Genomic DNA, 57,671 nt, shown 5'->3' with positions numbered 1-57,671 from the left:
CCGGCTGGTCTGCGACGGTGGCGGCCTGGCCCCCGCGCCGCGCAGGGCGATCGACGGCATCGAGCTGGTGGCGCGGGCGCTGGTCACGTTCGCCGGACGCATGCCGGAGTCGCCGCGCGTGGTAATCGCGGAGGTCAACGGCGGACCCGGCGCGGTCATCTACTCCGCCGAGACCCCGGTGGCGGTCATCGTGCTGCACCTGGTGGACGGGCGCGCCCGGGAGATCCACCTGGTCAGCAACCCGGAGAAGCTCACCGCCGTCGGCGGGATGTGACGCGGGTCACGCCACCTCACGCGCCGGCGCCCGGCCTCGTCCGTGGGGCATGACGAACACACGGCAGACGCGAATCGTGGTTATCGGCGCCGGATACACCGGCATGCTGGCGGCGCTCGGCGTGGCCCGCCGGGCCCGGGGTCGGGTGACGGTGACCCTGGTCAACCCGTGGGAGCGGTTCACCGAACGGCTGCGGATGCACCAGCTCGCGACCGGGCAGGCGCTCGCGCGGCACCGCATCCCGGAGCTGGTGGCCGGCACCGGGATCACCTTCGTCCAGGGCTGGGCGACCGGCATCGACACCGCCGCGCGCACGGTCCGGGTGTCCGGCTCGGACGGTGAGGTCGCGCTGGACTACGACACCCTCGTCTACGCGATCGGCAGTGCCACCGACACCGCCCGCGTTCCGGGCGCCGAGCACGCCTTCACCCTGAACGGCCCGGCGGAGGCGCGGCGGATGGCCGCGCACCTCGCGGCCGCGGGCCGGAGCACCTTCCTGGTGTGCGGGGGTGGGCTGTCCGGAATCGAGGCGGCGGCCGAGATCGCCGAGTCCTACCCGGACGTCACGGTGACGCTGCTGACCCGGGGCGAGCCGGGCGCGATGATGGGCGACCGGGCCCGCGGCTATCTGCGGGCGTCGCTCGACCGGTTGGGCGTGATCGTCCGCGCCGGTGTCGAGATCGCCAGAGTGCTGCCGGAGGGCGTGGAACTGGCCGGGGGCGAGGTCGTGCCGGCCGACGGCACGCTGTGGACGACCGGGGTGCGGGTGGCGCCGCTGGCCACGAAGGCCGGGATCGCCACCGACGACACCGGCCGGGTCGTCACCGACGCCACCCTGCGCTCCGTGTCGCACCCGGAGATCTACGCCGTCGGCGATGCCGCCGCGGTCCGGCAGGCGTACGGCGTCCTCCACGGCACCTGCCAGAGCGGCCTGCCGACCGCCGCCCACGTCGCCGGGAACATCGCCCGCCAGGTGCGCGGCAAGGCGCTCCGGCCGTTCCGGTTCGGCTACCTGCACCAGCCGGTCAGCCTCGGGCGTCGGGACGCGGTGATCCAGTTCACCCACCCCGACGACACGCCGCGGCGGTGGCTGCTCACCGGTCGGGCGGCCGTGCTCTACAAGGAGACCGTCAGCAGCAGCCCGATCACGACGTACGGGCTGGCGAAACGGATCGGCATCCCGGCCCGGATGCTGAGCACCAGCGGCGGCCGGCGCAACCGACCGGTGACGGCCCGGGTCCGGTGACAGACGCCGGACGGAATGCGTCCGGCGGCGCCTTCGACGGAGGGTGGCGTCACTCGGCTCCGGCGCTGGGGCGTGGCGGGGGTGGGACGACCACCGCGTTGATCGTCAATCGTCGCGAGGGCGACCGGGATCACGCGGTGTCGCAGCTGGGCGTGAACGGGTGGCGGGGCACCCTGGGCGAGCCAGTGGCGTGTGTCGCTGCCGGAAACCCTTCGACCGGGGACGACGATCATGAAAGAGTCGCTCTCTCGCAAAAGGACAGAGGAGAGATCATGCGAACTCGCGCACGGGTGGGCATCGTCGCGGCGCTGGCCACCGCGCTGGTCGGAGGGACGTCCACCGCCGCCTACGCCGACTACCACACCTACGGTTGCCGGGCCGGGTACAACGACGCCGGCGGCCGGGACTGCTGGACCATGTTCTGGGACGAGGGTGTCGTTCTGGGTGAAGGCACCTTCTACGCCTACGGCGAAAGGCTGACCGCGTACGACACGACGGCGGACGGCCGGGGCATCTACGTGGGGGCCACCTGGTGGGAGGGCAGCACCCGGCACGAGAACGGCTTCAAGTTGACCACCGGCGCGGGCACCAACCGCAGTCTGGACCTGGGAAACATCCCCGAGGGAACGAGCGTGACCGTCACGGCGTGCCAGACCGACAACGGAAACCTGTACACCTGCCGCACCCAGACGGCAATCGCCTAGTCCCCCGACGGGCACTCGGTTCGGAGTCGGGCGTGGGCGCTCCGCGTACCCCCGCCCCGCCCGACGCCGAAGCCAGGTGACGCAGGAGCATCAGTCGCATCACGATCGCACGGCGGCCCTGCCGAGCCCTACAGCCACTGCTCGTCCTCACGCTCCAGGTCGGGGGTCGGCCCGCGGAGCGTCCACCCCGGCTCCAGAGCCCGGGTGCTCCGAAACCCGCGCTCCGCTGCGAACGCCTCCAGTCCGTGCCGGGGGCGTGGAGGATCGTGTAGCGCGGCGGGTCGAACCGTCGGTCGTCGAAGCCGCTGCCGAAATGTGCCTTCGGCGACAGGAAGACGGCGACCCCGCAGGCCAGGAAGAGCGTCACCACGACGATCAGCCACCGAGGGTCGGACGCGGCACGATGAAGGCCCCTGACCGGTTTCCCTGGTCAGAGGCCTTTTCGTGCTGATTGTCAAGGGTGCCCCCGGCAGGATTCGAACCTGCGCCCCCGCCTCCGGAGGGCGGTGCTCTATCCCCTGAGCTACGGGGGCTCAGCGACTGGAGAAGACTAGCAAACCTCCTCCGCGAACGGCGAATCGGTATCCGGGCCGCGCGTCGCGCCGGTCCGGACGGGGTCTCCAGCGGGCTCGCATTCGGTGCGGGTGCCCGCAGCCACGGGGGGAAACGCGTCCCCGTGGCGTCGGCCGCCCGACCAGCCCGGAGCACCCGACGTCGGCGAGATCGCGCCCGACCGTGACCGGCGGGCCGCGGACGCTCCCGTCCGCCTCGGCGGGAGGTGGACGGGAGCGTCCGCGGCGGTCAGGCGGCGACGGCGCGACCGCAGCTCGGCAGGGGGTGCAGCACGATCCGGCGCGGCAGCCGGCGGGGCCACTCGTTGCGGGGCCACGAGCCGTCCACGATGAGATGCACCGTCCGCTGCTCCTCGCCGCTGAGCCGGAGCACGAACTCGCGGGGCAGTGGCGGGTCGACCGACGGTGTCGTGATCATGAAGCGCACCCGGCCGCGGGACGAGACCGCGGAGATCACGTCGGCCGCCGGCATGGTGCCGCGCAGCCGGACCCGGCCGATCCAGTAGACCTCGGCGAGGTGCTCCTGGGCCGCCCGGGTGATCGCCGGGTACTCGCTGCGTACCCACCGCTCGACCGCGCCCACGCAGAGCCCGCAGGCCCGCTCCCGGGGCTCCCGCGGACCCAACCCCCAGGCCCGCAGGTACGCCCCGACCGCGCCGGCGTCCAGCGACAGGTCGAACCGGCGCTGGATGAGCGTCTGGAGGCTCTGCCGCGTCCACAGCTCCTCGTCCAGGCCGAACTCGTCGGGGTGGACGCCCCGCAGCAGGTCGATCAGTTCGAGTTCCTGTTCGCGGCTGAGCGTTCCCGGCTCGCCCGGCCGCTGTCCGCGACGGGCGGCTGCCACCGCCCCGTCACCGCCGATGGTGTGGCGCCGGCACCAGCTGGTGACCGACCGCCGCGCGTCTCTGAGTGCAACCCCCACGTCCTGCGCAACGAGCCCGAATCGCAACTGGTCACGATATGTGTGGAGAAAACTCCCTTAGCCACGCAATCGCCCACACGCCCTAAACAGGGGCTAAACGCCCATATCTACCCTGACCTGCCCAGTCGAAGAACGAGCAAGAGGTTCGCGTCGGCCGGCGGGCCGGTGACGACGCGAACCTCTTGCTCGGCAGGCAGGGCGGGGGTGGTCAGCCGTTGAGGCGTTTGAGGGCGTTCTGCAGGTTGGTGAGGTCGGTCTGCTGGGTGTTCTTCATGGTCTGGGCGGTGCGGACCACGTCCGGCTCGTCGGTGGTGTCCAGCACGGCGTCGATCATGTGGATGCCGCCCAGGTGATGCTTGATCATCATGTTCAGGAAGCGGACGTCCAGGTCACGCCCCTGGGCCGCGCGCAGCGCCGCCATCTCCTCCGGCGTCGCCATCCCCGGCATCAGCCCGTTCTTCACGGTCATCGCGCCGTCGGGCATCCACGACATCGGCGGCCGCGAGCCGGTCGGGTCGAGCCCCCAGGACCGCAGCCAGGACTGCATCGCGCCCATCTCGCCCTGCTGGCCGAGGGCGATGTCGCCGCCGATGCTGCGGACCTCCGGGTCGGTGGCCCGCTGGAAGGCGATCAGGCCCATCTCCACCGCCTGGGCGTGGTGGGTGGTCATGTCCCGGGCGAAGCCGGCCTCCACCGACGCGTCACCGGGGCGGGTCAGCCGGGGGGTCAGCAGGCCCCCGGCGTAACCGAGGAGCAGCCCGACCACGACGGCGAGAGCCAGCGCGGCCACGCCCCACCGGCGTCCGGTGTCCGGACGCTCCGGCGGGGTCGGGTCGCCGAGGCTCGCGGTCTCGGTCGTGGTCGGTGCGCTCATCGTCCCCTCAGCCCTGCGGCGTCGTCGCGCCGTCGCGCGGCGTGGTGCCGGTCGCGGTGATGCCCTGGTTGCACAGCGCCGTCGGCCCCTCGATCGAGGCGTTCACCCGCAGCGTCTTGATGAACTCGTCGATCCGGCCGTCGTCGGCGTTGTCGACCTTGAGTTGGTAGCCCCAGGCCTGCAGCGAGATCGGCTTGTCCAGGCCCTCGTACGGGCTGAGCATGGTCTTCTCCACGCCCTCGACCTTGCTGCGCAGCTTGGCCACCTGGTCGGCGGGCAGGTCCGGCCGGTAGGTGATCCACACAGTGCCGTGCTCAAGGCTGTGCACCGCGTGCTCGTTGGCGATCGGGGCGTCGTAGACGTCGCCCATGCAGTTCTGCCAGGAGGCGTTGTGCGGGCCGGCGACCGGCGGGCTGATCTCGTACTTGATCGGGCCGGCCTGGTGGTTGCTGCCCTTGACCAGTTCCTTGTCCAGTTCGCGGTAGTTCACGATGCCGGAGATGTCGGCCGCCCGGTCCTCCCACGGCTTCGAGCCCTGGAACGCCGCCCAGGCGCCGTAGCCGATGATCGACGCGGCGAGCACGCCCACGGCGACGAAGAGCGCGATCGGGCCCCAGGACCGACCCTGGCTGACCTTGACCGGGGTGACCGGCTTGCGGCCCTTGCCACCGGCGCCCGGACGGGGACCGGTCGACTTGCCGGACCCGGCCTTGCCGCCGGCCGGCTTGCCGGCAGCGGCCGGCCGGGCCGCCGGCTTCTTGCCGGTGCTGACCACGGTCGGACGGCGCTGCTCGCCGCCCGGGGTGCTGATGCTCATCGTGCCTCGTCAGGTCGGTCGGTCAGGGGAGCCGGCGGTGGAAGTTCACATGCTGGGTCGCCGCCGCGGGGACCGAGTCTACCCCCGATAACATGGTTCGGTGACTCCCGCAGAACTCGCCGAGGTCGTCCTCTCCGCAGCCCACGCCGTCTTCACCGAGCGGGGCCTGGATCGCTCCGCCCTGCCGGAGCGGACGGCGGTGGAGCGACCCCGCAACCCCGAGCACGGCGACTACGCCTCGACGCTGGCGTTGCAGCTCAGCAAGAAGGTGGGCGTCCCGCCGCGGGAGCTCGCCGCCGCCCTCGCCGAGCAGCTCGGCCGGGCCGCCGGGGTCAAGTCGGTGGAGATCGCCGGCCCGGGCTTCCTCAACATCCGGCTCGACGCCGCCGCCGCCGGCCAGCTCGCCCGCTCGATCGTCGAGGCCGGCCCGGAGTACGGCCGCAGCGACCGGCTCGCCGGGCAGAGCATCAACCTCGAGTTCGTCTCGGCCAACCCGACCGGCCCGGTGCACATCGGCGGGGTCCGCTGGGCCGCCGTGGGCGACGCGCTGGGTCGGCTGCTGCGCGCCACCGGCGCCCGGGTCGGCACCGAGTACTACTTCAACGACGCCGGCTCCCAGATCGACCGGTTCGCCCGTTCGCTGCTCGCCGCCGCCCGGGGCGAGCCGACCCCGGAGGACGGCTACGCCGGGGCGTACCTCGGGGAGATCGTCGCGGCCGTCCAGGCCCGCCGGCCGGACGTGCTCACGCTGGACGACGCGGCCGCCCAGGAAGTCTTCCGGGTCGAGGGCGTGGCGCTGATGTTCGACGAGATCCGCTCGTCGCTGCGCGACTTCGGGGTCGAGTTCGACACCTACTTCAACGAGAAGGACCTGCACGACCGGGGTGAACTCGACCTGGCGCTGAGCCGGCTGCGGGAGCAGGGGCACGTCTTCGAGACCGAGGGCGCCACCTGGCTGCGCACCACCGAGTTCGGCGACGACAAGGACCGGGTGCTGCGCAAGTCCAACGGCGAGTGGACCTACTTCGCCGCCGACTGCGCCTACTACCTGGACAAGCGCGAGCGCGGCTTCGACCGGGTGGTCATCATGCTCGGCGCCGACCACCACGGCTACATCGGCCGGATGAAGGCGATGGCCGCCTGCTTCGGCGACGACCCGGAGCGCAACCTGGAGATCCTCATCGGCCAGCTGGTCAACCTGGTCCGCGACGGCGCCCCGATGCGGATGAGCAAGCGGGCCGGCACGGTGGTCACCCTGGAGGACCTGGTCGACGCGATCGGGGTGGACGCCGCCCGCTACGCGCTGGCCCGCTACTCCAGCGACTCGCCGATCGACATCGACGTGGAGCTGTGGACCCGGGCCACCCGCGACAACCCGGTCTACTACGTGCAGTACGTGGCCGCCCGGACGGCCAGCGTCGGGCGCAACGCCGCCGAGGTCGGGCTCACCCGGGGTGACGCGGCCGCGTTCCGCCCGGAGCTGCTCGACCACGAGAAGGAGAACGAGCTGCTCAAGGCGCTCGCCGAGTTCCCCGCCGTGGTGTCGACGGCGGCCGAGCTGCGCGAGCCGCACCGGGTGGCCCGCTACCTGGAGGACCTCGCCGGGGCCTACCACCGGTTCTACGACAACTGCCGGATCCTGCCGCGCGGCGACGAGGAGGTCACCGACCTGCACCGGGCCCGGCTCTGGCTCAACGACGCGACCCGCACGGTGATCGCCAACGGGCTCTACCTGCTCGGCGTCTCCGCGCCCGAGAGGATGTGACATGCGAGCGCGAGGAGTGAGCTTGCGAGCCCGGCAGTCGCGAAGCGGAGACGAGTGATGCGGGCCCACGAGGCCGGTGCGCTGCACGGCGACATCGGCAACCGCGGTCCGGCCTGGCTGCGTACGCCGGCCGACGTCAACGACCTGGTGCCGCAGCTGTGGCCGCGCAACGTGGCGCGCGGCGCGGACGGCACGCTCGCCGTGGCGGGCCTGGACGTGCGCGCCCTGGCCGCCGAGTTCGGCACCCCGGTCTACGTGCTGGACGAGGACGACCTACGCTCGCGCTGCCGCGACTTCCGGGCCGCCTTCCCGGACGTCGACGTCTACTACGCCGGCAAGGCGTTCCTCTGCCGCGCGGTGGTGCGGATGATCGACGAGGAGGGCCTGCACCTCGACGTGTGCAGCGGCGGCGAGCTGGCCACCGCGCTGGCCGCCGGGATGCCGGCGGAGCGGATCGGCTTCCACGGCAACAACAAGTCGGTCGCCGAGCTGACCCGGGCGCTCGACGCCGGGGTGGGGCGGATCATCGTCGACTCGTTCACCGAGATCGACCGGCTCAGCGCGTTGGCCCGCGAGCGGGGCGTCCGGCCGAAGGTGCTGATCCGGGTCACCGTCGGCGTGGAGGCGCACACCCACGAGTTCATCGCCACCGCGCACGAGGACCAGAAGTTCGGGTTCTCGCTGGCCGGCGGGGCCGCCGCGGCGGCCGCCTTCAAGATCCTCGACGAGGACGTGCTGGAGCTGCGCGGCCTGCACTCGCACATCGGGTCGCAGATCTTCGACGCCAGCGGCTTCGAGGTCTCCGCCCGCCGGGTGCTCGCCCTGCAGGCCCAGATCCGTGACGCGCGCGGGGTGGAACTGCCCGAGCTCGACCTCGGTGGCGGCTTCGGCATCGCGTACACCACCCAGGACGACCCGGCCGCGCCGCACGACCTGGCCAAGCGGCTGCGCAAGATCGTCGACGGGGAGTGCGCGGCCGAGCGGCTGGCCGTGCCCCGGCTCTCCATCGAGCCGGGCCGGGCCATCGTCGGGCCGGCCGTGTTCACCCTCTACGAGGTCGGCACGGTCAAGGACGTGGACGGCATCCGGACGTACGTCAGCGTCGACGGCGGGATGAGCGACAACATCCGCACCGCGCTCTACGACGCGTCCTACTCGGCCACCCTGGCGTCCCGGGCGTCGGCCGCCGAGCCGATGCTCGCCCGCGTGGTGGGAAAGCATTGTGAGTCCGGGGACATTGTGGTGAAGGATGAATTCCTGCCCGCCGACGTGCAGCCCGGAGATCTTGTCGCGGTGCCCGGCACCGGTGCCTACTGCCGGAGCATGGCCAGCAACTACAACCACGTGCCCCGCCCCCCGGTGGTCGCGGTGCGCGGTGGCCAGGCGCGTGTGATCGTCCGGCGGGAGACCGAAGAGGACCTGCTCGCATTGGATGTTGGATGACGTCACCTGTGCGCTTGGCGCTGCTCGGCTGCGGCACGGTCGGTGGTGAGGTGGTCCGGCTGCTGCACGAGCAGTCGGCCGACCTCGCCGCCCGGATCGGCGCCCCGATCGAGATCGCCGGCATCGCCGTCCGTCGGCCCGGCCGCGACCGCGGCGACCTGCCGGTCGATCCGGCGCTGTTCACCACCGACGCGCTCGGCCTGGTCAAGCGCGACGACGTCGACGTGGTGGTCGAGGTGGTCGGCGGCATCGAGCCGGCCCGCGGCTGGCTGGTGGAGGCGCTGCGCGCCGGCAAGAGCGTGGTGACCGCGAACAAGGCGCTGCTCGCCGAGGACGGCGCGGCACTGCACGACGCGGCGGCCGAGGGCGGCGGCGATCTCTACTACGAGGCGTCCGTGGCCGGCGCCATCCCGCTGCTGCGCCCGCTGCGCGAGTCGCTGCACGGCGACCGGATCACCCGGGTCACCGGCATCGTCAACGGCACCACCAACTTCATCCTCTCGGCCATGGACGCCACCGGCGCCGGCTTCGCCGAGGCGCTGGAGGAGGCGACCGAGCTGGGGTACGCCGAGGCCGACCCGACCGCCGACGTGGAGGGCTTCGACGCCGCGGCCAAGGCGGCCATCCTGGCCTCGCTGGCCTTCCACACCCGGGTCGGCGCTGCCGACGTGCACCGGGAGGGCATCACCGAGGTGACCGCCGCCGACGTGGCCAGCGCGAAGGCGATGGGCTGCACGATCAAGCTGCTCTGCATCGCGGCCCGGGGCGCGGACGCCGCCGGCCGGGAGACGGTCAGCGTGCGGGTGCACCCGGCGATGATCCCGCGGACCCACCCGCTGGCCGGCGTCGGCGACGCGTTCAACGCGGTCTTCGTCGAGGCGGAGGCGGCCGGCCAGCTGATGTTCTACGGTCGGGGGGCCGGCGGCGCGCCGACCGCCAGCGCGGTGCTCGGCGACGTGGTGGCGGTCGCCCGCAACCGGCTCGCCGGGGTCCGCGCGGCCAGCGAGAGCGCGTACGCCGACCTGTCGGTGCGGCCGATGGGGGAGGCGCTGACCCGGTACCACATCAGCCTCGACGTGACCGACCGTCCCGGCGTGCTGGCCGCGGTGGCCGGGGTGTTCGCCCGGCACGACGTCTCGATCGCGACCGTCCGGCAGGGCTCGGCGGCGGCCGGCACCTCCGGCGCGGGCCGGGGCGACGACGCGGAGCTGGTCATCGTGACCCACGTGGCGCCGGACGCCGCGCTCGCCGCGACCGTGAGCGAGCTGCGCGGGCTGGACATCGTCCGCTCGGTGACCAGCGTGCTGCGGGTCGAGGGCGGGCTCTGACCGGTGCGGCCGGCGTGTGGGCTGGCGCTCCCGTCTCGCCAGGTGGTTAATGGCGGGTGTGCCGCGGCCGACCCGGCGAGGCTGGTCCAGGCTGGAGGCGCCCCCGGTTGGGCGGGGCGGTAGAGGCGAGGAGAGCGACAATGTGGCGGGGCCTGATCGACGCCTTCCGGGACCGGCTGCCGGTCACCGACGCCACTCCGGTCGTCACCCTGCACGAGGGGAACACCCCGCTGCTGCCCGCACCGGTGCTCTCCGCCCGGCTCGGCTGCGACGTCCACCTGAAGGTGGAGGGGGCCAACCCGACCGGCTCGTTCAAGGACCGGGGCATGACGCTCGCCGTCTCCAAGGCGGTCGAGGCCGGCAACAAGGCGATCATCTGCGCCTCCACCGGCAACACCAGCGCCTCGGCCGCGGCGTACGCGGCCCGGGCCGGGCTGACCTGCGCGGTGCTGGTGCCGCAGGGCAAGATCGCGCTGGGCAAGCTGGCCCAGGCGCTGGTGCACGGCGCGAAGCTGCTCCAGGTCAACGGCAACTTCGACGACTGCCTGTCGCTGGCCGCGAAGCTCGCCCAGGACTACCCGGTCGCCCTGGTCAACTCGGTCAACATCGACCGGCTGCACGGCCAGAAGACCGCGGCGTTCGAGATCGTCGAGGCGCTCGGCGACGCGCCGGACATCCACTGCCTGCCGGTCGGCAACGCCGGCAACATCTCGGCCTACTGGATGGGCTACGAGGAGGACCTGCGGGACGGCAACGCCACCCGGGCCCCGAAGATGTACGGCTTCCAGGCCGCCGGCGCGGCGCCGATCGTGACCGGTGAGGTGGTGCGGGAGCCGTCCACCATCGCCACCGCCATCCGGATCGGCAACCCGGCGAGCTGGACCAAGGCCCTGGACGCCCGGGACGCCTCCGGCGGCCTCATCGAGGCGGTCACCGACCGGGACATCCTGGCCGCGTACCGGCTGCTGGCCCGGGAGGTCGGCGTCTTCGTGGAACTCGGCAGCGCGGCGAGCGTGGCCGGCCTGCTCCAGCAGGCGGCGGCCGGTCGGGTGCCGGCCGGCTCCACGGTGGTCTGCACGGTCACCGGGCACGGCCTGAAGGACCCGGAGTGGGCGATCTCCACCGCCCCGGCCCCGGTCACCATCGCCAACGACCCGCTCGCCGCCGCCCGCTCCCTCGACCTCGCCTGACCCCCCGCGCCGCCCTGCGGGCGTCGCGCCGGACGGAGCGTGATCCACACGAGTTCTCCGAAATGGGGCCATCCGTCCGCGACCGACACACCCGTGTCCGGGACATGGGGTGGCTCACCGAGGCGGGGAACGGCGGCCTGAGCAGGGCGTTGGTGGGAGCGGTCCCGTGAGTGGGACGGTGGCGGGGGCGCGCGGGGCGGGAAAGATCGGGTCCGGCACACTCTCCGTATCCACTGACCCTCTTCCAGGAGCCGAGCCGATGTCGCTGCTCGCCAGATTCAGCCTCGCCAACCGAGGGCTGGTCGCCCTCATCGCGGTGGTGGCCACGGCGTTCGGAGCGTTCGCCGTACCGTCGCTCAAGCAGCAGCTGCTGCCGTCGCTGGAGTTCCCGGCGGCGTTCGTGGTGGCCGCCTACCCCGGCGCCGGCCCGGAGATCGTCGAGAACCAGGTCACCGAGCCCATCGAGAACAGCCTCCAGGGCATCCCGGGGCTGGAGGAGGTCACCTCGACCTCCCGCGAGGGCTTCGCGACCGTCCAGGTGCTCTACGAGTTCGGCACCGACCTGGACGACGTGGTCAACAAGATGCAGACCGCGCTGACCCGGATCGACACGCAGTTGCCGGAGAACGTCGACCCGCAGGTCATCGCGGGCAGCACGGACGACCTGCCGGCCGTGGTGCTGGCCGCGTCGGGCGGCGACGACCAGCGCGTGCTCGCCGAGCGGCTGCGCGGCACGGTGGTGTCGGAGCTGGAGGCGATCGACGGGGTCCGGTCGGTCGACGTCACCGGCACCCAGGACCAGGTCGTGGTGATCACCCCGAACCCGGCGAAGCTGGCGGCGGCGAAGCTCCAGCCCACCGCGATCGGCACGGCGCTGAAGACCAACGGCGTGACGATCCCGGTCGGCACGGTCACCGACGGCACCGAGGCGCTGCCGGTGCAGGTCGGCACCCCGCTTGGCACGCTGGACGACCTGCGCGGCATCGTGGTCGCCCCGGCGGCGGGCAAGGCCGCCCCGGTGCTGCTGGGTGACGTGGCCACCGTCACCGAGCAGACCGCTGCGGCCACCGCGATCACCCGGACCAACGGCAAGGACAGCCTGGGCATCGCGATCACCGCGAGCCCGGACGGCAACGCGGTGGAGATCTCCCACGAGATCCGGGACCGGCTCGCCGAGCTGCGCGAGGCCTCCGGCGCCGAGCTGACCATCGTCTTCGACCAGGCGCCGTTCGTCGAGAAGTCCATCGAGAGCCTGACCACCGAGGGCCTGCTCGGCCTGGTGATGGCGGTCGTGGTGATCCTGGTCTTCCTGCTGTCGGTACGGTCCACCCTGGTGACCGCGGTCTCCATCCCGCTGTCGGTGGTGGTCGCGCTGATCGCGCTCTGGATCGGCGACTACTCGCTCAACCTGCTCACCCTGGGCGCGCTGACCATCGCCGTCGGCCGGGTGGTGGACGACTCGATCGTGGTGCTGGAGAACATCAAACGGCACCTGGAGTACGGCGAGGAGAAGATCCACGCGATCCGGGCTGCGGTGCGCGAGGTGGCCGGCGCGGTGACCGCGTCCACCCTGACCACGGTCGCCGTCTTCGCCCCCATCGCCCTGGTCGGCGGGTTCGTCGGGCAGCTCTTCGCGCCGTTCGCGATCACCGTCACGGTGGCCCTGCTCGCCTCGCTGCTGGTCTCGCTGACCGTCATCCCGGTGCTCGCCTACTGGTTCCTGAAGCCCAAGGGCGGCACCCCGGACGACGAGGCGGTCCGCCGGGCGGCGGAGGAGAAGGAGCTGCGCAGCCCGTTGCAGCGGGCGTACCTGCCGGTGATCGGGTTCGCCACCCGCAAGCGGGCCACCCGCTGGATCACCCTGGGGCTCGGTGTGCTGGTGCTGTTCGGCACCTTCGGCCTGTCCCGGCAGCTGGAGACCAACTTCCTGGACGACTCCGGTCAGGACACCCTGAGCATCCGCCAGGAGCTGCCGGTCGGCACCGGACTGGCCGCCACCGACGCGGCGGCCCGCCAGGTGGAGGCGGTGCTGGAGCGGACCGAGGGCGTCGAGACGTACCAGCTGACCGCCGGCGCCGGCGACACCCCGTGGGCGGGCGGCGGCGGCAACAACGTCGCCACCTGGTCCCTCTCGCTCGGCGACGACACCGACGCCAAGGAGATGCGGGACGTCCTGCGCAAGGAGTTCGACGCCCTCGGCGCCGGGGCGGGCGAGTTCAGCTTCGGCGGCGGGCAGGGCGCGGCCGCCAACCAGGTCGAGGTGGTCGTCCAGGCCAGCGACCCGGCGACGCTGGACCGGGCCGCCAAGGAGGCCGAGGCGGCGCTGGCCGGGATCGTCGGCGTGGAGGACGTCGCCAGCAGCCTGGCCGCCGAGGTGGAGCGGGTGGAGGTGACTGTCGACCGGGCCGCCGCCGGCCGGTTCGGCCTCACCGAGGCGGCCGTCGGCCAACTGGTGTCGCAGGCCTTCCGCGGCGCGCCGCTGGGCCAGGTGACGCTCGACGGCGGGCAGCGGGACGTGGTGCTGCGGCTGTCGGACGTGCCGCCGACCACCGTGGAGCAGTTGCGCGCGCTGCCGGTCGGCCCGGTGAAGCTGGACGACATCGCCGACATCCAGACCACCGCGGGCCCGCAGCAGGTGACCCGGATCGACGGCGCGCGCAGCGTCTCGGTGACCGGCACCGCCACCGGCTCCAACCTGGGCGCGACCAGCCAGGAGTTGCAGCGCAAGCTCGACGGCATCGACGTGCCGGGCGCGACGTTCCGCATCGGCGGTGTCAGCGCCGACCAGGAGGAGGCCTTCGCCGACCTCGGGCTGGCGGTGCTGGCGGCGATCGCGATCGTCTTCCTGATCATGGTGGCGACGTTCCGGAGCATCACCCAGGCGCTGATCCTGCTGATCTCCATCCCGTTCGCCGCCACCGGGGCGATCGCGCTGCTGCTGGGCACCGGCACCCCGCTCGGCGTGCCGGCGCTGATCGGCGTGCTCATGCTGGTCGGCATCGTGGTGACCAACGCGATCGTGCTGCTGGACCTGGTCAACCAGTACCGGGCCCAGGGCCTCGGGGTGGCCGAGGCGGTGGTCGAGGGCGGCCGGCGGCGGCTGCGGCCGATCCTGATGACCGCGGTGGCCACCATCTTCGCGCTGCTGCCGATGGCGTTCGGGCTCACCGGGGAGGGCGGCTTCATCTCCAAGCCGCTGGCCATCGTGGTGATCGGCGGTCTGCTCAGCTCCACGCTGCTGACCCTGATCCTGGTGCCGACGCTCTACGCCATGGTGGAGCACACCAAGGAGTCGATCCGGCAGCGGCGCCGGCGCCGCCGCGGCGGGTCCGCCCCGGCCGCCCCGGCCGAGTCGACCGAGCCGGGCGACGGCGGGCAGCCCGCGGTGGAGCGGGAGCCGGCCCCGGTACCGGCCGGCCGGGCCGCTGACCGGGAGCGCGCCGAGCCGGCGCCCCGCCCGGCGCCGTCGGCCGCACTGGTGGACGGCACCGACCAGTTCGAGGTGCTGCGGCTGCCGAAGAGCCGTACCTCGCCGCTGCCGCCGACCGAGTGAGCCGGTAGCACCACGGACGCCCTCGACGGGTCACCTGTCGGGGGCGTCCGCTGTCCGCGCTCCGACGGTTCGGCGGTGGCCCGGCGGGTAGGGTCCGGTCCGTGGCGTCCACCCTCTCGGTCCTCACCGGCAACCGGAACTTCCGCAACCTCTTCCTGGCCGAGCTGGTGGTCTTCGGCGCCGACTGGTTCGTCATGGTGCCGCTGCTGGTGCTCCTGCCGACGTTGACCGGCAGCGGGGTGTGGGGCGCGCTGGTGCTCGCGGTGGACACCGGGATCGTGGCGCTGCTGCTGCCGTACACCGGCACCGTGGCCGACCGGTTCGACCGGCGGAAGATCATGATCGCGTCGAACGTCGCGGCGCTGCTCGGCGTGCTGCTGCTGCTCGGCGTCCGCAGCGCCGGCACCGCCTGGCTGGCCATGCTGGGCATCGGCGTGGTGGCGGTGGCGAAGGCGTTCTACTCCCCGGCGGCCCAGGCCGCCCTGCCCAACGTCCTCGAACCGGAGGAGCTGGCCGCCGGCAATGCCGTGGCCGGGTCGGCCTGGGGCACCATGACCGTCGTCGGCGCCTCGCTCGGCGGCGTGCTCAGCGGGGAGGTCGGCCCGTACGCCTGCTTCTGGGTGGCAGCGGTCGGCCTGGTGCTCGCGGCCGGCCTGGCCGGGTTCATCCGCCGGCCGTTGCAGGCGCCGCGGGAGAGCGGTCGGCCGACGCCGCAGACCTGGGCCGCGGTCGGCGAGGCGCTGCACTACATCGGGCACCGGCCGCGGGTGCTGGCCCTGGTGACCGTGAAGTCGGCGGTGGGTCTCGGCAACGGCGTGCTGACCGTCTTCCCGCTGCTGGCCGGGCTGTACGGGGCCGGACCGGCGGGGACCGGCCTGCTCTTCGCGGTCCGCGGGGCCGGCGCGCTGGTCGGGCCGATCCTGATGCGCCGGGTGCTGACCAACCGGTCCTGGCTGCTGCCGGGCCTGGCCCTGTCGATGTCGCTGTACGGGCTGTCCTACCTCGGCATCTCGCTGGTCGACTGGTTCCCGCTGGTGCTGGTCCTGGTCTTCGTCGCCCACTTCGCGGGCGGCAGCAACTGGGTGATGTCGAACTTCGCCCTGCAGGGCGAGGTGCCGGACCGGTTGCGGGGACGGGTCTTCGCCACCGACATGATGCTGGCGACGCTGGCCATCTCGGTCAGCCAACTGGTGGTGGCCGCCGTGGTCGACACGGTGGACGAGCGGGTGGTGCTGGCCGGCTGCGGCCTGGTCACGCTGGTGTACGCGGTGGGCTGGCGGATCGCCACCCGGCGGCTCTCGCTCTCCGACCCGGTCGCCGAGCCGGACCCGACCGCCGTCCGGTGACCGCCGGACTCAGGCGCGCGCGGCGGGGCCGGGCCCGTCCGGTCGGGAGTGCCCGCCCCACTGCGCCGGCTCCCGCCGCCCGCCGGTGCCGCCGTCCCCGTCGGCCACCCCCGGCGCCTCGGGCGCCTCGGGCGCGGGCGGGTCGCCAGCCGGCGGCCAGCCGTGCCACGGCCCGGCCGGCGCCCCCTCGGTCGCCCGCCGCCCGGCGAGCGCCGCGGCCACCAGCAGGGCCAGCCCGATCGGGTACGCCAACGCCTGGAGCAGGCCGGACGCCATGGTCATCAGTTGGACCTGGGAGAAGTCCCGGCTCCCGTCGATCACGCGCGGCAACAGCATCGCCCAGGTGAGGCCGAGCAGTGCGACCCCCAGCAGTACGCCGAGCCCGGAGAGGAGCAGCAGCCGGGCCGGCCGGGGCAGCCGGCGCCGGGCGTTCCCGGCCAGGACCAGCCCGACCAGCAGCACGAGCAGCGCGGGCACGTCGTTCACGGCTGCCGCCACCAGGTAGCTGAGATCCCGCATGCCGCCTCCCGCCGCCGTAGGTCGGGTCAGGCTAGCGGACCCGGTACGACCGCGGGCGCCCGTCGGTCCCAGGGTGCGGACGACGATCCGTCCTGTCGGTACCGGGCCATAGCATGAGCCCGTGCCGACGACATTCGCCCCCGGGCCGGTCCGGGTCCGGGTTCCCGCCACCAGCGCCAACCTCGGGCCGGGCTTCGACGCGCTCGGGCTGGCCCTGACGCTCTACGACGACGTGGCGGCCGAAGTCACCTCGGGCGGCGTGGCGGTGACCGTGACCGGGCAGGGCGCCGGCGAGTTGCCGGCCGACGACCGGCACCTGGTGGTGCGGGCCATGCGGGTCGCCTTCGACGCGCTCGGCGCGCAGCCGCCCGGCCTGGCGGTCGAGTGCGTCAACCGCATCCCGCAGGCCCGCGGGCTCGGCTCCTCCTCGGCGGCGATCGTGGCCGGGGTGCTGCTGGCCCGGGCGCTGGTGGTCGACGGCGAGCGGCGGCTCGACGACGCCGGCGCGCTGCGGCTGGCCGCCGAGATCGAGGGCCACCCCGACAACGTGGCCCCCTGCCTGCTCGGCGGGTTCACCCTGGCCTGGACGGAGCCGTCCGGCGCCCGGGCGGTCGCGCTGCCGGTCGCCGAGGGCGTCCGCCCCACCGCCTTCATACCCGGGGAGCGGGGCCTGACCGCCACCGCGCGGGCGGCGCTGCCGGCGACCGTGCCGCACGGCGACGCGGCGTTCAACGCCGGCCGGGCGGCCCTGCTGGTGCACGCGCTGACCACGGATCCCGCGCTGCTGCTGCCGGCCACCGCCGACCGGCTGCACCAGGAATACCGCGCGCCCGGCATGCCCGGCACCGCCACCCTGGTCGATGCGCTGCGTGCGGCCGGTGTGGCGGCTGTGGTCAGTGGGGCGGGGCCGACGGTGCTGGCGCTGACCGAGCCGCCGGAGAGCTTCCGGGCGGGAACAGGTTGGCAGGTTCTGCGGTTGCAGTCAGACGTGGGCGGCGCACAGGTCGCTCGGGGTAGACTTGGACACGCGGAGCGGGACCCTGTTGCCGCAGGTCGGAAGAGTTGATTACGCTCTAGACCTAGCACAGCCGCGAAGCATGCGATCTCCTGCGGGTCGGCGCACCCCCGAAGCTCTCGGCGGTAAGCCCGTCACCCCTGCCTAGGCCCACGCCGCACCGCAGTTTCCACAGGTCGCCGCAGACGGCGAGACCTGCTCACCGACGCTGGTGAGTCGGGAGACCGACCGGCTGCTGTGTCACAGACTCCCGCGACGCGTCCATGCGAGGCGGGTGCACCGAGGCCGCCCGGCCACCTGCTGTTCGACTCCGGGCAGTCCCGGCCTATCGAGGGAAGGAATCCATTGAGCGACACCACCGACGTGACGTCGGATGTTTCCAACGTCGCTGGCGATGCCACCACCGCCGCTCCCGCCCGTCGTCGGCGCAGCGGCACCGGTCTGTCGGCGATGCTGCTGCCGGAGCTGCAGAGCCTGGCCGCGTCGCTCGGCATCTCCGGTACGGCTCGCATGCGCAAGGGCGAGCTGATCAGCGCGATCTCCGAGCGGCAGGGCGGCGCCGCCGCCGGGACCCCTCGACCGCGGGCCGAGGTCGCGGCCGCGGCCGCTCCCGCCCGTGACGAGGTCCACGCCGAGGTACGGGAGACCGGCGAGCGGCCGGAGGCCGAGCGGCGCACCGCGGAGACCCCCGCGGCGCCGGCGGCCGCCGAGTCCGAGGGTCGGAGCCGGTCCCGGCGCAGCCGGGCCGCCGCCGAGACGCGGGCCGAGACGCGGGCCGAGGAGGCCCCCGCCGAGACCGGTGAGCGGGCCGAGCGCGGCGAGGTCCGCGGCGGTCGCGACCGGGCCGAGCGCGGCGAGCGGACCGCCGACCGTGCCGAGCGCGGCGAGCGGACCGCCGACCGTGCCGAGCGCGGTGAGCGGGCCGAGCGTGGCGAGCGGGCCGAGCGCAACGACCGGGGCGAGCGGGCCGAGCGGGGCGAGCGGGCCGAGCGCGGCGACCGCAACGAGCGCGGTGAGCGCGGCGAGCGGGGCGACCGCAACGAGCGGGGCGAGCGCGCCGACCGGGGCGAGCGCAACGACCGGGGCGACCGTGGCCAGCGTGCCGAGCGTGCCGAGCGGGACAACGACTCCGACGACGAGGGCGAGGGCGGCGGCCGGCGTGGCCGGCGCAGCCGGTTCCGCGACCGTCGGCGGGGCCGTGGCGAGCGGGCCGAGGGCGGCGAGGGCGGGCGCGAGCCGCAGGTCAGCGAGGACGACGTGCTCGTCCCGGTGGCCGGCATCATCGACGTGCTCGACAACTACGCCTTCGTGCGGACCACCGGCTACCTGGCCGGCCCGAACGACGTCTACGTCTCGATGTCCCAGATCAAGAAGTACGGCCTGCGGCGCGGTGACGCGATCACCGGTGCGGTTCGCGCGGCCCGGGACGGCGAGCAGCGGCGGGACAAGTACAACCCGCTGGTCCGGCTGGACACCATCAACGGGATGGAGCCCGAGGAGGCCAAGCGCCGGCCAGAGTTCTACAAGCTGACCCCGCTGTACCCGCAGGAGCGGCTGCGGCTGGAGACCGAGCCGCACATCCTCACCACCCGGGTGATCGACCTGGTCATGCCGATCGGCAAGGGCCAGCGGGCGCTCATCGTCTCGCCGCCGAAGGCGGGTAAGACGATGGTGCTGCAGGCGATCGCGAACGCGATCACCCACAACAACCCGGAGTGCCACCTGATGGTGGTGCTGGTCGACGAGCGGCCCGAAGAGGTCACCGACATGCAGCGGTCGGTGAAGGGTGAGGTCATCGCGGCGACGTTCGACCGTCCGCCGCAGGACCACACCACGGTGGCGGAGCTGGCGATCGAGCGGGCGAAGCGCCTGGTCGAGCTGGGCCACGACGTGGTCGTGCTGCTCGACTCGGTGACCCGGCTCGGTCGGTCGTACAACCTGGCGGCGCCGGCCAGCGGCCGGATCATGTCGGGTGGTATCGACTCCACCGCGCTCTACCCGCCGAAGCGCTTCCTCGGCGCGGCCCGCAACATCGAGAACGGCGGCTCGCTGACCATCCTCGCCACCGCGCTGGTGGAGACCGGGTCCATGGCTGACACGGTCATCTTCGAGGAGTTCAAGGGCACCGGTAACGCGGAGCTGAAGCTGGACCGGAAGATCGCCGACAAGCGGACCTTCCCGGCCATCGACATCCACCCGTCCGGCACCCGCAAGGAGGAGATCCTCCTCGCGCCGGAGGAACTGGCCATCGTCCACAAGCTCCGCAAGGTGCTGCACTCGCTGGACTCGCAGGCGGCCCTGGACCTGCTGCTCGACAAGCTCAAGCAGACCCGGACCAACATCGAGTTCCTGATGCAGATCGCCAAGTCGACGCCGGGGGAGTGACCCTCCCCGGGTGACTGACGACAAGGGGCACGGCCACCGGGCCGTGCCCCTTCGTCGTACGGTCGCCGAGACACGAAGTTTTCCTTCGCTTCAAGCGGTAGGTATTGAAACTTCTATTCACTGTCCGGTTGACTGTCGTCCATGCGTACCCGCAGACGATCCGCCCGGCTCGCCGGCGTCCTGCTGCTGACGCCGTTGCTCACCATGGCCGGCCCGGTGCCGGCGACCGCCGGGACACCGGCCCCGGCTCCCGACCGCTTCGCCACCGCCGCCGAGGACGCGCCGCGCGCCTCCTCCCATCCCGCGGACTCCGTGACGCTGGCCGGCGACCCGGCCGCGAGCACGGCGACCGCCGGGGCGCCGACCGGTGTGGAGCCGGCCGGCGGCCTGGAGACCACGAAGACCACCCGCCCGGTCGCCCCCGGGCTGGAGCTCACCTCGTTCGACCGGTACGACGCGGACGGCTGGCTGCGCGCCGACGCGCTCACCGCCGACCTGACCGGCGGCGTCACCGTCGACTACGTCAACTCCGGCGTGGTCAGCCGCGCCGAGCCGCTGCGCGGGGCGGTGGACGCGTCCCGCGCCGTCGCCGCGGTCAACGGCGACTTCTTCGACATCAACAACTCCGGCGCCGCCCAGGGCGTCGGCATCCAGAGCGGCAAGCTGGTGCAGTCCGCGGTCAGCGGGCACCGCAACGCCGTCGGGATCACCACCGAGGGGCTCGGCCGGGTGATCGAGGTGAACTTCGACGGCACCGCCACGCTGCCCACCGGGCCGGTGCCGCTGACCCAGTTCAACAACATGGTCCAGGCCAACGGCATCGGCGTGTTCACCGCGCTCTGGGGTTCGTACACCCGGGAGCGGACGGTCGCCGGGGCGGCCCGGGTCACCGAGGTCGTCGTGGTGGACGGCCGGGTGGCGAGCGTCGGCACGACGGCCGGCAGCGGGTCGATCCCGGCCGGCACCACCATCCTGCTCGGCCGGGAGGCCGGCGCCGACGCGCTCGCCGGGCTGCGCCCCGGTGACCCGGTGGACGTCGCCTACCGGCCCAAGCCGGCCGACGGCAGCACCCTGCACGCGGCCGTCGGCGGCGGCAACGTGCTGGTCCGCGACGGCGTGGTGCAGAGCATCGCCGACGCGTCGCTGGCGCCGCGGACCGCTGTCGGGTTCTCCGCCGACGGCCGCCGCATGATCATGCTCACCGTGGACGGCCGGCAGGTCGACAGCCGCGGCGTCACGCAGACCGAGATGGGCCGGATGATGGCCGAACTCGGCGCGCACCACGCGCTGAACCTCGACGGCGGCGGCTCCTCCACGCTGCTCGCCCGGGAACCCGGCGCGGCCGCCGTGCAGGTCGAGAACAGTCCGTCGGACGGCACCGAACGGGCCGTGCCCAACGGCCTCGCGCTCTACGCGCCGCGGGGCAGCGGCCGGCTCACCGGCTACTGGCTGGAGACCGCCAGCGACCCGACCACCGCGCCGGGCGTCTCGCCGGTGCGCGGCGGCCGGCCCGACCGGGTCTTCCCGGGCCTCACCCGGCGGCTCACCGCCGCCGGCCACGACGAGACGTACGGCCCGGCGGCCGGCACGCCGCGGTGGCGGGCCAACCCGGCGGTGCACGGCGTGGTCGACGGCGAGGGCCGCTTCCGGGCCGGGCTGCCCGGCCGTACCACCGTCACCGCCTGGCGCGGCGCGGCCAGCGGCACCCTCGACCTGACAGTGCTCGGGCCGCTGGCCCGGATCGACTCCACGGTGGACCGGGTCGGGCTGACCGCCGCCGGCGGCACCGCGCTGTTCGGCGTGGTCGGCTACGACGCCGAGGGCAACACCGCCCCGATCGAGCCCGCCGACCTGCGGCTGGACTACGACCGGGAGCTGCTGACCATCACCCCGACCGGGGACGGCAACCTCTCCGTGACCGCCCGGCGGGACACCGGCTCCGGCCTGGTAACCGTCCACGTCGGCCGGAGCAGCACCGTCGTGCCGGTCACCGTCGGGCTCACCGACGTGCCGGTGGCCCCCTTCGACGACGCGGCGTCCTGGCGGTTCAGCCAGGCCCGGGCCAGCGGCGCGGTCGCCCCGGCGCCCGGCCACACCGGCACCGGCCTGCGGATGACGTACGACTTCAGCCAGTCCACCGGCACCCGGGCCGCGTACGCGGACCCGCCGGCCTGGATCCCGGTGGCCGGCCAGCCGCAGGCGTTCGGCATGTGGATCCACGGCAACGGCACCGGCGAGTGGCCCAGCCTGCACCTGCACGACGCGCAGGACACCCAGCACGTGCTGCGCGGCCCCTACATCACCTGGACCGGCTGGCGCTACGTCGAGTTCACCGTCCCGGCCGGGGTGCAGTACCCGGTGCGGATCCGCCGCTTCTACGTCGCGGAGACCAACGCCGCCGCGCAGTACAGGAGCGAGGTCATCATCGACGACCTGGTGGCCCGGGTGCCCCCGACGGTCGACGTGCCGGCCGAGGCGCCGCGCACCGACCGGGTGGTGCTGCGCGACGGCGGCGTCGACGGCGCGCCGTGGCGGTTCGCGGTGCTGTCCGACGCGCAGTTCGTCGCGGCGAACCCGGACAGCGACCTGGTCGCCCAGGCCCGCCGTACGCTGCGCGAGGTCAAGGCGGCCCGGCCGGACTTCCTGGTGATCAACGGTGACTTCGTGGACACCGCGTACCCGGCGGACTTCGCGCTGGCCAAGCGGGTGCTGGACGAGGAACTCGGCGGGGAGCTGCCGTACTACTACGTGCCGGGCAACCACGAGATCATGGGCGCCCCGATCAGCAACTTCCGGGCCGTCTTCGGCGACACCGAGCGGGTCTTCGACCACAAGGGCACCCGGTTCGTCACGCTGAACTCGTCCACCGGCTCGCTGCGGGGCGGCGGCTTCGACCAGGTCCGGATGCTGCGCGAGGCGCTGGACTCGGCGGCCGGCGACCCGGCCGTCGGCTCGGTGGTGGTGCTGCACCACCACCCGCCGCGCGACCCGAGCCCGGCCAAGGCGAGCCAGCTCGGCGACCGGAAGGAGGCGGCGCTGCTGGAGCAGTGGCTGGCCGACTTCCAGCACCGCACCGGCAAGGGGGCGCTCTTCGTCGGCGGGCACGTCGGCACCTTCCACGCCGACCGGGTCGACGGCGTGCCGTACGTGATCAACGGCAACTCGGGCAAGAACCCGTCCACCCCGGCCGACCAGGGCGGCTTCACCGGCTGGACGGAGTTCGGGGTGGACCCGGTGAGCCCGGCCGAGGCCGACCGGGCCCGCCGCGACCCGCTGGCCGAGGGGCCGCGCTGGGTGAGTGCCGAGACGCACGCGCACGTCGACCAGCTCGCGCTGGCGGCGCCGGCGACCGTCGCGGTCGGCGCACCGGCGACCGTCACCGCCACGGTGACCCAGCCCGGTGGGCGTACGGTGCCGGTGGCCGCGCCGGTGAGCGCGGACTGGTCCGCCTCGCCGAACCTGCACATCGGCCCGGTCACCGGGCTGCGGCCGTGGCACGTGGCCCGCTTCGACCCGGCCACCGGGCGGCTCACCGCGCTGCGCCCGGGCGCCCAGATCACCCTCGCCGTCGAGGTCAACGGCGAACGGGCCCAGGCGAGCATCGTCCTGACCGCGGCGACGGCGGCGGAGGCGCCCGCCGCCTGACCGCCCGCCGGTGGGCTCCCCGCGGACCGTGGGGAGCCCACCGGGGTCAGAAGTCGCCCTCGGCCACCTGGAAGACGGTCAGGCCGAGCTCGCGCCACATCCGCACCACCTGCTGGCGGTCGTCGAAGACGCCCACCACCCGGTACCGGTCCCGGATCTCGCGCTCGTAGATCTCCCGCTTGACGATCGAGTCCTTCCGCGAGTCGCCGATCGCTCGCAGGTGCAGGGCCAGGTACGGCACCCGCACGTGCCGGGCCAGCCACGCCTCGGTGTCGGCCCGGGCGGAGGCGTCCCGGCCGGAACAGAAGACCACCCCGTGGCCGGCGGCGTGCATCGCCCGCACCGCCGCGATCACCGCCGGGTTCGGCGCGTCCTCGCCCACCCGGGTCATGTCGTACGGGCTGCGCGAGACGTTCAGCGCCACGGTGCCGTCGATGTCGACCAGCACGATCTCGGGCGGCTCGGCGGACGGCGGGTGCACCCGGGCGGGGCGGCCGGTGCGGGCCTGCGGCACCGGCAGCGGCAGGGTGCGCCCCTCCAGGTAGCGCTCGTGCAGCCGGCGGATCGCCGCCTCGCCGACCCGGTCGGCCTCCGGCCGCTCGGCGTCGCGGCGCAGGCACTCGGCCAGCGGCACGTCGGTGAAGTCGTGCACCTCGAACCCGGCGCCGTACCGGGCGGCCAGGTCGGCCCAGTCCCGCAGGGTCCGGGAGCGCAGGTTGGTGTCGTCCACGCAGACGTCCGCCCCGGCCCGCAGCAGCGTCTCCACCTGGGCCCGCTGCACCAGCGTCACCTGCCACTCCGCCCGCTGGGTGAAGAGCCGCTCACCGTGCAGCATCCGGCGCAGGTCGTCCCGGTTGACCCGGACCACCCCGGGCTGCAGGGTGCGGGCGAAGGTGGTCTTGCCCGAGGCGGGCAGTCCCCGGGTCGCGATCAGGCGAGCCATCACTCACTCCGTTCGCTCGGACGGGCGGGCCGCAAGCGCCGGTCGGCGGGGTGCCCGGCCGGTGGGCCGCGCGCCGGTCGTACCCCGTTCGGGGCACGGCCGCGCCGCGCGGTCTTCAGGGTGAATGCCCCGCCAGGCGGCGGGAATGCGACGGGGCGGGCCGGTGTTGTCGATGCCGGACCCACTGTGCGGCCCGGTTTCCGGGCCGGCGTACGCCCATGGCACACTGGTCAATCGGCCACCGGTTCCGGTTCACGCCCGAGTCCGTCGCGCGTAGCGGCGGGTGGCGACGGCGACCCGGCGACCACCGACGAGAGGACCGAGGCGACATGAAGCCCAACATCCACCCGGAGTACGTGACCACCGAGGTCACCTGCTCCTGCGGCAACACCTTCACGACCCGCAGCACCGCCAAGGGCGGCTCGATCCACGTCGAGACCTGCAGCGCCTGCCACCCGTTCTACACCGGCAAGCAGCGCGTGCTCGACACCGCCGGTCGGGTCGCGAAGTTCCAGCAGAAGTACGCCAAGGTTCAGGCCAAGAAGGGCAAGTAACTTCTCGTTCGGCGCCCGCGTCCGGTTTCGTGCCGGACGCGGGCGCCGTCCGTATGTCCCCGGTCCGTCGCGTCGAAGGAGCAACCGCAGCATGAGCAGTGAGCGCCTGGCCGCCCTCCTCGACGAGTACGCCGAGCTGGAGAAGCGGCTGGCCGACCCGGCCATCCACGCCGACCAGGGCACCGCCCGGCGGGTCGGCCGGCGCTACGCCGAGCTGGTGCCGCTGCACAAGGCCGCCGGCGAACTGGAGCAGGCCCGGGCCGACCTGGCCGCCGCCCGCGAACTGGCCGCCGAGGACCCCGCCTTCGCGGCCGAGGCCGAGGCCATCGCGGCGTCCCTGCCGGCGCTCGAGGAGCGCCTGGCCGAGCTGCTGATCCCGCGCGACCCGCACGACGCCAAGGACGTGATCGTCGAGATCAAGGCCGGCGAGGGTGGCGAGGAGTCCGCGCTCTTCGCCGCCGACCTGCTGCGGATGTACACCCGCTACGCCGAGCGGCGCGGCTGGCTGACCGAGGTGATCGACGCCCAGGACTCCGACCTGGGCGGGGTGAAGGACGTCTCGCTGGCGATCAAGACCAAGGGCGTGCCCGAGGGGGGCAACGGCGTCTGGTCGCGGCTGAAGTGGGAGGGCGGCGTGCACCGGGTGCAGCGCGTCCCGGTCACCGAGTCGCAGGGCCGGATCCACACCAGCGCGGCCGGCGTGCTGGTGCTGCCGGAGGCCGAGGACGTCGACGTCACCATCGACCCGAACGAGCTGCGGATCGACGTGTTCCGCTCGTCCGGCCCCGGCGGGCAGTCGGTGAACACCACCGACTCGGCGGTGCGGATCACCCACCTGCCGACCGGCATCGTGGTCTCCTGCCAGAACGAGAAGTCCCAGTTGCAGAACCGCGAGCAGGCCCTGCGGATCCTGCGCGCCCGGCTGCTGGCGGCGGCCCAGGAGCAGGCCGACGCGGCCGCCTCGGACGCCCGCAAGGCGCAGGTGCGCACGGTGGACCGCTCGGAGCGGATCCGCACCTACAACTTCCCGCAGAACCGGATCACCGACCACCGGATCGGCTACACCGCGTACAACCTGGACCTGGCTCTCGCCGGTGACCTGGACGGCGTGCTGGACGCCCTGACCGAGGCCGACCGGGCCGCCCGGCTGGCCGGCGACACCGAACTCGCCCGCCGCTGACCCCGGGGGGCAACCGCCTCAGGAGGCGCGGGGACGGGCCTTGGCGCGCAGCATCTCCCGGTCGGCGATCTCGAAGGCGGTGCCCAGCGCGTCGCGCAGGCCGGCGCCCGAGCCGGAGACCTCGGCGAACCCGATGCTGACCCCGACCGGGGTGCCCGGCACCAGCGACTCCCAGTCCTCGGTGCGCACGGCGGCCTCGATCCGGCGGGCCACCTCGGCGGCCTCGGCCATCCCCGCGCCGGGCAGCACCACCACGAACTCGTCGCCGCCGTAGCGGGCCACGAAGTCGCCCCGGCGCATCACCCGGTTGATCACCCCGGCCACCCGTTGCAGCACCAGGTCGCCGGAGTGGTGCCCGTGCCGGGTGTTGACCGCCTTGAAGCCGTCCAGGTCGCAGACGCCGATCACCACCTGTTCGCCGCGGGCGACCACGGCGGCGATGTAGCGCTCCAGGCGGCGGCGGTTGGGCAGCCCGGTCAGCGGGTCGGTCAGCGCCTCGCCCTCGTAGCGGGCCGCCTCGCGGCGCATCTCCTCGTGGTCGATGCGGGCGGCGATGCCGTCGATGTAGACGTCCCGCAGCCGGTCGTTGCGCTGGGCGGCGAGCCGGAACGCCAGCCGGTCGGCCCGGTGCGCCGCCGCGTGGTCGCCGGCCCGGGCCAGGGCGATGCTGCGCAGCCGGGCCGGTTCGGCGGCGCCGAGCGTCTCGCTGGAGACCCGGACCGACTCCAGCCGGGTGACCGCCTCGATCGGCCGCCCCTCCGCGATGGCCAGGCAGACCTGGCCGAGCTCGCGCATGTCCCGGGCGCGGGCGCTGTCCCCGCCGTGGCCGAGCAGCCGGGCCGGGGCGGCGTCGGTGCCCACCTCCAGCCGGTCGCCCAGCGACGCCTGCCGGGCGGCGGCGTAACCGTACGCGGCCAGGCTGCTCGGGCGCAGCCGCCCGGCCCGCCCGCCCCGGATGAACCGGCCGAGGTCGGCGGCGACGTCGCGGAGCACCCGCAGGCACCCGTCGCTGTCCCCGTTGTGGTCCAGCGCCACCGCGTTGCGCAGCCGGATGCCCGGCGCGGCGAACGTCTCCTCGGGGATCCCGGCCACCTGCCCGAGCTGGCGGGCCCGCTCGATGGCCCCGAGGGCGTAGCCGTGGAAGCTGAGGTAGGAGTAGGCCATCGCCAGGTCGTGCCAGCCCCAGGCGGTGTCCCGGTCGGGGTCGTCGACCGCGCTGAGCGCCCGGGCGGACTTGACCAGGTGGGTGACGCAGCGGTCCAGCGCGCCCTGGTGGTGCGCGGCGAGCGCGGCCAGCGCGTTCAGGTGCCCGTGCAGGTAGGGCTCGGCGAGGTCGCGGACCGCGCCGGAGGCCTCCTCGATGGCCCGGGTGAACTCCGCGGTACGACCGAGATTGATCAGTGCGGAGAGCCGCTGCACCAGCGCGTCGGCGCGGGCGTACGGGTCGCTGGTGCTCCGGATCACCCGGTCCACCACGGCGTACGCCTCGGCCGACCGGCTCGCCTCCTGCAGCGCCCGGGACTGCCTCAGGGCGTCAACCTGGTCGGTGACCCGGTCGAGCCAGCCCACTGGCGACCTCCTGTCGGTGTGCGTCCGCACGCACCCGCTCGTAATGTGAACCGCGACGCTTCATGATTATGTCGTGACCATCGTGCCGCAACACCCGTCCGAAGAGACGAACCGGGAGCGTCCGTCCGTGGCGGTGGTCCGGGCGGCCCGCGTGCTGGCCGAGGCCGGGGTCGAGGCGGCGCGGGCGGAGGCCGAGCTGCTGGCCGCGTACGTGCTGGACGTGCCGCGCGGCCGGCTGGCCCTGGCCGACGGGTTCACCTCGGCGCAGCGCGAGCGGTACGCGGCGCTGGTCGCCCGCCGGGCGGACCGGGAGCCGTTGCAGCACCTCACCGGCCGGGCCGCCTTCCGGCACCTGGAGCTGGCCGTCGGCCCCGGGGTGTTCGTGCCCCGCCCGGAGACCGAGCTGCTCGCCGGCTGGGGCGTCGAGCAGGCCGGCACGGTGGCCGACCCGCTGGTGGTGGACCTGTGCAGCGGCTCCGGCGCGATCGCCCTCGCGGTCGCCCAGGAGCTGCCCTCGGCCCGGGTGGTGGCGGTGGAGGGCTCGCCGGCGGCGCTGCCCTGGCTGCGCCGCAACGCGGCCGAGCGGGCCGCGGCGGGGGACCGGCCGATCGAGGTGGTCGCGGCCGACGTCACCGCGCCGGACCTGCTGGCCGGGCTGGCCGGGCGGGTGGACGTGCTGCTCTGCAACCCGCCGTACGTGCCGGCCGAGGTGGCCGTGCCGCCCGAGGTGGCCCGGCACGACCCGGCGGAGGCGGTCTTCGGCGGGCCGGACGGGCTGGCGGTGATCCGCCCGGTGGTGGCGCGGGCGGCGGCGCTGCTGCGGCCGGGCGGGGCGCTCGGCGTCGAGCACGACGACACCCACGGCCGGACGGTGCCGGAGCTGCTCGCCGCCGACGGCCGGTACACCGCCGTCACCGACCACCCGGACCTCACCGGCCGGCCCCGGTTCGCCACCGCGTCCCGCCGGGCGGACGGTCGGCACCGGTTCACCGGCGCGACGTGGCAGACTGGCTCCTCGTGATGCTCTACGACTGCCGGTCGCCCGCCGACCGGGACCGCGGCATCGCTGCGGCCATCGAGGCGGTCAAGAACGGCGAACTGGTCGTCCTGCCGACGGACACGGTCTACGGAATCGGCGCGGACGCGTTCACCCCGTACGCGGTCAAGGCGCTGCTCGACGCCAAGGGGCGGGGCCGGCAGATGCCGCCACCGGTGCTGATCGGCTCCCGGCACACCCTCGACGGGCTGGTCTTCTCGCTGCCCCAGGCGGCCCGGGACCTGGTCGAGGCGTTCTGGCCGGGTGCGCTGACCATCGTGGTCGAGCACTCGCCGAGCCTGCAGTGGGACCTCGGGGACAAGACCGGCACGGTGGCGGTGCGGATGCCGCTGCACCCGGTGGCCCTGGAGGTGCTGCGCGAGACCGGCCCGATGGCCGTCTCGTCGGCGAACAAGACCGGCCAGCCGGCCGCGGTCACCGCCGAGGAGGCGCGCGACCAGCTCGGCTACTCGGTGCGCGCGTACCTGGAGGCCGGGCCCTGCCCGGACCCGGTGCCGAGCACGATCGTGGACCTCACCGGCGAGGTGCCGCAGCTGCTCCGGCTGGGCGCCATCCCGCTGGAGAAGCTGCGCGACGTGGTGCCGGACATCGTCGAGAGCCAGGTGGCCTGAGTGCCCCCGTTCACCGTGCTGCACGTCTGCATGGGCAACATCTGCCGGTCGCCGATGGCCGAGCGGCTGCTCGCCCTCGCCGTCGCGCAACGGCTGTCCCGGCGCGGGGTCGACCCGGCCCGCGCGGACGAACTGCTGCACAGCCACAGCGCCGGCACCGGCGGCTGGCACGCCGGCGAGGAGATGAACCCGCCGGCGGCCCGCCAGGTCACCACCCGCGGTGGCAGCACCGAGGGGTTCGCCGCCCGCAAGCTGCGCTCGGATCTCATCGACGCGGCCGACCTGGTCCTCACCGCCACCGCCGACCAGCAGGAGTACGTGGTGGCGCTGCGCCCGGACGCCGCCGCGCGCACCTTCGTGCTCGGTGAGTTCGGCCGGCTGCTGGCCGCGGTGGACACCGCCGCGCTGCCCCCGGCCGAGGCCACCGGCGAGGCGGTGTACGCCCGCGGGGTGGCGCTGGTCGAGGCCGCCCACGCCGCCCGGCAGGGCGCCAGCCCGCTGCCCACCGACGATCTCGACGACCCGTGGGGCCGGGGCGACCAGTGCTTCAGCCGGGTCGCCGACGAGATCGAGGAAACCGTCCACCCCCTGGCCACCGCCCTACTGCCCTAACCTCCTGCCGGGTCGCCCACCCGTCGATCATGAAGTTGTTGACCCGACACGCCGATGCGCGGGTCGACGACTTCATGATCAACCATCTCGGTGGTGTGTCCGGCCGTGGGAGCGGTGTCCGCCTCGCGAATTTCCTGCGGGTTTGCCGAAACGCGGGGGCGGAAGGGGCGTTTCGGGTCATTCTGAACGGGTCCTAGCGCGATCCGGCTCCTGCGGGGAGAGCTGATGACCCGGGCCCATCTGCACCGAGTGCTGACCATCCTGATCGCCGGCGTACTGGCCGGCCTGGCGCTGGCGGCGGCGGCCCTGCCGGCCGCGCTGGTGTTCGGGATCGGCTTCTCGGCGCTCGCCGCGCCGTACGCGGAGCTGCCGAACACCCTGCGCACCCCGCCCACCGCCCAGCGGTCCAACCTGTACGCCAGCGACGGCACCACCCTGATCACCTCCTTCTACCAGGAGGACCGGGTGGACGTACCGCTGGCCGAGGTGGCCCCGGTGATGCGCCAGGCCATCGTCGCCGCCGAGGACGCCCGGTTCCACCAGCACAGCGGGGTGGACCTGCGGGGCGTGGCCCGGGCCTTCACCGTCAACCAGGGATCCGGCGAGACCCGCCAGGGCGCCTCCACGCTGACCATGCAGTACGTCCGCAACGTGCTGAGCAGCGACCCCCGGCTCAGCGAGGCGCAGCGCGCCGCGGCCACCGAGATCACCACCGCCCGCAAGGTCCAGGAGATGCGGTACGCGCTGGCGCTGGAGCGGGAGTTGAGCAAGGACCAGATCCTCGCCCGCTACCTGAACATCGCGTACTTCGGCGCCGGGGCGTACGGGGTGGCGGCCGCCAGCAAGCGGTACTTCTCCAAGGCGCCGGCCGACCTCACCCTCGGCGAGGCGGCGCTGCTGGCCGGCCTGGTCCGCTCCCCGCACACCGACGACCCGATCAACGGGGACGCGGACAGCGCCCTGCGCCGCCGGGCGTACGTGCTGGACCGGCTGGTGGCGGCGGGGCAGGTGCCGGCCGAGGAGGCCGCCCGGGCCGGGGCCGAGCCGCTGAAGCTGCGCCCCAGCGAGACGCCGAACGACTGCACGGCGGTGCCCGAGGGGCACAACGACTGGGGCTACTTCTGCGACTGGTTCACCCGCTGGTGGAACGCCCAGCCGGCGTTCGGCGCCAGCGTCGACGAGCGGCAGCGCACGCTGCGCCGGGGCGGCTTCTCCATCGTCTCCTCGCTCGACCTCGCGGTGCAGCGCGCCGCCGTCGAGCAGGTGCACCGGATCTACCGGGCGAGCGACCGCCGGGCGATGCCGACGGCGGTGGTGCAGCCCGGCACCGGCCGGGTGCTCGCGATGGCGGTGAACCGGAACTACCGGGTGGACGCCAACCCGCCCGGGCAGAAGAACCACCCGAACACCGTCAACCAGCTCGTCGCCGGCGGCGGGGCGATCTCGGGCTACCAGGCCGGGTCGACGTTCAAGCTCTTCGCGGTGCTGGCCGCCCTGGAGTCCGGGCTGCCGCTGCGGACCGAGTTCGACTCGCCGGACCGCTTCGTCACCCGGTACCCGGCCTCCGGCGAGGCGAGCTGCGACGGCTACTGGTGCCCGCGGAACGCCAGCCCGTCGATGGAGGGCTGGCACGACATGTGGACCGCCTTCGGCGAGTCGGTGAACACGTACTTCGCCTGGCTGACCGAGCGGGTCGGCGCGGACCGGGTGGTGGAGATGGCCGAGCGGCTCGGCATCGTGCTGCGCGCCCCGGACGACGCCCGGCTGGCCCGCCACGGCGCCCGGACCTGGGGCCCGTTCGTGCTCGGCGTGGCCACCACCACGCCGCTCGACCTGGCCGGCGCGTACGCCACGCTGGCGGCCGAGGGGACGTGGTGCGCGCCGCTGCCGGTCACCTCGATCACCGACGCGGCCGGTCGCCCGGTCGACGCGGCCAAGCCGGACTGCCGCCAGGTGCTCGACACCGAGGTGGCCCGCGCGGCGGCGGACGTGGCCCGCTGCCCGGTCGGCGACCAGTCCATGTACAACCGCTGCGACGGAGCCACCGCGAGCCGGCTCCGGGACCGGCTGGGCCGGCCGGTGGCCGGCAAGACGGGCAGCTCGGAGCGGTACGCCACGGAGACCGTGGTGGCGTTCACCCCGCAGCTGGCGGTCGCCGCCATCGCCGCCAACCCGGACGACCCGCGGGACGCGGTGGGTCAGGCGGTGCAGAGCCGGATGGTGGACGCGGTGGCCCAGTTGATGTCGTTCGCCCTGCGCGACCAGCCGATCCGCGACTTCGTGCCACCGAGCGAGGCGACCGCCTTCGAGGTCAGCGGGGCGCGGACCGGGAACTGACCGGCCCGGCCAGCTGCTCCGCGCCGCGGGCGATGTTGCGGGCCATCCCGCCGAAGACCACCGCGTGGAACGGCGCCACCGACCCCCAGTACGCGTGCCCGGACAGGCCGCGCGGGAGGAAGACCGCCCGCTGGTGGTAGCGGCTGTGCCCGTCGGAGCCGGGCAGCACCCGCATCTCCAACCAGGCGCGGCCGGGCAGCCGCATCTCGGCGCGCAGCCGCAGCAGCTCACCCGGGACGATCTCCTCCACCCGCCAGAAGTCCAGCGCCTCGCCGACCTGGAGCCGGTGCGGGTCGCGCCGCCCCCGGCGCAGCCCCACCCCGCCGACCAGCCGGTCCAGCCAGCCGCGCACCGACCAGGCGAGCGGGAAGGAGTACCAGCCGTGCTCCCCGCCGACCCCCTCGATCACCCGCCAGAGCACGTCCGGCGGGGCGGCCACCGCCCGTTCCCGCTCGTCGGTGTAGGTGGTGCCGCCGGACCACTTCGGGTCGCTGGGCAGCGGTTCGGCCGGCGCGTCCGGGCCGCTCGCGTTCGACCACCGGGTCTCCACCGCGGCGTCGCGGACCTTGGCCAGCGCCAGCTCCACCGCCTGGTCGAAGCCGGTGAGCCCGGCCGGCGGGTCGGGCACGTACCGGGCGATGTCGTGCTCGCGGGCGACCGCCTCGTGCACCAGGCTCTCCACCAGCGGCCGGGCGATCGCGTTCGGCACCGGGGTGATCAGCCCGACCCAGAGCGAGGAGAGCGCCGGGGTCAGCGGCCGCACCGGCACGATGAACCGCCGGGGCAGCCCGGCGACCCGGGCGTAGCGCTGCATCATCTCCTGGAAGGTGAGCACGTCCGGCCCGCCGATGTCGAAGCCCCGGTCGACCTCCGGCGGCAGGTGCGCGCATGCGACCAGGTAGTGGAGCACGTCGCGGACCGCGATCGGCTGGATCCGGTTGCGCACCCAGCGCGGGGTGACCATCACCGGCAGCCGCTCGGTGAGGTGGCGCAGCATCTCGAACGACGCCGAGCCGGACCCGATGATCACCGCGGCCCGCAGCACTGCGGTCGGCACCCCGCTGTCCAGCAGGATCCGCCCCACCTCGGCGCGGGACCGCAGGTGCGCCGACCCGGCCGACCGGCCGGCCGCCGGCTCCGGCCCGCCCAGGTAGACGATCCGGCGTACGCCGGCGGCGCGGGCGGCCGCCGCGAAGTTCTCCGCCGCCTCCCGGTCGGCCGCCTCGAAACCGGCCTGGCCGAGCGAGTGCACCAGGTAGTACGCGACGTCCACGCCGGCGAACGCGGCCGGCAGCGTCTCCGGCCGGCGCAGGTCGCCCTCGGCGATCTCGACCCGGCTCGCCCACGGCACGTCCCGCAGCCGGCCGGCCTTGCGGGCCAGGCAGCGTACGGTGTGTCCGGCGGCCAGCAGCCGGGGCGCGAGCCGCCCGCCGATGTACCCCGTGGCTCCGGTGACCAGGCATCTCACGATCCCCAGTCTGCGGCCCAATAGACTCTGGCGCTGTGGACACCGCGCAAAGCACCTTCTGGGGGCCGGACTTCGACCAGCTCCGGGCCACCGACCCGGAGATCGCCGGGGTGGTGCTCGGCGAGCTGGACCGGCTGCGCGGCGGCCTCCAGCTGATCGCCAGCGAGAACCTCACCTCGCCGGCCGTGCTCGCCGCGCTCGGCTCGACGCTGACCAACAAGTACGCCGAGGGCTACCCGGGCCGGCGCTACTACGGCGGCTGCGCCGAGGTGGACCGGGCCGAGGAGATCGGCATCGCCCGGGCGAAGGAGCTCTTCGGGGCCGAGCACGCCAACCTCCAGCCGCACTCCGGGGCGAGTGCCAACCTGGCCGCGTACGCGGCGCTGGTGCAGCCGGGCGACACGGTGCTCGCCATGGACCTGCCGCACGGCGGGCACCTGACCCACGGCAGCCGGGTGAACTTCTCCGGCAAGTGGTTCCACACCGTCGGCTACACGGTGCGCCGGGACACTGAGCTGATCGACTACGACGAGGTGCGCGACCTGGCCCTGGCGCACCGGCCCAAGATGATCATCTGTGGCGCGACCGCGTACCCGCGGCTGATCGACTTCGCCCGGTTCCGGGAGATCGCCGACGAGGTCGACGCGTACCTCATGGTGGACGCCGCGCACTTCATCGGGCTGGTCGCCGGCAAGGCCATCCCCTCCCCGGTCCCGCACGCCGACGTCGTCTGCGCCACCACGCACAAGGTGCTGCGCGGGCCGCGTGGCGGGATGATCCTGTGCCGGGAGTCGCTGGCCCAGCGGATCGACAAGGCGGTCTTCCCGTTCACCCAGGGCGGCCCGCTGATGCACGCCGTCGCGGCCAAGGCCGTCGCGCTGCGCGAGGCCGCGCAGACCGAGTTCCAGGCGTACGCGACCCAGGTGGTGCGCAACGCGCAGGCGCTCGCCGCCGGGCTGGCCGCCGAGGGCATGCGCCCGGTCTCCGGCGGCACCGACACCCACCTCGCCCTGATCGACCTGCGCGAGGTGGGGGTGACCGGCGCCGACGCCGAGGCGCGCTGCGACGCCGCCGGCATCACGCTGAACAAGAACGCCATCCCGTACGACCCGGAGAAGCCGATGGTGGCCTCCGGGATCCGGGTCGGCACGCCCGCCGTGACCACCCAGGGCATGCGGGAGGGCGAGCTGCGCCGGGTCGCCGGGCTGATCGCCCGGGCGGTGCGCACCGATCCCGCCGATCCGGGCGGCAGCGACCGGCTGGCCGCTATCGCGTCCGAGGTGACCGAGCTGGTCACCGAGTTCCCGGCGTACCCCCGTGGCTGAGCCCGGGGTGCGCGAGCCGGCGCCGGCCGCGGCGACCGACCGGCGCTGGCGGCTGCGCCACCTGCCGGTGCTGCTGGCCGCGAGCGGCCTGCTGGCCGCCGCGGCCGCGCTGCTCGGCGCGGTCACCGGCGGCGCCGACGCGGCGCTCGGCGCGGCGGCCGGGGTGGGTGTCACGGTGGCCAGCTACACCCTGACCACCGTGGTGCTGGCCTGGGCCGACTCGGTGAACCCGCAGCTGGTTCTCCCCTTCGGACTCGGCCTCTACGCGGCCAAGTTCACCCTGCTCGGGGTGGTGATGGTGGCCGTGGCGTCGACCGGCTGGGCCGGCCTGATCCCGCTCTGCCTGGGCATCGCCGCGGGCGTCGTGGTCTGGACCGGGGTGCACATCTGGTGGCTCACCGCCGTGCATGCCCGCGGCACTCGCTGACCGCGGGAATCCCACCCCTCGGACGACGCGGAAATGTGTCCGCCATCGGTCATTTCCAGGCTGGCGGAAGGGGAGTAGCGTGCCCACAGACGCGCCTGCCCGCCCGACGCCCACACAACGACGGTTGTGCGGGGGGTGAGGCACAGCCTCGTCTTCCCGACTGATATCGTTCGCCCCGTCATGGCTGATGACCAAACCCCCCGACCCAGCGGCGACCGGGACGACGTTCCGTCCGGTGCCGGCCAGGGCTGGACTGCGCTCGCGTACCTGATCGCGGGCATGGGGGTGTGGGGTTTCATCGGCTGGCTGGTCGACCAGTGGCTCGACACCGGGGGCATCGCCCTCGGGATCGGCGCCGTGCTCGGCATGGCCGGGGGGATCATCCTGGTCGTCCGCCGACTCGGCACGCCTACTTAGGAAGGGACGCAGGTGTTCGGAGCGGCGAACGTTCTGGCTCAGGGCGAGGCAGCATTCCCACCCAGCGTGGAGGACTTCTACCTGCCCGGCATCCTGCCCTGGGGTGCGGAGAACTCCTACTGGTTCACCAAGATCACCGCGATGGTCTGGCTGGCCGTCGGCGTTCTGATCATCTTCTTCCTGGCGACCTACCGGAAGCCGCAGCTGGTGCCGACGAAGAAGCAGTGGCTGGCCGAGTCGATCTACGGCTTCGTGCGGAACAACATCGCGGTCGACATGATCGGGCACGCGGGGGTGCGGTTCGCGCCGTACTTCACCACGCTCTTCTGCTTCATCCTGCTGACCAACCTCTTCGCGATCGTGCCGTTCTTCCAGATCTCGCCGAACTCGCACATCGCCTTCCCGACGATCCTCGCCGTGATCAGCTACGTGCTCTTCATCTACGCGGGCATCCGGCACCACGGCGCCGGCAAGTTCTTCAAGAACTCCCTCATCCCGCCGGCGCCCTGGTACATCCTGCCGCTGCTGATTCCGATCGAGTTCGCTTCGACCTTCCTCTTCCGGCCGTTCACGCTGGCCGTCCGTCTCTTCGCGAACATGTTCGCCGGCCACATGATCCTGCTGGTCTTCACGCTCGGCGGCTTCGCGATGCTCAACGCCAACGCCTGGCTGGCGCCGGTGTCGGTCCTGTCGTGGGTGATGACCGTGGCGCTCACCTTCCTCGAGTTCCTGGTGATCGTCCTGCAGGCGTACGTCTTCACGGTGCTGACCGCGAGCTACGTGCAGGGCTCGCTCGCCGACGAACACTGATCCACCTCGCACCAACCGTTGTCGTCCCGCGTGACCGTCACGCGTGATAACCAGGAGGAACCACACCAATGGACGCTAGCGTTCTCGCCGAAGTCACCGGCAGCACTGCCGCCATCGGCTACGGCCTCGCCGCCATCGGCCCGGGCATCGGCGTCGGCCTGGTCTTCGCCGCCTACATCCAGTCGACCGCCCGCCAGCCGGAGTCCTCGCGGATGACCCTGCCCTACGTCTGGATCGGCTTCGCCGTCATCGAGGCGCTCGCCCTGCTGGGCGTCGCCTTCGGCTTCGTCTGGGCTGGTCAGGCCTGATCCCGCCATTCGACCGGGAGGTTGCCATGTTCCAGCTCGCTGCCGAGGGAGGGACGGAGCACAACCCGATCCTGCCGGTCTGGCAGGAGATCGTGGTCGGCTCCATCGCGTTCGCGATTCTCTGCTTCGTGCTGATGAAGTTCGTCTTCCCGCGCATGGAGCAGACGTTCCAGGCTCGGGTGGACGCGATCGAGGGCGGCATCAAGCGCGCCGAGGCCGCCCAGGCCGAGGCCAACCAGCTGCTCGAGCAGTACCGCGCGCAGCTCGCCGAGGCGCGTACCGACGCTGCCAAGATCCGGGACGACGCCCGGGCCGACGCCGAGGGCATCCGGCAGGACATCCTCGCCAAGGCGCGGGAGGAGTCCGACCGGATCATCGCGGCCGGCAAGGAGCAGCTCGCCGCGGAGCGGGCCACCATCGTGCGCGAGCTGCGCACCGAGGTCGGCACCATCGCGGTCGACCTGGCCAGCAAGATCGTCGGTGAGTCGCTCGCCGACGAGGCGCGCCGCAAGGGCACCGTCGACCGGTTCCTGAGCGGTCTCGAGAGCACGGGGGCCCGCTGATGCAGGCCGCCAGCCGGGAGTCGTACAAGATCGCGGCCGAGCGCCTCGACGCGTACGTCCGCGGCGCGGAGCCGTCGGCGGTGGCCACCACCGCCGACGACATCCTCTCCGTCGCCGCCCTGCTGCGGCGGGAGCCGCGGCTGCGCCGGGCGCTCTCCGACCCGGCCCGCTCCGGCGAGGACCGGGTCGCCCTGCTGACCGGGATCCTCGGCGGCAAGGTCGGCGCGGACGCGATCGAGCTGCTCACCGCGCTGGTCTCCGGCCGGTGGTCGGCGCCGTCGGAACTGCTCGACGGCACCGAGCGGCTCGGCGTGGAGGCGCTCCTGGCCGCCGCCGACTCGGCCGGCGAGCTGGGGGAGGTCGAGGACGAGCTGTTCCGTTTCGGGCAGGTCGTCTCCGGTTCGCCCGAGCTGTCCAACGCGCTCTCCGACGGGATGGCGCCGGTCAAGCAGCGGGCCGCCCTGGCCGACCAGTTGCTCACCGGCAAGACCCGACCGATCACCGGCTACCTCGTCGGGGTCGCGCTCGCCGGCTTCGGGGGACGCTCCTTCACCGGGGCGCTCACCCGGCTGGTCGAGCTCGCCGCCGACCGGCGCGACCGGCAGGTGGCGTACGTGACGGTGGCGGCCCCGTTGAGTGAAGAGGAGGAGCGCCGACTGGGCGCCAGCCTCTCCGCGATATACGGTCGGGAGGTATCCGTCAAGCAGACGGTGAACCCCGAGGTCCTCGGTGGCGCGAGCGTGCGGGTCGGCTCCGACCTGTACGACGGCACCGTCCTGCGCCGCCTCAACGAGACCCGCAACGCGCTCGCGAAGCGCTGAGGCGGCTCCGCCGCGCAGCGCCTGAGAATAGACGCCATTCGGACCGGTCGGTACTAGGTATCCCGGGCCCCTGATACTTAAGGAAGCAGAGGATGGCCGAGCTGACCATCTCGACGGAGGAGATCCGCGGCGCCCTGGAGCGCTACGTCTCCTCCTACACGTCCGACGTCTCCCGCGAGGAGGTCGGCACCGTCGCCGACGCCGGCGACGGCATCGCCCACGTCGAGGGCCTCCCCTCGACCATGACCAACGAGCTCCTGGAGTTCGAGGACGGCACGCTCGGCGTGGCGCTGAACCTCGACGTCCGGGACATCGGTGTCGTCGTCCTCGGTGACTACGCCGGCATCGAGGAGGGGCAGCGCGTCAAGCGCACCGGCCGGGTGCTCTCCGTGCCGGTCGGCGACGCCTTCCTCGGCCGCGTGGTCAACGCGCTCGGCCAGCCGATCGACGGCCTCGGCGACATCGCCAACGAGGGCTACCGCGAGCTGGAGCTGCAGGCTCCGAACGTGATGGCCCGGCAGTCCGTCTTCGAGCCGATGCAGACCGGCATCAAGGCGGTCGACGCGATGACCCCGATCGGCCGGGGTCAGCGGCAGCTGATCATCGGTGACCGGAAGACCGGCAAGACCACCGTCGCCCTGGACACCATCCTCAACCAGCGGGACAACTGGCGCTCCGGCGACCCGACGAAGCAGGTCCGCTGCATCTACGTCGCCGTCGGCCAGAAGGCCTCCACGATCGCCTCGATCAAGGGCCTCCTGGAGGAGGCGGGCGCGATGGAGTACACCACCATCGTCGCGTCCCCGGCCTCCGACCCGGCCGGCTTCAAGTACCTCGCCCCCTACACCGGCTCGTCCATCGGGCAGCACTGGATGTACGGCGGCAAGCACGTCCTGATCGTCTTCGACGACCTGAGCAAGCAGGCCGAGGCGTACCGCGCCGTGTCGCTGCTGCTGCGCCGCCCGCCGGGCCGCGAGGCGTACCCGGGTGACGTCTTCTACCTGCACTCCCGGCTGCTGGAGCGCTGCGCGAAGCTGTCGGACGAGATGGGCGGCGGCTCGATGACCGGTCTGCCGATCATCGAGACCAAGGCCAACGACATCTCGGCCTTCATCCCGACCAACGTGATCTCGATTACCGACGGTCAGATCTTCCTCGAGACCGACCTGTTCAACCAGGGCGTCCGGCCGGCCATCAACGTCGGCACCTCGGTCTCCCGGGTCGGTGGCGCCGCGCAGGTGAAGCCGATGAAGAAGGTCGCCGGCTCGCTGCGGCTCAACCTGGCCCAGTACCGCGAGCTGGAGGCGTTCGCCGCCTTCGCCTCCGACCTGGACAAGGCCTCCCGGGCCCAGCTGGAGCGCGGTTCCCGCCTGGTCGAGCTGCTCAAGCAGCCGAACTACTCGCCGTTCCCGGTGCAGGAGCAGGTCGTCTCGGTCTGGGCCGGCACCGAGGGCAAGCTGGACGACATCCCGGTGGGCGAGATCCGGCGGTTCGAGTCGGAGTTCCTCCAGTACCTGCGGCACAAGCACGAGGGCGTCCTCGCGGCCATCGCCGACAACAAGTGGGACGACGACATCATCGCCTCGCTGGACACCGCCATCACGGAGTTCAAGCAGGTCTTCCTCGGCAAGGAGGACGAGCGCCGGATCAACGAGGCGCCGGCCGCCCCGCTGGAGGGTGACGAGGCCCGTGAGACGGTGACCCGCTTCCGCGACGGCACGACCGACCGCCCGGTCGAGAACCAGTAAGGGCTGACCATGGCGGCCCAGGTTCGCGTTCTTCGTCAACGGATCCGCTCGGCGAAGTCGATGAAGAAGATCACCAAGGCGATGGAGCTCGTGGCGACGAGCCGGATCGCCAAGGCCCAGGCCCGGGTGGAGGCGTCCCTGCCGTACGCCCAGGCCATCACCAACGTGCTCACGGCGCTGGCGTCCAACGCGCGGATCGACCACCCGCTGCTGACCCCGCGCCCGCGGGTGCGGCGGGCCGGCGTCCTGCTGGTCACCAGCGACCGGGGCCTGGCCGGCGGTTACAGCACCAACGCGATCAAGACCGCTGAGTCGCTGATCGCCCGGCTCAAGGCCGACGGCAAGGAGCCGGTGCTCTACGTGGTCGGGCGCAAGGGCGTGACGTTCTACCGGTTCCGCAACCGGCCGATCGAGGCGAACTGGACGGGCTTCAGCGAGCAGCCGTCGTTCACCGACGCCCGCGAGGTGGGCGAGACGCTGATCAAGGCGTTCTCGGCCGGCGCGGACGACGTGGACGGCGGCTCCGGCCCGGACGGGGTGCTCGGGATCGACGAGCTGCACATCGTCTACACCGAGTTCAAGTCCCTGATGACCCAGACCCCGGTCGCGAAGATCATCGGCCCGATGCAGGTGGAGGACCGTCCGCGGTCCGAGGGCCTGCTCCCGGCGTACGAGTTCGAGCCGGAGGCGGAGGCGCTGCTCGACGCGCTGCTGCCGAAGTACATCAACACGCGGATCTACGCGGCGTTGATCGAGTCGGCGGCGAGCGAGTCGGCGGCTCGGCGGCGGGCGATGAAGAGCGCCACCGACAACGCGGAAGAGATGATCGAGAAGTACACGCGTGAGATGAACTCGGCCCGCCAGGCCGGGATCACCCAGGAGATCAGCGAGATCGTCGGCGGCGCGAACGCGCTTGCCGCGTCGGGAAGTGAAGTGTGATGACTGCCCCAGTAGAGACCAAGACGGCCACGGGTCGCGTGGTCCGGGTCATCGGCCCGGTCGTCGACGCCGAGTTCCCGCGCGACGCCATGCCGGACCTGTTCAACGCCCTGCACGTCGACGTGACGCTCTCCGGCGGCGAGAAGACGCTGACCCTGGAGGTCGCCCAGCACCTGGGTGACAACCTGGTCCGCGCCATCTCGATGCAGCCGACCGACGGCCTGGTCCGCGGCGCGGAGGTGCGTGACTCCGGCTCGCCGATCACCGTTCCGGTGGGCGACGCGGTCAAGGGCCACGTGTTCAACGCGATCGGCGAGGTCCTCAACCTCACCGAGGGCGAGACGCTCCAGGCCGACGACCGCTGGAGCATCCACCGCAAGGCCCCGGCCTTCGCGGACCTGGAGCCGAAGACCGAGATGCTGGAGACCGGCATCAAGGTCATCGACCTGCTCGCCCCGTACGTCAAGGGTGGCAAGATCGGCCTGTTCGGCGGCGCCGGCGTGGGCAAGACGGTGCTCATCCAGGAGATGATCACCCGGGTCGCCCGGAACTTCGGTGGTACCTCGGTCTTCGCCGGCGTGGGTGAGCGCACCCGTGAGGGCAACGACCTCATCGCCGAGATGACCGAGTCCGGCGTCATCGACAAGACCGCGCTGGTCTACGGCCAGATGGACGAGCCGCCGGGCACCCGGCTGCGGGTCGCCCTCTCCGCGCTGACCATGGCGGAGTACTTCCGCGACGTGAAGAAGCAGGAGGTGCTGCTCTTCATCGACAACATCTTCCGCTTCACCCAGGCCGGCTCCGAGGTCTCCACCCTGCTCGGCCGCATGCCGAGCGCGGTGGGCTACCAGCCGACCCTGGCCGACGAGATGGGCGAACTCCAGGAGCGGATCACCTCCGTCCGGGGCCAGGCCATCACCTCGATGCAGGCGATCTACGTGCCGGCGGACGACTACACCGACCCCGCTCCGGCCACCACGTTCGCCCACCTCGACGCGACCACCAACCTGGAGCGGTCGATCTCCGACAAGGGCATCTACCCGGCCGTGGACCCGCTGGCGTCCTCGTCCCGGATCCTCGCCCCGGAGTTCGTCGGCCAGGAGCACTTCCAGGTCGCCACCGAGGTGAAGCGGATCCTGCAGCGCTACAAGGACCTGCAGGACATCATCGCCATCCTCGGTATCGAGGAGCTCTCCGAGGAGGACAAGGTCACGGTCGGCCGGGCCCGCCGGATCGAGCGCTTCCTGTCGCAGAACACCTACGCGGCGGAGCAGTTCACCGGTGTGCCGGGCTCGACGGTCCCGATCAAGGAGACCATCGAGGCGTTCCGCAAGATCAGCGAGGGCGAGTACGACCACTTCCCCGAGCAGGCCTTCTTCATGTGCGGCGGTCTGGAGGACCTGGAGCGCAAGGCCAAGGAGCTGATGGCGGAGGGCTGAGCCCATCCGTTGTGAGCAAGAAAAAGGCCGCCCCGGCAATGCCGGGGCGGCCTTTTGTTCATCTTCACGCCGTATCGTGCCCGCTGGCCGGTTTCCCGCGCTCGGCGATCGTGCCGCACGCGAGGTACCGTCGGTTCGCGCGCTCACCGAGATGAGCGTCGGTCTATGGCAACCATTCGGCTGGGTGCGCCCGTCTCCTGATCGTGGGCGTGACGAACGGAGATGATCGTGGGTAAGGCCGGCAAGGGTGGCAAGCGGCCGTCCATCTGGGCGGGTGTGCCGCGGTGGGCCCGCGTCTGCACCGTGTTCGGCGCCGTGCTGATGCTGCTCAGCGGGGCGGTGCTGGTCGGCACCGAGGCGCTGATGGCCCGCTACGAGGGCGCGGTGGGCAAGGCCGACCTCTTCGGCGACCAGGCCGCCGGCGCCAAGGAGCGCAAGAGCGACATCAAGGGCCCGCTGAACATCCTGCTGGTCGGCATCGATCCCCGCAACCCGGAGACGCCGCCGCTGGCCGACTCGATCATGGTGCTGCACGTGCCCGCCACGATGGACCGGGCCTACCTCTTCTCCATGCCCCGCGACCTCATCGTGGAGATCCCCAAGTTCAGCAAGGCCGACTTCAACGGGGGCACCGACAAGCTCAACGCCGCCATGTCGTACGGCAGCCGGGTGCCGGGGCAGAACCCGGACGCCGCCCGCGGCTTCGAGCTGCTCGCGATGACCGTGCAGGACGTGACCGGGATCAAGCGCTTCGACGCCGGGGCGATCATCAACTTCACCGGCTTCCAGAAGATCGTCGACGCGATGGGTGGCGTCGACATGTACATCGAGCGCGAGGTGCGCTCCGAGCACCGGGAGCCGGACGGCAAGCACCGCAAGGGCAACCCGAACGGCGAGGGCTACATCGGGCCGCAGGCGGTCTACAAGAAGGGCAACCAGCACCTCAAGGGCTGGCAGGCGCTGGACTACGTCCGGCAGCGCTACCCGAAGAACGGCGTCCCGGACGGCGACTACGGCCGGCAGCGCCACCAGCAGCAGTTCGTCAAGGCCATGGTCGGCCAGGCGTTCAGCGCCGACGTGGTGACCAACCCGCTCAAGCTGGACCGGGTGCTCCGGGCCGCCGGGCAGTCGCTGATCTTCAACGGTCGCGGCCACAGCGTGGTGGACTTCGGTCTCGCGCTGAAGAACATCCGCCCGGAGACGATCCAGATGGTCAAGCTGCCCGGCGGCGGGGTGATCGAGAACGGCAAGTACCGCGGCGAGGCATTCAAGCCCGAGGTGGACGACTTCTTCACCGCGCTGCACAACGAGCAGCTGGACGCGTTCCTGCTGGAGCACCCGGACTTCCAGAACAAGACCAAGTAGGGTGGCGTAGCTCTCGCCACCCGCCTTGGGGGCGCTTCGGCGGCGGGACTAGACTTTCGACAATCCGCCGCCGCAGCAAGGAGACAGCGTGGCACAGCAGCTTCACGTCGAGCTCGTAGCCGTCGAGGAGAAGGTCTGGTCCGGCGAGGCCGAGATGGTCGTCGCCCGGACGACCGAGGGTGAGCTGGGTGTGCTGCCGGGGCACGCGCCGCTGCTCGGTCAGCTCGCCGAGCCCGGGCAGGTACGCATCAAGCTCGCCGGCGGCGAGCAGGTCTCCTACGAGGTGGCCGGCGGCTTCCTGTCGGTGAGCGCCGAGGGCGTGACCGTCCTGGCCGAGAGCGCCACCCCGGTTTCCGCCGCGCAGAGCCGCTGAGCCGTACCGTCGATGGAGATCGTCGAAGGGATCGGAATCGGCATCGCCGTGATCCTCGGCGCGCTGCTGATCCTCTTCGTCCGGCGAGCGGTGGTCACCCGTAGCGGTGGCATCATCCGACTCAGCGTCCGGGTCTCCACCATGCTCGACGGCCGGGGCTGGTCGCCCGGCTTCGGCCGCTTCGTCGGCGACGAACTCCGCTGGTACCGGATGTTCAGCTTCGCCCTGCGTCCCAAGCGGGTGCTGTCGCGCAAGGGGCTCGCGGTGGAGCGGCGTCGCCTCCCCGAGGGGCAGGAGCGCCTCTCCATGCCCGCCGACTGGGTGATCCTCCGGTGTACCAGTCACCACGCTCCGGTCGAGATCGCCATGGCGCGGTCCACCGTCACCGGATTCCTCTCCTGGCTCGAGGCCGCCCCACCCGGGGCGGTCTCGCCGCGTCTGGCCTCGCAGGACTGGCCCGCCGCCTGACCGGGGTCGCCCCCGACGGCAGGTGATCGCCGCGCCGGGAGCGGATCCGGCTCAGAGCAGCATGTCCGCCACGAAGCAGGCCACCCGGCCCTCGGCATCCCGCCCGACCCAGGTCGGGTACGCGCCGTCGCCCCACCCACTGAGCCAGAGCACCATCCCGCCGTCCCCGGCACGCAGGTACGGCTCGTCGCCGAGCCCGAGGGTCCGCCACGCGTCGATCCGGCCGGCGACCTCGTCGGCGTCCACGAAGCAGGCCATCCCGGCGTCCACGCCGAACCCGAAGAACTCGTCGTGGCCCAGGTCGAGCAGGTCCTGTCCGGGTCGCAACGCCATCTCCCAGCCGCGCACCGGCCGGTCGGTGACGTCCAACCGGGCGGCCGCCACCCGGACGTGGCGCGGGTCGTCGCCGATCCGGGCCAGGCTGAGCGTCACCGGGTAGCTGCCCGGCGGGACGGTGACGGTGTACGGGACGGCGGCGTGCTCCAGCCACGCCGGGTCGGCCGCGACCAGCCGCCCGGACGGCAGGCGGAGGTCGCCCACGTGGCGCACCTGGAGCCGGGCCCGCTCGGCGCCGCCGGCGACGGTCCGCGTCGAGCCGTCGATGAACAGGTTCTCGAGGTCGCCGGGCGGCATCGGCCGTGGCGGCCGCCACGGCGGTTCGTCCTCCGACGTCACGGGCAACCCGTGGCCGGCGGTCTCGACGAGCCGGACACCGCCGTCCAGGCCGAGCAGCGCGTGCCAGCGTCCGAAGGCCGGCCGGGGTGTCCGGGGCGGTGCCTCGACCCGGGAGGTGTCCCGCCGGCCTCCCCGGTCACCCTGCGGCTCGTCGATGTCGTGCCGGCGGCCGTCCAGCCGGTACGTCGTGCGGCGCCGGGCCGCCACGTGCGGGAACTCGTGCTCGCCGACGCCGTCCGGGCCGTGCCAGGTGCGGCGGCAACGCAGGAACAGGTCGCCGTCGGGGGTCCGGCGCCACTCGTCGGTGGCCACCCGCCGCCCCCGGTGGTCGTAGCGGGTGGTGCCGCAGTAGCCGTCGCCCCAGGACACGGCCAGCACGTGTTCCGGCCGGCCGTCGGCCAGCACCAGCACCGCGTACGGCGTGCCCGCCGCGTCCCGGGCCTCGGCCTCCGCCCGGCTCAGCGGGTTGACGACTGACCCGTCCCAGCCGTCCGCGTACACAACGTTTCGGGTGTTCGTCACCGGCGCACCATAGCGACGCCGCACCGCCGTCGCCGCCCCCGGCCTAGTCGACGGAGGTGACCAGCTCGACCTCGTACCCCTGGTTGTCGGTGAGGTAGGCGGCGTAGGTCCCCGGCCCGCCGGCGTGCGGGTGGCGGTCGGGGAAGAGCAGCGTCCAGCCGTGCGCCGGTGCCGCCGCCACCAGCCGGTCCACGGCCGCCGGCGGGCCGGCGTGGAAGGCCAGGTGGTTGAGGCCCGGGGCGAGCCGGTCGTGCCGCCGCCCGGAGAGCGCGGGGGACTCCTCCAGCACCAGGTACGTCGGGCCGAGCCGCCAGGAGCGGCCGGCCGGCCACTCCTGGAACGGCGTCCAGCCCAGCTCACCCAGGAGCCAGCCCCAGCTCCGGCGGGCGGCCGCCAGGTCGGGTACCCAGATCTCGACGTGGTGCAACCCGCCCACGCGGGGGAGGGGCGGCGCCGGCGGTTGCCCGGTCAGCGCCTACCGCCGGGAACCCATAGCACATCTCCGTTCGGATTTGCCGTTCTTGCCAGGATGAAGAGCAAGTCGGAGAGCCGGTTGAGATACTTGGCCGGGAGAGTGCTGGTCCGCTCGGAGTCATGGCTGACCAGGGCCCACGCCGCACGCTCGGCGCGCCGGGCGGTCGTCCGCGCCACGTGCAGCAGCGCCGCGCCCGCGGTGCCGCCGGGGAGGATGAAGGAGTCGAGCTTGCTCAGGCGTGCGTTGTACTCGTCGCACCAGCCCTCGAGGCGCTCGACGTACTCCTCGGTCACCCGCAGCGGCGGGTACTTCGGATCCGGTTCGACCGGGGTGGCCAGGTCGGCGCCCACGTCGAACAGGTCGTTCTGGACGACGGCGAGCACCGCCCGCAGCTCCTCGTCGAGCTGGCCCAGCGCCAGCGCCACGCCGATCGCCGCGTTGCACTCGTCGACGTCGGCGTACGCGGCGATCCGCGGATCGGTCTTCGGCACCTGCTCGTTGTTGCTCAGCCTGGTCATGCCGGCGTCGCCGGCCTTGGTGTAGATGCGCGTGAGGTGGACGGCCATGACGCACAGCCTACGGATACCGGACCTGACGATCCCGGCGCGGCCGGACACCGCCGCCGGCTGGCCGGCCGGGGTCGGCCCCGGCGACGCGGGCGATCCCGCGGTCAACGACGTCGATGTGATCCGGGTGAACGGCGGCGCCCGGCTGGCCGGCACGGTGCACGTGGTGGGCGCCAAGAACTCCGCTCTGAAGCTGATGGCGGCGGCGCTGCTCGCCCCGGGCCCCAGCGTGATCACCAACGTGCCCCGGATCACCGACATCGCGATCATGGGGGAGGTGCTCCGCCGGCTCGGCTGCGCGGTGCGCTTCGACGCCGACGACCCGGTCGACCCGATGGTCGCCCACGGCGGGGTCGCCCGCTCCCGGTCGGTCACCATCGACGTGCCCGACCAGCCGGGCACGGAGGCCGACTACGACCTGGTCCGCCGGCTGCGCGCGTCGATCTGCGTGCTCGGCCCGCTGCTGGCCCGGCGCGGGTACGTGCGGGTGGCCCACCCCGGCGGTGACGCGATCGGCTCCCGCGGCCTGGACATGCACATCTCCGGGCTGACCCGGATGGGCGCCGAGATCTCCGGCGAACACGGCTTCGTGATCGCCGCCGCGCCGCACGGCCTGCACGGGGCCGACATCGTGCTCGACTTCCCCAGCGTGGGGGCGACCGAGAACCTGGTGATGGCGGCGGTGCTGGCCCGCGGGTCGAGCGTGATCGACAACGCGGCCCGGGAACCGGAGATCGTCGACATCTGCACCATGCTCAACCAGATGGGCGCGCACATCTCCGGTGCCGGCACCTCGACCCTGCACATCGAGGGTGTGACCGAGCTGCGCCCGGTGCGGCACGCCACGGTGGGGGACCGGATCGTCGCCGGCACCTGGGCCTTCGGCGCGGCGATGACCCGCGGCGACGTGACAGTGACCGGGGTGGATCCGGCGTTCCTGGAGGTCGCGCTGGACAAGGTGGTCTCGGCGGGCGGCCTGGTCGAGACCCGGGCGGACGCCTTCCGGGTCCGGATGGACGACCGGCCGAACGCGGTGGACGTGGTGACCCTGCCGTACCCCGGCTTCGCCACCGACCTGCTGCCGATGGCGATCGGGCTGGCCGCGGTCAGCGACGGCGCCTCGCTGATCACCGAGAACATCTTCGACGGGCGGTTCATGTTCGCCAACGAGATGATGCGGCTCGGCGCGGACATCAAGACCGACGGCCACCACGCCGTGGTCCGGGGCCGGGAGCGGCTCTCCGGCGCCCCGGTACGCGCCACCGACATCCGGGCCGGGGCCGGCCTGATCATCGCCGGGCTCTGCGCCGACGGGGTCACCGAGGTCTCCCACGTGCACCACGTGGACCGCGGCTACCCGGACTTCGTGGCCGACCTGCGGGCGCTCGGCGTCGAGGTGGAGCGGGGCGTCGCGCCGGAGGAGCCGGCGGTCACCATCTAGGGCCTTAGCAGTTGTTCAGCCTCGCCGACAGGACTGGCTGGTCACGCCCTCACGGCCCTCGCTGCGCTCGGTGCGTTCGGTCATGACTAGGGTGCACCACAGACACTCATTCAGGGCGAGGGAGTAAGCAATGGCGGGTCGACTCGCGGTCGTCGGGGCCGGGCTGATGGGCTCGGGGATCGCCCAGGTGGCGGCGCAGGCGGGCTGGCAGGTGACGCTGCGGGACCTGGACGACGCGGCCACCCGGCGCGGCCTGGACGGCATCCGGAAGTCGCTGGAGAAGTTCGCCGAGAAGGGCAAGATCGAGGCGTCCGAGGTCGAGGCGACGCTGGGGCGGATCACCCCGACCACCGACCTGGAAGCGGCCGCCGACGCCGACATCGTGGTCGAGGCGGTCTTCGAGCGGCTGGACGTCAAGCACGAGGTGTTCCGGGCGCTGGACAAGATCTGCAAGTCGGACGCGGTACTGGCCACCAACACCTCGGCCATCCCGGTCACCCAGATCGCCGCGGTCACCGCGCGCCCCGAGGCAGTGGTCGGCACGCACTTCTTCTCGCCGGTGCCGATGATGAAGCTCTGCGAGCTGGTCCGCGGCTACAAGACCAGCGACGGGACGCTCGCCACCGCGAAGACGTTCGCCGAGGAGATCGGCAAGACGGTGGTCGTGGTCAACCGGGACATCGCCGGCTTCGTCACCACCCGGCTGATCGCCGCGCTGGTGATGGAGGCGGTCAAGCTGGTCGAGTCCGGCGTGGTGTCGGCGGAGGACCTGGACACCGCGTGCCGGCTCGGCTTCGGCCACGCCATGGGCCCGCTGGCCACCACCGACCTGACCGGCGTGGACGTGCTGCTGCACGCCGCGAAGAACATCTACACCGACACCGCTGACGAGAAGTTCTTCCCGCCGGAGCTGCTCCAGCGCATGGTGACCGCGGGCGACCTGGGCCGCAAGACCGGCAAGGGTTTCTACACCTACTGACGGGGCGCGGCGGCCTCCCGGCCGTCAGCGGACCGCTCCCGCCGGCGCGGGGGCGGTCCGCCGCAGCCCGGCGGTGAGCACCAGGGTGGCCGCCAGCGACGCCGCGGCGAGCAGCGCGACGGCCCAGCTCGCCGGGACCAGGTCCGCGACCGCGCCGGCGAGCGCGGCGCACACCGCCTGCCCGGCCAGCATGCCGTTGTGGTGCAGGCCGAGCACCTGACCCCGGGCCTGCGCCGGGGAGTGGGCGATCAGCCGCTCCTGCAACGGCAGCCCGGCGGCGAAGCCGGCCGAGGCGACGACCGCGACGAGCATGGCCAGCGGCAGCGCCGGCGACAGCGCGAAGGCCAGGTAGGGCACGGCGAGCAGCAGCCGCAGGGCGGGCACCAGCCGGTCCCGCCAGGCCGGCGGCAGGAACCGCCCCACCACGACGTCGCCCGCCAGCATGCCGAGGGCCGCGGCGGCGTACAGGAAACCGGCCCGGTCCCCGGCGTAGGGGACGAACAGTGCCTCGCAGCCGACGACCAGGCCGTTCGGCACCCACAGGTTGAGCAGCAGGGACCGGCGGCCCGGATCCGCCCACAGCTCCCGGTTCACCCGCAGCGTGCGCCCGACCGTCGTCCGGGCGGTGGCCCGGGCCGGGCGTTCCGACAGCCCGAACCAGCCCACCGCGGCGGCCACCGCCCGGAGCACCGCGGCGAGCAGGAACACCTGGTACGGGCTCAGCCAGACGAGCAGGGCGCCGGCCAGCCCGAAGCCGGCGATCTGCATCACCCCGACGCTCGTGTTCATGGTGCCCCGGGCCAGTACGTAGGAGTCGGCCGGCAGCATGTCGGTGAGCAGCGCCCACCTCGCCCCACCGGTGATCGAGCCGACGTACGCGCCGGCGAAGATGATCGCGAAGCGGGCCCACAGCGGCAGACCCGGCACGGCCTGCAGGGCCGCGCCGGCGGCGACCAGCACGGCGGCGAGGGTGAGCGCCCGGCGGGGCGGCACGCTGTCCGCGGCCGACAGCAACGTCAGGCTGCCGAGCACGCCGGCGAGCGGTGCGCCGAACATGCCCAGGGCGGTGAGCAGCGCCGAGCCGGTCGACGCGTAGGTCAACGCGCCCAGCGCCAGCGAGGACGTCGTGTGCGCCGCGATCCCGGCACAGTTCGCCAGGAACAGGTTGCGGAACTCCCGGACCGCGAACAGGTCTGCGTACGTTCTCACGGGCACGATCGTGTGGGACGTGGCGGTGGATCTCGTAGAGTTACGTCTGGAGGCGAAACGTGGGCGTCTGGCAGGTGCCGTCGGATCTTCTCGCGCGGAGCCGCTTCACGGTCTCGCCGATGGTCGACACGGTCGCCGCGCTGCGCGCGCTGTACGACCCGCGTACGCCCTGGCAGCGGACCTGGCGGGGGCCGCACGTCGAGGCGTTCCGGCGGATGCTGGACAACCGGCCCGTGCTCCGGGCGCTGCTGCCCGCGTCGTTCAACCCCCGGTGGGTCGCGGACTTCCTCACCATCGCGCCCGCCTCGCCGGAACCGACCTTCGCGGCGGAGCTGGCCGCCGTCGGTCGGTTGTCCGACGAGCGGATCCGGGCCGACCTGCGGGCCACCCGTCCGGAGCCGCTCGCCGCCGAGCTGCTGGCCGACGGTCTCGTCGGGCAGGTGGTGGACCTTCTCGACTGGGTCTGGACGCACACCGTCGAGCCGGAGTGGCCGGAGCGGGAACGCCGGCTGCGGGCGGACATCGTGGCCCGCACCGCCGCGTTGAGCAGGGGCGGCTGGGCCGGGGTGTTCGCCGACCTCAACCGCAACATGGGCTGGCTGGGCGACGGACGGCTCCAGGTCAACGACTACCCGGAGCCGCCACTGTCGCTGCACGCGGCCGAGCAGCTGTTCTTCCTCCCGGCGCACTGCCGGCGCGGCTGGGTGGTCTGGGACAGGCCGACCCGGTTCGGGATGGTCTACCCGGCGCGCGGGATCCTGGTCGATCCCACCTCACCGGCGCCCGACGGGCTGGCCCGGCTGATCGGCGCGAACCGGGCCGACATCCTCGCCCGGCTGGACACCCCGCTGAGCACCTCCCAGCTCGTGGTGGTGACCGGGCTGTCCCTCGGCACGGTGAGCGACCACCTGCGGGTGCTGCTGGACGCCGGCGCCGTCAGCAAGCGGCGGTCCGGACGCGAGGTGCTCTACTGGCGTACGCCACTGGGCGACGCGCTCGCCGCCGGCGGCTGAGCGGGGCCGCCCGGCCGGGCCCGCCCCGCCGGGTCAGCCGTCGCGCTTGGTGGTCCAGCGGAAGGTGGTCAGGCAGAGCACCAGGCCGACCACGCACCACGCGGCGAGCACCAGGGCGACCCGCCCCAGCTCGAACGATCCGGCCGGTTCCTGCGCGCCGAAGCTCTCCGGCAGGAAGACCGAGCGCAGCCCCTGGCACATCCACTTCAGCGGGAAGAGCGCCGCCACCTGCTGCATCCAGGAGGGCAGCTGGGTGAAGACGAAGAACACCCCGGAGATGAACTGGAGCACCAGCGCCACCGGGGTGACCACGGCGGAACCGCTGCGCGCGGTGCGGGCCAGCGACGAGATGGCGATGCCGCAGAGGGTGCAGGCGGTCACGCCGAGCACCGACACCCAACCGAAGGTCAGCCACTTCGCGGCGGTGCCGGGCAGGTCCAGGTCGAACAGCGCCACCGAGACGGCGAGCAGCAGCACCGTCTCCGCGACGCCGATGGCGACCACCATCAGCACCTTGCCGGCGAACCACACCCACTTCGGCATCGGCGTGCCCCGGTAGCGCTTGAGCACCCCCCGGTCGCGCTCGATCGGGATCCAGATGCCGAGGTTCTGGAAGCTCACCGTCATCAGGCCGGTGGCGATCATGCCGGTGATGAAGTACTGGGTGTAGCTGACCCCGGGGGCGATCTCGTCGCTGAAGATCGCCGCGAAGATCAGGATCATGATGACCGGGAAGCCCATCGTGAACACGACGGACTCCCGGCTGCGCAGGAACTGGGTGATCTCCAGCCGGCCCTGTCGCAGCGCGAGGGCCACCGGGCCCCGCCGCCGCGCCGGTGCCGCGGCGGCCGGCGCGGCCGGCTTCATGGTGGCGGTCATGCGTGTCCGATCATCGTGAGGTAGATGTCCTCCAGGGTCGGCCGGGTCACCGTGAGGCCGGGGACCTCGCCGCCGAAGCGCGCGGCCAGCTCCGCCACCAGCGCCGTCGGCGTCGCGCTCTCGACGCTCTCCAGCGCCCCCTCCGGCGTACGCCAGGAGACAGTGGCCAGGGCCTCCTGGCGGTTGCCCAGCCGGTTCGGCGCGGCGACCTCGACCAGCCGGCCGCCCGCGATCACCCCGACCCGGTCGGCCAGCGCCTCGGCCTCGTCCAGGTAGTGGGTGGTCAGCACGATGGTGGTGCCGGCCGCGGCCAGGTCCCGGATCAGCTCCCAGAACTCGCGCCGCGCCTCCGGGTCGAAACCGGTGGTCGGCTCGTCCAGGAAGAGCAGCTCGGGCCGGCCGACGATGCCGAGCGCCACGTCGAGCCGGCGCTTCTGGCCGCCGGAGAGGGTGTGCGTCCGGGCCTTCGCCTTGCCGGCCAGGCCGACCCGCTCGACGACCTTGTCCGGGTCGTCGGCGTCGGCGTAGAACCCGGCGAAGTGCCGGACCACCTCGCCGACGGTCAGCTCGTCGAACTCGCCGGTGCCCTGGAGCACGATGCCCACCCGGGAGCGCCAGTCCGCGGCCGGCCGCGCCGGGTCGCTGCCGAGCACCGAGACCTCGCCGGCGTCGCGGCGCCGGAAGCCCTCCAGGATCTCCACCGTGGTGGTCTTGCCCGCGCCGTTCGGGCCCAGCAGGGCGAACACCTCACCCCGGCGCACGTCGAGGTCGACGCCCGCCACCGCGACGGTGTCCCCGTACGCCTTGCGCAGCCCCCGCACGGAGATCGCGAGCTCGTCATCCATGCCGTCAAGTGTGCGACCTGGCCGGCGACGCCGGCCGGCCGGGGTGTGGCGGTCGCCGCCATGCCGGGCGGTTGGCACCCGGACGTCCCCTCCATGGAGCTGTGTGGTTTTCCACAGCGCGGGTGACTGAACGGTAACTTAGACTCCGGCCATGGACGAGAAGGCTCCCCCCGGCCGGCTGCCCGAGCGCGACCGCCCCTGGGTGATGCGCACCTACGCCGGGCACTCCTCGGCCGCCGCGACCAACGCGCTCTTCCGCCGCAACCTGGCCAAGGGACAGACCGGCCTGTCGGTCGCCTTCGATCTGCCCACCCAGACCGGGTACGACCCGGACCACGAACTGGCCGCCGGCGAGGTCGGCCGGGTCGGCGTGCCGGTCGCCCACCTCGGCGACATGCGGGCCCTCTTCGACGGCATCCCGCTGGCCGAGATGAACACCTCGATGACCATCAACGCGCCGGCGATGTGGCTGCTCGCCCTCTACGGCACCGTCGGCGCCGAGCAGGGGGCCGAGCTGGCCCGCTGCGCCGGCACGACGCAGAACGACATCATCAAGGAGTACCTGTCCCGGGGGACCTACATCTTCCCGCCGGCCGCGTCGCTGCGGCTCACCGCTGACGTCATCGCGTACACGCTGCGCGAGATGCCGCGCTGGAACCCGGTCAACATCTGCTCGTACCACCTCCAGGAGGCCGGCGCGACGCCGGTGCAGGAGGTCGGCTTCGCGCTGGCCACCGCGGTCGCCGTGCTCGACGCGGTACGCGACTCCGGCCAGGTGCCCGCCGAGCGGATGGGCGACGTGGTGCAGCGGATCTCGTTCTTCGTCAACGCCGGGGTGCGCTTCGTCGAGGAGATCGCCAAGATGCGCGCCTTCGGCGCGCTCTGGGACGAGATCACCCGCGACCGCTACGGCGTCACCGACCCGAAGCAGCGCCGGTTCCGCTACGGCGTGCAGGTCAACTCGCTCGGGCTGACCGAGGCGCAGCCGGAGAACAACATCCAGCGGATCGTGCTGGAGATGCTCGGCGTCACCCTCTCCCGCGACGCCCGGGCCCGCGCCGTGCAGCTGCCGGCCTGGAACGAGGCGCTCGGCCTGCCCCGGCCGTGGGACCAGCAGTGGTCGCTGCGCATGCAGCAGGTCCTGGCGTACGAGTCGGACCTGCTCGAATACCCCGACCTGTTCGCCGGCTCGCACGTGATGACCGCACTGGTCGACGAGATCGTCACCGGCGCCCGGGTCGAGCTGGAGAAGGTGCTGGAGATGGGCGGCGTGGTGACCGCCGTGGAGACCGGTTACCTCAAGAGCGCCCTGGTCGCCTCGCTGGCCGAGCGCCGGCGCCGGATGGAGGCCGGCACCGACGTGGTGGTCGGCGTCAACCGGTTCACCGAGACCGAGCCGTCGCCGCTGACCGCGGCCGGCGCCGAGGCGATCGAGCAGGTGGACCCGGCCGTGGAGAAGTCCGCCGCGGCCGCCGTACGCCAATGGCGGGCCAACCGGGACACCGCGGCCGTCGACGCCGCCCTGGCCCGGCTCCGCGCGGACGCCGCGACCAGCACGAACCTGATGCCGGCGACACTGGAGTGCGTGCGGGCCGGGGTGACCACCGGCGAGTGGGCCGGCGCGCTGCGGCAGGTCTTCGGCGAGTACCGGGCGCCGACCGGGCTGGCCGGCGGCGCCGGGGCCGGCGCGGACGCCGGGCTCGCCGGGGTGCGGGAGCGGGTCGCCGCCACCGCCCGCGAGCTGGGCAGCGCCCGGCTGCGGCTGCTGGTCGGCAAGCCGGGCCTGGACGGGCACTCCAACGGTGCCGAGCAGATCGCGGTACGCGCCCGGGACGCCGGCTTCGAGGTGGTCTACCAGGGCATCCGGCTGACCGCCGGGCAGATCGTCGCCGCCGCCGTCGAGGAGGACGTGGACCTGGTCGGGCTCTCGGTGCTCTCCGGCTCGCACCTGGCCGCGGTGCCCGCGGTGCTGGACGGGCTGCGCGCCGCCGGGCGGCCGGACCTGCCGGTGGTGGTCGGCGGCATCATCCCGGCGGCCGACGCCGAGCAGTTGCGCGCCGCCGGGGTGGCCCGGGTGTTCACGCCGAAGGACTTCGCCCTGACCGGCATCATCGACGAACTCGTCACCGTGGTGCGGCAGGCCAACGGGCTGCGCTGAGGCCCCCGCCGTCACCGACCACCGGGGCGGTGGCGGCGGGCCAGCGCCCTGTTCCGCCGATGGCGTGCGGTGGGGTCAGCGCTGGTCGTAGGTGATGCAGTCGGCCATGTCGTTGTCCGGGCCGACCTTGATCGCCGGCGCGTGGCACTCCAACTGGTCGTTGTGCCGGCAGTCGGCCCGCTGGCAGGCGCCGACCTGGGCGATGAGGCCGTCCACGCCGGCCTGGACGGTCGGCAGTTCGATGAACGTCCGGCAGTGCGCGTGGTCCATGCTGCCGATCGTGATGGCGAACGCGTGGCAGTCGCCGGTGTGGTTGTACCCGCAGGCCACCACCACGCACTCCTGAACCCGGGGCATCTCCATCGCTGCGGTCATGCCGGCCTCCTCTAGTCCTGCGTAGATTCTACTGATTTGCCGGCCTTCCTGGCCCGGATTCAGCCCTGCCCGAGCACCTCCGAGAGCGGGGCCGGCTCCAGGCCGCGCTCGGCCAGCCCGGCCAGGATGTGCGGCAGCGCCTCGTCCGTCATCGGCGCGTTCGCCTCCGTCACGTGCAGGATGATCACCGAGCCCGGGCGGACCCCGTCCAGCGCCGCCCGCACCACCGGCCGCCAGGACTTCGCGAACGGGTCGCCGCTGACCACGTCCCCGTCCACCACTGTCAGCCCCAGCGGCGCCAGCGCCTCGAGCGCCTGCCGGTCGTGGCACAGGCCGGGAAAGCGGAAGTACCGGGTCTGCCGCCCGCCGTACTCGGCCACCAGGTCGAACGTCCGGGCCACGTCGGCGGTCATCTTCCGGTCCGCGATGCGGGGCAGGCCGTAGCAGTCCGGGGTGAAGGCCAGATGCCCGTACGTGTGGTTGGCCAGCTCGAAGCGCGGGTTCGCGGCCAGGCGGCGGGTGAGCGCCGGGTACTGCTCGACCCACATGCCGGTGAGGAAGAAGGTGGCCGGCACCCGCTCCCGCTCCAGCCGCTCGATGATCTTCAGGTTCGCGTACGACCGCACCGCGCCGCTGCGCAGTTGGTGCCGCATCGCCTCGGTCATGTCCGCGTCGAAGGTGAGCGCCACCTTGTTCCCGGTACGCGGCCCGTGGTCGACGACGGGAGGCAGACTCCCGATCGGGGTGGCGCCGGGCAGTTCCGGGCCGCCTCCGGGCCGAGCGGTGCCCGACGGTGCCGAGGTCGGTGCCGTCGCCGGCGGCGCCGGGGACTGCGCCGCCGGCTCAGTCGCCGGTATCCGGACAATGCCGGCGCTGGCCGGCGTACGGAGCGGGCTGGGGGCGGTCAGCAGGGCGGCCGCCGCGGCGGCGGCGCCGAGGAGCGCGACGAGTGAAACGCGGGAGATCTTCACGGGCACCGCAAGATGATCGCAGCGCGGCCTCGGCTCATGTGGACCGCTGTCCGGCTGGTGCGTCCCGTGAGGGTGATGCCGCTGAGTCATCAATATGCCGCTGAGGTATCAGGGGTGTTGCGTGGTGGCCGCACGTCGGCGGCGTGCGCGCATCCCGGTCGCCGCGCAGGGGCCGGGCGTCCCGCGCGCTCGTTCCTCACAGGGCCGGGGCGCCCCGCGCGCTCGTTCCGCCGGGACCCGTCCCGCCGCGGGACCCGACGGCCGCTCCGTGCCCCGGTGGGCTGATCGACGAGCGCCAACCGAGTTCACCCCGTTCGCGGAACCCGGACGGCCGGGTCATCCGGGCGTCTCGCGCAGTGAGTCGGCTGGGTGTGTGAGGGCTGCGCTGTTCGCCAATGTGGCGGTATCGAAGGGTCCTGCGCGGCGAGCCGACGCACTATCTGACCCAGGGGGACCTGCACCGCGTCGCCGATGTGGCGGTATCCGGACCGCGCACGGCAACACGGACACGGCCAGGCCCCCCGCCGGCGACCGCGACCAGGCGTCGGCGGCTCAACCAGGTCGGGGGGGGGGGGGGGGGGGGGGGGGGGCGGGGGGGGGGGGGGGCGGGGGCCGGGGGGCGCGGGGCGGG

The 57,671-nt window shown here is 73.1% G+C and carries 50 protein-coding genes and 1 tRNA gene (1 of these 51 cut by a window edge); 35 read left to right on the top strand and 16 right to left on the bottom strand.

From position 1 onward, the window contains the following. The 3 genes from sigJ to SM577_RS12730 all read left to right on the top strand — a co-directional run. On the top strand, window positions 1-274 hold the final stretch of the coding sequence (gene sigJ / locus SM577_RS12740; RefSeq protein WP_474586950.1) for an RNA polymerase sigma factor SigJ. Its footprint begins 587 nt before the window's first position; the window shows 274 of its 861 coding nt (coding positions 588-861); its start codon lies off the left edge, out of view; it ends in the stop codon at window positions 272-274. Between the two features lie 76 nt (window positions 275-350). After that, complete coding sequence (locus SM577_RS12735) at window positions 351-1,520, top strand: NAD(P)/FAD-dependent oxidoreductase (protein ID WP_474586949.1); 1,170 nt, start codon at window positions 351-353, stop codon at window positions 1,518-1,520. 272 nt (window positions 1,521-1,792) lie between these two features. Further along, window positions 1,793-2,224 (top strand): hypothetical protein, encoded by a 432-nt coding sequence (locus tag SM577_RS12730; protein WP_474579594.1) that lies wholly within the window; start codon window positions 1,793-1,795, stop codon window positions 2,222-2,224. Between the two features lie 461 nt (window positions 2,225-2,685). Here SM577_RS12730 and SM577_RS12725 read toward each other — a convergent pair. The 4 genes from SM577_RS12725 to SM577_RS12710 all read right to left on the bottom strand — a co-directional run bounded on the left by SM577_RS12725 (window position 2,686) and on the right by SM577_RS12710 (window position 5,409). Beyond that, window positions 2,686-2,757 (bottom strand) — tRNA-Arg (locus tag SM577_RS12725). A gap of 268 nt (window positions 2,758-3,025) precedes the next feature. Continuing rightward, the gene (locus SM577_RS12720; RefSeq protein ID WP_088992174.1) at window positions 3,026-3,718 is read right to left on the bottom strand and encodes a winged helix-turn-helix domain-containing protein; all 693 of its coding nucleotides are present in this window, start codon (window positions 3,716-3,718) and stop codon (window positions 3,026-3,028) included. Window positions 3,719-3,926: 208 nt separating this feature from the next. Beyond that, window positions 3,927-4,592 (bottom strand): DUF305 domain-containing protein, encoded by a 666-nt coding sequence (locus tag SM577_RS12715; protein WP_302919240.1) that lies wholly within the window; start codon window positions 4,590-4,592, stop codon window positions 3,927-3,929. Window positions 4,593-4,599: 7 nt separating this feature from the next. Further along, on the bottom strand, window positions 4,600-5,409 hold the full coding sequence (locus SM577_RS12710) for a DUF3105 domain-containing protein (protein ID WP_474586948.1): 810 nt from the start codon (window positions 5,407-5,409) through the stop codon (window positions 4,600-4,602). Window positions 5,410-5,509: 100 nt separating this feature from the next. Here SM577_RS12710 and argS point away from each other — a divergent pair, with 100 nt between their 5' ends. The 6 genes from argS (at window position 5,510) to SM577_RS12680 (ending at window position 16,034) form a co-directional block, all read left to right on the top strand. Then, window positions 5,510-7,174: an arginine--tRNA ligase gene (gene argS, locus SM577_RS12705; RefSeq protein WP_474579595.1), complete on the top strand. Its 1,665-nt coding sequence runs from the start codon at window positions 5,510-5,512 to the stop codon at window positions 7,172-7,174. Between the two features lie 57 nt (window positions 7,175-7,231). Continuing rightward, complete coding sequence (gene lysA, locus SM577_RS12700) at window positions 7,232-8,617, top strand: diaminopimelate decarboxylase (protein ID WP_302919237.1); 1,386 nt, start codon at window positions 7,232-7,234, stop codon at window positions 8,615-8,617. Window positions 8,618-8,625: 8 nt separating this feature from the next. Further along, window positions 8,626-9,945, top strand: coding sequence for a homoserine dehydrogenase (locus tag SM577_RS12695; protein ID WP_474579729.1), 1,320 nt, complete (start codon window positions 8,626-8,628; stop codon window positions 9,943-9,945). Between the two features lie 140 nt (window positions 9,946-10,085). Next, window positions 10,086-11,135, top strand: coding sequence for a threonine synthase (gene thrC / locus SM577_RS12690; RefSeq protein WP_302919236.1), 1,050 nt, complete (start codon window positions 10,086-10,088; stop codon window positions 11,133-11,135). 259 nt (window positions 11,136-11,394) lie between these two features. Next, the gene (locus SM577_RS12685) at window positions 11,395-14,688 is read left to right on the top strand and encodes an efflux RND transporter permease subunit (protein WP_474579597.1); all 3,294 of its coding nucleotides are present in this window, start codon (window positions 11,395-11,397) and stop codon (window positions 14,686-14,688) included. A 101-nt stretch (window positions 14,689-14,789) separates the two neighbouring features. Beyond that, window positions 14,790-16,034, top strand: a complete 1,245-nt coding sequence (locus SM577_RS12680; RefSeq protein WP_302919234.1) for an MFS transporter — start codon at window positions 14,790-14,792, stop codon at window positions 16,032-16,034. A 9-nt stretch (window positions 16,035-16,043) separates the two neighbouring features. Here the strand turns inward: SM577_RS12680 and SM577_RS12675 are convergent, their stop codons facing one another. Continuing rightward, the gene (locus tag SM577_RS12675) at window positions 16,044-16,553 is read right to left on the bottom strand and encodes a hypothetical protein (RefSeq protein WP_302919233.1); all 510 of its coding nucleotides are present in this window, start codon (window positions 16,551-16,553) and stop codon (window positions 16,044-16,046) included. Between the two features lie 121 nt (window positions 16,554-16,674). Here SM577_RS12675 and thrB point away from each other — a divergent pair, with 121 nt between their 5' ends. From thrB to SM577_RS12660, 3 genes are all read left to right on the top strand, one after another. Next, window positions 16,675-17,619, top strand: a complete 945-nt coding sequence (gene thrB / locus SM577_RS12670) for a homoserine kinase (RefSeq protein WP_302919232.1) — start codon at window positions 16,675-16,677, stop codon at window positions 17,617-17,619. Between the two features lie 294 nt (window positions 17,620-17,913). Continuing rightward, on the top strand, window positions 17,914-19,953 hold the full coding sequence (gene rho, locus SM577_RS12665; protein WP_474586947.1) for a transcription termination factor Rho: 2,040 nt from the start codon (window positions 17,914-17,916) through the stop codon (window positions 19,951-19,953). Between the two features lie 141 nt (window positions 19,954-20,094). Next, complete coding sequence (locus tag SM577_RS12660) at window positions 20,095-23,598, top strand: phosphodiester glycosidase family protein (RefSeq protein ID WP_474586946.1); 3,504 nt, start codon at window positions 20,095-20,097, stop codon at window positions 23,596-23,598. Window positions 23,599-23,644: 46 nt separating this feature from the next. Here the strand turns inward: SM577_RS12660 and SM577_RS12655 are convergent, their stop codons facing one another. After that, complete coding sequence (locus SM577_RS12655) at window positions 23,645-24,541, bottom strand: phosphatase domain-containing protein (protein WP_302919229.1); 897 nt, start codon at window positions 24,539-24,541, stop codon at window positions 23,645-23,647. Window positions 24,542-24,870: 329 nt separating this feature from the next. On the opposite strand from SM577_RS12655, the gene rpmE reads away from it, so the two are divergent. Together rpmE and prfA are read left to right on the top strand one after the other, a co-directional pair. Further along, window positions 24,871-25,095 (top strand): 50S ribosomal protein L31, encoded by a 225-nt coding sequence (gene rpmE, locus SM577_RS12650; protein ID WP_012184056.1) that lies wholly within the window; start codon window positions 24,871-24,873, stop codon window positions 25,093-25,095. Window positions 25,096-25,186: 91 nt separating this feature from the next. Further along, window positions 25,187-26,275 carry a peptide chain release factor 1 gene (gene prfA, locus SM577_RS12645; protein WP_302919228.1) on the top strand — a complete coding sequence of 363 codons (1,089 nt, stop codon included), beginning with the start codon at window positions 25,187-25,189 and terminating at the stop codon, window positions 26,273-26,275. A gap of 18 nt (window positions 26,276-26,293) precedes the next feature. Here prfA and SM577_RS12640 read toward each other — a convergent pair whose 3' ends face one another. Further along, window positions 26,294-27,844, bottom strand: a complete 1,551-nt coding sequence (locus SM577_RS12640; protein WP_302919227.1) for a GGDEF domain-containing protein — start codon at window positions 27,842-27,844, stop codon at window positions 26,294-26,296. An 82-nt stretch (window positions 27,845-27,926) separates the two neighbouring features. Between SM577_RS12640 and prmC the strand changes: the two genes are divergently transcribed. From prmC to SM577_RS12620, 4 genes are all read left to right on the top strand, one after another. After that, window positions 27,927-28,865 (top strand): peptide chain release factor N(5)-glutamine methyltransferase, encoded by a 939-nt coding sequence (gene prmC / locus SM577_RS12635; protein WP_474587067.1) that lies wholly within the window; start codon window positions 27,927-27,929, stop codon window positions 28,863-28,865. Next, window positions 28,865-29,512, top strand: coding sequence for an L-threonylcarbamoyladenylate synthase (locus SM577_RS12630; RefSeq protein WP_088997429.1), 648 nt, complete (start codon window positions 28,865-28,867; stop codon window positions 29,510-29,512). The genes prmC and SM577_RS12630 overlap by 1 nt, the downstream gene beginning before the upstream one ends. After that, window positions 29,513-30,124: an arsenate reductase/protein-tyrosine-phosphatase family protein gene (locus tag SM577_RS12625; RefSeq protein WP_302919225.1), complete on the top strand. Its 612-nt coding sequence runs from the start codon at window positions 29,513-29,515 to the stop codon at window positions 30,122-30,124. Between the two features lie 225 nt (window positions 30,125-30,349). Beyond that, window positions 30,350-32,461, top strand: a complete 2,112-nt coding sequence (locus SM577_RS12620) for a transglycosylase domain-containing protein (RefSeq protein ID WP_302919224.1) — start codon at window positions 30,350-30,352, stop codon at window positions 32,459-32,461. On the opposite strand, the gene SM577_RS12615 is transcribed toward SM577_RS12620, so the two are convergent. Further along, window positions 32,436-33,929: an SDR family oxidoreductase gene (locus SM577_RS12615; RefSeq protein WP_302919223.1), complete on the bottom strand. Its 1,494-nt coding sequence runs from the start codon at window positions 33,927-33,929 to the stop codon at window positions 32,436-32,438. The two genes, SM577_RS12620 and SM577_RS12615, sit on opposite strands and share 26 nt — an antisense overlap. A gap of 35 nt (window positions 33,930-33,964) precedes the next feature. On the opposite strand from SM577_RS12615, the gene SM577_RS12610 reads away from it, so the two are divergent. The 13 genes from SM577_RS12610 (at window position 33,965) to SM577_RS12550 (ending at window position 44,932) form a co-directional block, all read left to right on the top strand. After that, on the top strand, window positions 33,965-35,254 hold the full coding sequence (locus SM577_RS12610; protein ID WP_302919222.1) for a serine hydroxymethyltransferase: 1,290 nt from the start codon (window positions 33,965-33,967) through the stop codon (window positions 35,252-35,254). Then, a complete protein-coding gene (locus SM577_RS12605) occupies window positions 35,247-35,681 on the top strand; it encodes a hypothetical protein (protein WP_302919221.1) in 435 nt (144 codons plus the stop codon). Before SM577_RS12610 ends, SM577_RS12605 begins: the two co-directional genes overlap by 8 nt. Before the next feature lie 180 nt (window positions 35,682-35,861). After that, window positions 35,862-36,098 (top strand): AtpZ/AtpI family protein, encoded by a 237-nt coding sequence (locus SM577_RS12600; RefSeq protein WP_302919220.1) that lies wholly within the window; start codon window positions 35,862-35,864, stop codon window positions 36,096-36,098. Between the two features lie 12 nt (window positions 36,099-36,110). Next, a complete protein-coding gene (gene atpB, locus SM577_RS12595) occupies window positions 36,111-36,908 on the top strand; it encodes a F0F1 ATP synthase subunit A (RefSeq protein WP_302919219.1) in 798 nt (265 codons plus the stop codon). 68 nt (window positions 36,909-36,976) lie between these two features. Then, the gene (locus tag SM577_RS12590) at window positions 36,977-37,216 is read left to right on the top strand and encodes an ATP synthase F0 subunit C (protein ID WP_302919218.1); all 240 of its coding nucleotides are present in this window, start codon (window positions 36,977-36,979) and stop codon (window positions 37,214-37,216) included. A 26-nt stretch (window positions 37,217-37,242) separates the two neighbouring features. After that, window positions 37,243-37,779 (top strand): F0F1 ATP synthase subunit B, encoded by a 537-nt coding sequence (locus tag SM577_RS12585; protein WP_302919217.1) that lies wholly within the window; start codon window positions 37,243-37,245, stop codon window positions 37,777-37,779. After that, window positions 37,779-38,600 carry a F0F1 ATP synthase subunit delta gene (locus SM577_RS12580; RefSeq protein ID WP_302919216.1) on the top strand — a complete coding sequence of 274 codons (822 nt, stop codon included), beginning with the start codon at window positions 37,779-37,781 and terminating at the stop codon, window positions 38,598-38,600. Before SM577_RS12585 ends, SM577_RS12580 begins: the two co-directional genes overlap by 1 nt. 92 nt (window positions 38,601-38,692) lie before the next feature. Further along, entirely contained in the window at window positions 38,693-40,348 is a 1,656-nt protein-coding gene (gene atpA / locus SM577_RS12575; protein ID WP_302919215.1) for a F0F1 ATP synthase subunit alpha, read from the top strand. 9 nt (window positions 40,349-40,357) lie between these two features. Further along, window positions 40,358-41,287 carry a F0F1 ATP synthase subunit gamma gene (locus tag SM577_RS12570; protein ID WP_302919214.1) on the top strand — a complete coding sequence of 310 codons (930 nt, stop codon included), beginning with the start codon at window positions 40,358-40,360 and terminating at the stop codon, window positions 41,285-41,287. Further along, window positions 41,287-42,726: a F0F1 ATP synthase subunit beta gene (gene atpD / locus SM577_RS12565; protein ID WP_302919213.1), complete on the top strand. Its 1,440-nt coding sequence runs from the start codon at window positions 41,287-41,289 to the stop codon at window positions 42,724-42,726. Before SM577_RS12570 ends, atpD begins: the two co-directional genes overlap by 1 nt. A gap of 222 nt (window positions 42,727-42,948) precedes the next feature. After that, complete coding sequence (locus SM577_RS12560) at window positions 42,949-44,091, top strand: LCP family protein (protein WP_302919212.1); 1,143 nt, start codon at window positions 42,949-42,951, stop codon at window positions 44,089-44,091. A gap of 88 nt (window positions 44,092-44,179) precedes the next feature. Next, window positions 44,180-44,464: a F0F1 ATP synthase subunit epsilon gene (locus tag SM577_RS12555; protein ID WP_088992202.1), complete on the top strand. Its 285-nt coding sequence runs from the start codon at window positions 44,180-44,182 to the stop codon at window positions 44,462-44,464. Window positions 44,465-44,476: 12 nt separating this feature from the next. Then, the gene (locus SM577_RS12550) at window positions 44,477-44,932 is read left to right on the top strand and encodes a DUF2550 domain-containing protein (protein ID WP_109900209.1); all 456 of its coding nucleotides are present in this window, start codon (window positions 44,477-44,479) and stop codon (window positions 44,930-44,932) included. Between the two features lie 51 nt (window positions 44,933-44,983). On the opposite strand, the gene SM577_RS12545 is transcribed toward SM577_RS12550, so the two are convergent. From SM577_RS12545 to SM577_RS12535, 3 genes are read right to left on the bottom strand one after another with little or no spacing between them, the layout of a single operon-like run. Next, on the bottom strand, window positions 44,984-46,129 hold the full coding sequence (locus SM577_RS12545) for a DUF4241 domain-containing protein (protein ID WP_474586945.1): 1,146 nt from the start codon (window positions 46,127-46,129) through the stop codon (window positions 44,984-44,986). Between the two features lie 43 nt (window positions 46,130-46,172). Further along, window positions 46,173-46,565: a VOC family protein gene (locus tag SM577_RS12540; RefSeq protein WP_302919210.1), complete on the bottom strand. Its 393-nt coding sequence runs from the start codon at window positions 46,563-46,565 to the stop codon at window positions 46,173-46,175. A 32-nt stretch (window positions 46,566-46,597) separates the two neighbouring features. Further along, window positions 46,598-47,170, bottom strand: a complete 573-nt coding sequence (locus SM577_RS12535) for a cob(I)yrinic acid a,c-diamide adenosyltransferase (protein ID WP_302919209.1) — start codon at window positions 47,168-47,170, stop codon at window positions 46,598-46,600. Between SM577_RS12535 and murA the strand changes: the two genes are divergently transcribed. Then, window positions 47,169-48,611 (top strand): UDP-N-acetylglucosamine 1-carboxyvinyltransferase, encoded by a 1,443-nt coding sequence (murA, locus tag SM577_RS12530; protein ID WP_474579603.1) that lies wholly within the window; start codon window positions 47,169-47,171, stop codon window positions 48,609-48,611. The genes SM577_RS12535 and murA overlap by 2 nt on opposite strands. A gap of 130 nt (window positions 48,612-48,741) precedes the next feature. After that, complete coding sequence (locus tag SM577_RS12525; RefSeq protein ID WP_474586944.1) at window positions 48,742-49,590, top strand: 3-hydroxyacyl-CoA dehydrogenase family protein; 849 nt, start codon at window positions 48,742-48,744, stop codon at window positions 49,588-49,590. A 24-nt stretch (window positions 49,591-49,614) separates the two neighbouring features. Here the strand turns inward: SM577_RS12525 and SM577_RS12520 are convergent, their stop codons facing one another. Beyond that, window positions 49,615-50,799 carry an MFS transporter gene (locus SM577_RS12520; RefSeq protein ID WP_474586943.1) on the bottom strand — a complete coding sequence of 395 codons (1,185 nt, stop codon included), beginning with the start codon at window positions 50,797-50,799 and terminating at the stop codon, window positions 49,615-49,617. 119 nt (window positions 50,800-50,918) lie between these two features. On the opposite strand from SM577_RS12520, the gene SM577_RS12515 reads away from it, so the two are divergent. Then, window positions 50,919-51,812 (top strand): ArsR/SmtB family transcription factor, encoded by an 894-nt coding sequence (locus SM577_RS12515; protein ID WP_474586942.1) that lies wholly within the window; start codon window positions 50,919-50,921, stop codon window positions 51,810-51,812. Window positions 51,813-51,845: 33 nt separating this feature from the next. Here the strand turns inward: SM577_RS12515 and SM577_RS12510 are convergent, their stop codons facing one another. Then, window positions 51,846-52,691, bottom strand: a complete 846-nt coding sequence (locus SM577_RS12510; RefSeq protein ID WP_302919204.1) for an ABC transporter permease — start codon at window positions 52,689-52,691, stop codon at window positions 51,846-51,848. Continuing rightward, entirely contained in the window at window positions 52,688-53,536 is an 849-nt protein-coding gene (locus tag SM577_RS12505) for an ABC transporter ATP-binding protein (protein WP_302919203.1), read from the bottom strand. Before SM577_RS12505 ends, SM577_RS12510 begins: the two co-directional genes overlap by 4 nt. A 151-nt stretch (window positions 53,537-53,687) precedes the next feature. Between SM577_RS12505 and SM577_RS12500 the strand changes: the two genes are divergently transcribed. After that, on the top strand, window positions 53,688-55,694 hold the full coding sequence (locus tag SM577_RS12500) for a protein meaA (protein WP_474586941.1): 2,007 nt from the start codon (window positions 53,688-53,690) through the stop codon (window positions 55,692-55,694). Window positions 55,695-55,769: 75 nt separating this feature from the next. Here SM577_RS12500 and SM577_RS12495 read toward each other — a convergent pair whose 3' ends face one another. Further along, a complete protein-coding gene (locus SM577_RS12495) occupies window positions 55,770-56,069 on the bottom strand; it encodes a DUF1540 domain-containing protein (protein WP_088992213.1) in 300 nt (99 codons plus the stop codon). Window positions 56,070-56,128: 59 nt separating this feature from the next. Then, window positions 56,129-57,046, bottom strand: coding sequence for a polysaccharide deacetylase family protein (locus tag SM577_RS12490; RefSeq protein WP_474586940.1), 918 nt, complete (start codon window positions 57,044-57,046; stop codon window positions 56,129-56,131). Between the last annotated feature and the right edge of the window lie 625 nt (window positions 57,047-57,671).

This window comes from Micromonospora desertarenae, from assembly GCF_056150265.1.
The sequence above is the reverse complement of the archived record's forward strand: the minus strand, read 5'-3'. Positions and strand labels throughout refer to the sequence as shown.

What these genes read in the sequence shown, in the direction of transcription:
- SM577_RS12510 (WP_302919204.1), bottom strand. Translation starts at nt 52,691, where the DNA reads ATGACCGCCACCATGAAGCCGGCCGCGCCGGCCGCCGCGGCACCGGCG.
- rpmE (WP_012184056.1), top strand. Translation starts at nt 24,871, where the DNA reads ATGAAGCCCAACATCCACCCGGAGTACGTGACCACCGAGGTCACCTGC.
- SM577_RS12570 (WP_302919214.1), top strand. Translation starts at nt 40,358, where the DNA reads ATGGCGGCCCAGGTTCGCGTTCTTCGTCAACGGATCCGCTCGGCGAAG.
- SM577_RS12685 (WP_474579597.1), top strand. Translation starts at nt 11,395, where the DNA reads ATGTCGCTGCTCGCCAGATTCAGCCTCGCCAACCGAGGGCTGGTCGCC.
- SM577_RS12515 (WP_474586942.1), top strand. Translation starts at nt 50,919, where the DNA reads ATGGTCGACACGGTCGCCGCGCTGCGCGCGCTGTACGACCCGCGTACG.
- SM577_RS12660 (WP_474586946.1), top strand. Translation starts at nt 20,095, where the DNA reads ATGCGTACCCGCAGACGATCCGCCCGGCTCGCCGGCGTCCTGCTGCTG.
- SM577_RS12655 (WP_302919229.1), bottom strand. Translation starts at nt 24,541, where the DNA reads ATGGCTCGCCTGATCGCGACCCGGGGACTGCCCGCCTCGGGCAAGACC.
- SM577_RS12560 (WP_302919212.1), top strand. Translation starts at nt 42,949, where the DNA reads ATGATCGTGGGTAAGGCCGGCAAGGGTGGCAAGCGGCCGTCCATCTGG.
- atpA (WP_302919215.1), top strand. Translation starts at nt 38,693, where the DNA reads ATGGCCGAGCTGACCATCTCGACGGAGGAGATCCGCGGCGCCCTGGAG.
- SM577_RS12620 (WP_302919224.1), top strand. Translation starts at nt 30,350, where the DNA reads ATGACCCGGGCCCATCTGCACCGAGTGCTGACCATCCTGATCGCCGGC.
- SM577_RS12715 (WP_302919240.1), bottom strand. Translation starts at nt 4,592, where the DNA reads ATGAGCGCACCGACCACGACCGAGACCGCGAGCCTCGGCGACCCGACC.
- SM577_RS12525 (WP_474586944.1), top strand. Translation starts at nt 48,742, where the DNA reads ATGGCGGGTCGACTCGCGGTCGTCGGGGCCGGGCTGATGGGCTCGGGG.
- SM577_RS12535 (WP_302919209.1), bottom strand. Translation starts at nt 47,170, where the DNA reads ATGGCCGTCCACCTCACGCGCATCTACACCAAGGCCGGCGACGCCGGC.
- SM577_RS12675 (WP_302919233.1), bottom strand. Translation starts at nt 16,553, where the DNA reads ATGCGGGATCTCAGCTACCTGGTGGCGGCAGCCGTGAACGACGTGCCC.
- SM577_RS12550 (WP_109900209.1), top strand. Translation starts at nt 44,477, where the DNA reads ATGGAGATCGTCGAAGGGATCGGAATCGGCATCGCCGTGATCCTCGGC.
- murA (WP_474579603.1), top strand. Translation starts at nt 47,169, where the DNA reads ATGACGCACAGCCTACGGATACCGGACCTGACGATCCCGGCGCGGCCG.
- SM577_RS12710 (WP_474586948.1), bottom strand. Translation starts at nt 5,409, where the DNA reads ATGAGCATCAGCACCCCGGGCGGCGAGCAGCGCCGTCCGACCGTGGTC.
- SM577_RS12495 (WP_088992213.1), bottom strand. Translation starts at nt 56,069, where the DNA reads ATGACCGCAGCGATGGAGATGCCCCGGGTTCAGGAGTGCGTGGTGGTG.
- lysA (WP_302919237.1), top strand. Translation starts at nt 7,232, where the DNA reads ATGCGGGCCCACGAGGCCGGTGCGCTGCACGGCGACATCGGCAACCGC.
- SM577_RS12590 (WP_302919218.1), top strand. Translation starts at nt 36,977, where the DNA reads ATGGACGCTAGCGTTCTCGCCGAAGTCACCGGCAGCACTGCCGCCATC.
- atpD (WP_302919213.1), top strand. Translation starts at nt 41,287, where the DNA reads ATGACTGCCCCAGTAGAGACCAAGACGGCCACGGGTCGCGTGGTCCGG.
- prfA (WP_302919228.1), top strand. Translation starts at nt 25,187, where the DNA reads ATGAGCAGTGAGCGCCTGGCCGCCCTCCTCGACGAGTACGCCGAGCTG.
- SM577_RS12730 (WP_474579594.1), top strand. Translation starts at nt 1,793, where the DNA reads ATGCGAACTCGCGCACGGGTGGGCATCGTCGCGGCGCTGGCCACCGCG.
- SM577_RS12585 (WP_302919217.1), top strand. Translation starts at nt 37,243, where the DNA reads ATGTTCCAGCTCGCTGCCGAGGGAGGGACGGAGCACAACCCGATCCTG.
- SM577_RS12580 (WP_302919216.1), top strand. Translation starts at nt 37,779, where the DNA reads ATGCAGGCCGCCAGCCGGGAGTCGTACAAGATCGCGGCCGAGCGCCTC.
- SM577_RS12630 (WP_088997429.1), top strand. Translation starts at nt 28,865, where the DNA reads ATGCTCTACGACTGCCGGTCGCCCGCCGACCGGGACCGCGGCATCGCT.
- thrC (WP_302919236.1), top strand. Translation starts at nt 10,086, where the DNA reads ATGTGGCGGGGCCTGATCGACGCCTTCCGGGACCGGCTGCCGGTCACC.
- SM577_RS12600 (WP_302919220.1), top strand. Translation starts at nt 35,862, where the DNA reads ATGGCTGATGACCAAACCCCCCGACCCAGCGGCGACCGGGACGACGTT.
- SM577_RS12505 (WP_302919203.1), bottom strand. Translation starts at nt 53,536, where the DNA reads ATGGATGACGAGCTCGCGATCTCCGTGCGGGGGCTGCGCAAGGCGTAC.
- SM577_RS12500 (WP_474586941.1), top strand. Translation starts at nt 53,688, where the DNA reads ATGGACGAGAAGGCTCCCCCCGGCCGGCTGCCCGAGCGCGACCGCCCC.